This is a genomic window from Alkaliphilus crotonatoxidans, assembly GCF_054658015.1.
In genome coordinates this window covers 1-57,671 of sequence record NZ_BAAHXS010000003.1, presented here as the reverse complement: position 1 = coordinate 57,671, position 57,671 = coordinate 1, and the positions used below count along the sequence as shown (strand labels likewise).

General features: G+C 42.5%; 48 protein-coding genes and 1 riboswitch (1 of these 49 running past the window's edge). Of the genes, 5 read left to right on the top strand and 43 right to left on the bottom strand.

Annotation, left to right across the window (positions count from 1 at the left end):
* The 3 genes from ACYQ1I_RS01295 to ACYQ1I_RS01285 all read right to left on the bottom strand — a co-directional run.
* A protein-coding gene (locus tag ACYQ1I_RS01295) for a caspase family protein (protein ID WP_459761765.1) crosses the window boundary here: on the bottom strand, positions 1 to 356 show its start. The gene continues 1,192 nt to the left of window position 1, outside the view; the window shows 356 of its 1,548 coding nt (coding positions 1-356); it begins with the start codon at positions 354 to 356; the stop codon falls past the left edge of the window.
* Between the two features lie 255 nt (positions 357 to 611).
* A complete protein-coding gene (locus tag ACYQ1I_RS01290; RefSeq protein ID WP_459761764.1) occupies positions 612 to 1,877 on the bottom strand; it encodes a recombinase family protein in 1,266 nt (421 codons plus the stop codon).
* Positions 1,878 to 2,242: 365 nt separating this feature from the next.
* Entirely contained in the window at positions 2,243 to 4,489 is a 2,247-nt protein-coding gene (locus tag ACYQ1I_RS01285) for an ATP-binding cassette domain-containing protein (protein WP_459761763.1), read from the bottom strand.
* Positions 4,490 to 4,565: 76 nt separating this feature from the next.
* On the opposite strand from ACYQ1I_RS01285, the gene ACYQ1I_RS01280 reads away from it, so the two are divergent.
* Positions 4,566 to 5,510: a helix-turn-helix transcriptional regulator gene (locus ACYQ1I_RS01280; protein WP_459761762.1), complete on the top strand. Its 945-nt coding sequence runs from the start codon at positions 4,566 to 4,568 to the stop codon at positions 5,508 to 5,510.
* 224 nt (positions 5,511 to 5,734) lie between these two features.
* Here the strand turns inward: ACYQ1I_RS01280 and rlmD are convergent, their stop codons facing one another.
* On the bottom strand, positions 5,735 to 7,090 hold the full coding sequence (gene rlmD / locus ACYQ1I_RS01275) for a 23S rRNA (uracil(1939)-C(5))-methyltransferase RlmD (RefSeq protein ID WP_459761761.1): 1,356 nt from the start codon (positions 7,088 to 7,090) through the stop codon (positions 5,735 to 5,737).
* Positions 7,091 to 7,278: 188 nt separating this feature from the next.
* Here rlmD and ACYQ1I_RS01270 point away from each other — a divergent pair, with 188 nt between their 5' ends.
* Positions 7,279 to 8,601, top strand: a complete 1,323-nt coding sequence (locus ACYQ1I_RS01270) for a GerMN domain-containing protein (RefSeq protein WP_459761760.1) — start codon at positions 7,279 to 7,281, stop codon at positions 8,599 to 8,601.
* Positions 8,602 to 8,747: 146 nt separating this feature from the next.
* Here the strand turns inward: ACYQ1I_RS01270 and ACYQ1I_RS01265 are convergent, their stop codons facing one another.
* The 6 genes from ACYQ1I_RS01265 to ACYQ1I_RS01240 all read right to left on the bottom strand — a co-directional run bounded on the left by ACYQ1I_RS01265 (position 8,748) and on the right by ACYQ1I_RS01240 (position 13,909).
* Positions 8,748 to 9,758, bottom strand: coding sequence for an aldo/keto reductase (locus tag ACYQ1I_RS01265; protein WP_459761759.1), 1,011 nt, complete (start codon positions 9,756 to 9,758; stop codon positions 8,748 to 8,750).
* Positions 9,759 to 9,779: 21 nt separating this feature from the next.
* The gene (locus ACYQ1I_RS01260; RefSeq protein WP_459761758.1) at positions 9,780 to 10,175 is read right to left on the bottom strand and encodes an FxsA family protein; all 396 of its coding nucleotides are present in this window, start codon (positions 10,173 to 10,175) and stop codon (positions 9,780 to 9,782) included.
* Between the two features lie 4 nt (positions 10,176 to 10,179).
* Positions 10,180 to 10,605, bottom strand: a complete 426-nt coding sequence (locus ACYQ1I_RS01255) for an acyl-CoA thioesterase (RefSeq protein ID WP_459761757.1) — start codon at positions 10,603 to 10,605, stop codon at positions 10,180 to 10,182.
* Positions 10,606 to 10,885: 280 nt separating this feature from the next.
* Positions 10,886 to 12,643: a pyruvate kinase gene (gene pyk, locus ACYQ1I_RS01250; RefSeq protein ID WP_459761756.1), complete on the bottom strand. Its 1,758-nt coding sequence runs from the start codon at positions 12,641 to 12,643 to the stop codon at positions 10,886 to 10,888.
* Between the two features lie 16 nt (positions 12,644 to 12,659).
* On the bottom strand, positions 12,660 to 13,619 hold the full coding sequence (gene pfkA, locus ACYQ1I_RS01245) for a 6-phosphofructokinase (protein ID WP_459761755.1): 960 nt from the start codon (positions 13,617 to 13,619) through the stop codon (positions 12,660 to 12,662).
* A 98-nt stretch (positions 13,620 to 13,717) separates the two neighbouring features.
* A complete protein-coding gene (locus ACYQ1I_RS01240; protein WP_459761754.1) occupies positions 13,718 to 13,909 on the bottom strand; it encodes a hypothetical protein in 192 nt (63 codons plus the stop codon).
* A gap of 209 nt (positions 13,910 to 14,118) precedes the next feature.
* On the opposite strand from ACYQ1I_RS01240, the gene ACYQ1I_RS01235 reads away from it, so the two are divergent.
* Positions 14,119 to 14,583, top strand: a complete 465-nt coding sequence (locus ACYQ1I_RS01235) for a phosphatidylglycerophosphatase A family protein (RefSeq protein ID WP_459761753.1) — start codon at positions 14,119 to 14,121, stop codon at positions 14,581 to 14,583.
* Here the strand turns inward: ACYQ1I_RS01235 and ACYQ1I_RS01230 are convergent.
* From ACYQ1I_RS01230 to whiA, 10 genes are all read right to left on the bottom strand, one after another.
* Entirely contained in the window at positions 14,580 to 18,050 is a 3,471-nt protein-coding gene (locus tag ACYQ1I_RS01230) for a DNA polymerase III subunit alpha (protein WP_459761752.1), read from the bottom strand. The genes ACYQ1I_RS01235 and ACYQ1I_RS01230 overlap by 4 nt on opposite strands.
* A 343-nt stretch (positions 18,051 to 18,393) precedes the next feature.
* Positions 18,394 to 18,699: a protease complex subunit PrcB family protein gene (locus ACYQ1I_RS01225; RefSeq protein ID WP_459761751.1), complete on the bottom strand. Its 306-nt coding sequence runs from the start codon at positions 18,697 to 18,699 to the stop codon at positions 18,394 to 18,396.
* Positions 18,700 to 18,848: 149 nt separating this feature from the next.
* Complete coding sequence (locus ACYQ1I_RS01220; protein ID WP_459761750.1) at positions 18,849 to 19,175, bottom strand: DUF1292 domain-containing protein; 327 nt, start codon at positions 19,173 to 19,175, stop codon at positions 18,849 to 18,851.
* A 71-nt stretch (positions 19,176 to 19,246) separates the two neighbouring features.
* On the bottom strand, positions 19,247 to 22,297 hold the full coding sequence (locus tag ACYQ1I_RS01215; RefSeq protein WP_459761749.1) for an ATP-binding protein: 3,051 nt from the start codon (positions 22,295 to 22,297) through the stop codon (positions 19,247 to 19,249).
* Between the two features lie 137 nt (positions 22,298 to 22,434).
* Complete coding sequence (locus ACYQ1I_RS01210) at positions 22,435 to 23,052, bottom strand: cyclodeaminase/cyclohydrolase family protein (RefSeq protein WP_459761748.1); 618 nt, start codon at positions 23,050 to 23,052, stop codon at positions 22,435 to 22,437.
* Complete coding sequence (hutI, locus tag ACYQ1I_RS01205; RefSeq protein ID WP_459761747.1) at positions 23,046 to 24,320, bottom strand: imidazolonepropionase; 1,275 nt, start codon at positions 24,318 to 24,320, stop codon at positions 23,046 to 23,048. The genes ACYQ1I_RS01210 and hutI overlap by 7 nt, the downstream gene beginning before the upstream one ends.
* Positions 24,321 to 24,325: 5 nt before the next feature.
* Positions 24,326 to 25,222, bottom strand: coding sequence for a glutamate formimidoyltransferase (ftcD, locus tag ACYQ1I_RS01200; RefSeq protein WP_459761746.1), 897 nt, complete (start codon positions 25,220 to 25,222; stop codon positions 24,326 to 24,328).
* A 28-nt stretch (positions 25,223 to 25,250) separates the two neighbouring features.
* Entirely contained in the window at positions 25,251 to 27,281 is a 2,031-nt protein-coding gene (hutU, locus tag ACYQ1I_RS01195; RefSeq protein ID WP_459761745.1) for a urocanate hydratase, read from the bottom strand.
* Between the two features lie 204 nt (positions 27,282 to 27,485).
* The gene (locus ACYQ1I_RS01190; protein ID WP_459761744.1) at positions 27,486 to 28,541 is read right to left on the bottom strand and encodes an HD-GYP domain-containing protein; all 1,056 of its coding nucleotides are present in this window, start codon (positions 28,539 to 28,541) and stop codon (positions 27,486 to 27,488) included.
* A 303-nt stretch (positions 28,542 to 28,844) separates the two neighbouring features.
* Positions 28,845 to 29,810, bottom strand: a complete 966-nt coding sequence (gene whiA, locus ACYQ1I_RS01185) for a DNA-binding protein WhiA (RefSeq protein WP_459761743.1) — start codon at positions 29,808 to 29,810, stop codon at positions 28,845 to 28,847.
* A 168-nt stretch (positions 29,811 to 29,978) separates the two neighbouring features.
* On the opposite strand from whiA, the gene ACYQ1I_RS01180 reads away from it, so the two are divergent.
* A complete protein-coding gene (locus ACYQ1I_RS01180; protein ID WP_459761742.1) occupies positions 29,979 to 30,140 on the top strand; it encodes a DUF1540 domain-containing protein in 162 nt (53 codons plus the stop codon).
* A 16-nt stretch (positions 30,141 to 30,156) separates the two neighbouring features.
* Here the strand turns inward: ACYQ1I_RS01180 and ACYQ1I_RS01175 are convergent, their stop codons facing one another.
* The 23 genes from ACYQ1I_RS01175 to uvrC form a co-directional block, all read right to left on the bottom strand.
* Positions 30,157 to 30,579 carry an NUDIX hydrolase gene (locus ACYQ1I_RS01175; RefSeq protein ID WP_459761741.1) on the bottom strand — a complete coding sequence of 141 codons (423 nt, stop codon included), beginning with the start codon at positions 30,577 to 30,579 and terminating at the stop codon, positions 30,157 to 30,159.
* Between the two features lie 324 nt (positions 30,580 to 30,903).
* On the bottom strand, positions 30,904 to 31,509 hold the full coding sequence (locus ACYQ1I_RS01170) for a hypothetical protein (RefSeq protein ID WP_459761740.1): 606 nt from the start codon (positions 31,507 to 31,509) through the stop codon (positions 30,904 to 30,906).
* 116 nt (positions 31,510 to 31,625) lie between these two features.
* Positions 31,626 to 32,954, bottom strand: a complete 1,329-nt coding sequence (locus tag ACYQ1I_RS01165) for a gluconeogenesis factor YvcK family protein (RefSeq protein WP_459761739.1) — start codon at positions 32,952 to 32,954, stop codon at positions 31,626 to 31,628.
* Between the two features lie 2 nt (positions 32,955 to 32,956).
* A complete protein-coding gene (rapZ, locus tag ACYQ1I_RS01160; RefSeq protein WP_459761738.1) occupies positions 32,957 to 33,829 on the bottom strand; it encodes an RNase adapter RapZ in 873 nt (290 codons plus the stop codon).
* Positions 33,830 to 33,858: 29 nt separating this feature from the next.
* Complete coding sequence (gene murB, locus ACYQ1I_RS01155) at positions 33,859 to 34,773, bottom strand: UDP-N-acetylmuramate dehydrogenase (RefSeq protein WP_459761737.1); 915 nt, start codon at positions 34,771 to 34,773, stop codon at positions 33,859 to 33,861.
* 90 nt (positions 34,774 to 34,863) lie between these two features.
* Positions 34,864 to 36,219: an ABC transporter substrate-binding protein gene (locus ACYQ1I_RS01150; RefSeq protein WP_459761736.1), complete on the bottom strand. Its 1,356-nt coding sequence runs from the start codon at positions 36,217 to 36,219 to the stop codon at positions 34,864 to 34,866.
* 119 nt (positions 36,220 to 36,338) lie between these two features.
* The gene (locus ACYQ1I_RS01145) at positions 36,339 to 36,749 is read right to left on the bottom strand and encodes a hypothetical protein (RefSeq protein ID WP_459761735.1); all 411 of its coding nucleotides are present in this window, start codon (positions 36,747 to 36,749) and stop codon (positions 36,339 to 36,341) included.
* 5 nt (positions 36,750 to 36,754) lie between these two features.
* Complete coding sequence (gene moaA, locus ACYQ1I_RS01140) at positions 36,755 to 37,717, bottom strand: GTP 3',8-cyclase MoaA (RefSeq protein WP_459761734.1); 963 nt, start codon at positions 37,715 to 37,717, stop codon at positions 36,755 to 36,757.
* A gap of 84 nt (positions 37,718 to 37,801) precedes the next feature.
* Positions 37,802 to 37,918: riboswitch (molybdenum cofactor riboswitch) on the bottom strand.
* 101 nt (positions 37,919 to 38,019) lie between these two features.
* Positions 38,020 to 40,692 carry a formate dehydrogenase subunit alpha gene (gene fdhF / locus ACYQ1I_RS01135; RefSeq protein ID WP_459761733.1) on the bottom strand — a complete coding sequence of 891 codons (2,673 nt, stop codon included), beginning with the start codon at positions 40,690 to 40,692 and terminating at the stop codon, positions 38,020 to 38,022.
* A gap of 39 nt (positions 40,693 to 40,731) precedes the next feature.
* On the bottom strand, positions 40,732 to 42,528 hold the full coding sequence (gene nuoF / locus ACYQ1I_RS01130; protein ID WP_459761732.1) for an NADH-quinone oxidoreductase subunit NuoF: 1,797 nt from the start codon (positions 42,526 to 42,528) through the stop codon (positions 40,732 to 40,734).
* A gap of 33 nt (positions 42,529 to 42,561) precedes the next feature.
* A complete protein-coding gene (locus ACYQ1I_RS01125; protein ID WP_459761731.1) occupies positions 42,562 to 42,930 on the bottom strand; it encodes a (2Fe-2S) ferredoxin domain-containing protein in 369 nt (122 codons plus the stop codon).
* A 16-nt stretch (positions 42,931 to 42,946) separates the two neighbouring features.
* Entirely contained in the window at positions 42,947 to 43,420 is a 474-nt protein-coding gene (locus ACYQ1I_RS01120; protein WP_459761730.1) for an NADH-quinone oxidoreductase subunit NuoE family protein, read from the bottom strand.
* Positions 43,421 to 43,836: 416 nt separating this feature from the next.
* Complete coding sequence (gene hydF / locus ACYQ1I_RS01115; RefSeq protein WP_459761729.1) at positions 43,837 to 45,027, bottom strand: [FeFe] hydrogenase H-cluster maturation GTPase HydF; 1,191 nt, start codon at positions 45,025 to 45,027, stop codon at positions 43,837 to 43,839.
* Entirely contained in the window at positions 45,024 to 46,325 is a 1,302-nt protein-coding gene (hydE, locus tag ACYQ1I_RS01110) for a [FeFe] hydrogenase H-cluster radical SAM maturase HydE (RefSeq protein ID WP_459761728.1), read from the bottom strand. Before hydE ends, hydF begins: the two co-directional genes overlap by 4 nt.
* A 24-nt stretch (positions 46,326 to 46,349) precedes the next feature.
* The gene (gene hydG, locus ACYQ1I_RS01105; protein WP_459761727.1) at positions 46,350 to 47,723 is read right to left on the bottom strand and encodes a [FeFe] hydrogenase H-cluster radical SAM maturase HydG; all 1,374 of its coding nucleotides are present in this window, start codon (positions 47,721 to 47,723) and stop codon (positions 46,350 to 46,352) included.
* A gap of 24 nt (positions 47,724 to 47,747) precedes the next feature.
* Positions 47,748 to 47,996: a TM1266 family iron-only hydrogenase system putative regulator gene (locus ACYQ1I_RS01100; RefSeq protein WP_459761726.1), complete on the bottom strand. Its 249-nt coding sequence runs from the start codon at positions 47,994 to 47,996 to the stop codon at positions 47,748 to 47,750.
* 152 nt (positions 47,997 to 48,148) lie between these two features.
* Positions 48,149 to 49,936 (bottom strand): NADH-dependent [FeFe] hydrogenase, group A6, encoded by a 1,788-nt coding sequence (locus tag ACYQ1I_RS01095; RefSeq protein WP_459761725.1) that lies wholly within the window; start codon positions 49,934 to 49,936, stop codon positions 48,149 to 48,151.
* A gap of 36 nt (positions 49,937 to 49,972) precedes the next feature.
* Entirely contained in the window at positions 49,973 to 51,763 is a 1,791-nt protein-coding gene (gene nuoF, locus ACYQ1I_RS01090) for an NADH-quinone oxidoreductase subunit NuoF (protein WP_459761724.1), read from the bottom strand.
* A gap of 43 nt (positions 51,764 to 51,806) precedes the next feature.
* Entirely contained in the window at positions 51,807 to 52,175 is a 369-nt protein-coding gene (locus tag ACYQ1I_RS01085) for a (2Fe-2S) ferredoxin domain-containing protein (protein ID WP_459761723.1), read from the bottom strand.
* A 20-nt stretch (positions 52,176 to 52,195) separates the two neighbouring features.
* A complete protein-coding gene (locus tag ACYQ1I_RS01080) occupies positions 52,196 to 52,669 on the bottom strand; it encodes an NADH-quinone oxidoreductase subunit NuoE family protein (RefSeq protein ID WP_459761722.1) in 474 nt (157 codons plus the stop codon).
* A 563-nt stretch (positions 52,670 to 53,232) separates the two neighbouring features.
* Positions 53,233 to 54,195 (bottom strand): ROK family protein, encoded by a 963-nt coding sequence (locus ACYQ1I_RS01075; RefSeq protein ID WP_459761721.1) that lies wholly within the window; start codon positions 54,193 to 54,195, stop codon positions 53,233 to 53,235.
* A 45-nt stretch (positions 54,196 to 54,240) separates the two neighbouring features.
* Positions 54,241 to 55,164: an HPr(Ser) kinase/phosphatase gene (hprK, locus tag ACYQ1I_RS01070; RefSeq protein WP_459761720.1), complete on the bottom strand. Its 924-nt coding sequence runs from the start codon at positions 55,162 to 55,164 to the stop codon at positions 54,241 to 54,243.
* Between the two features lie 26 nt (positions 55,165 to 55,190).
* Complete coding sequence (gene uvrC / locus ACYQ1I_RS01065; protein ID WP_459761719.1) at positions 55,191 to 57,083, bottom strand: excinuclease ABC subunit UvrC; 1,893 nt, start codon at positions 57,081 to 57,083, stop codon at positions 55,191 to 55,193.
* Positions 57,084 to 57,176: 93 nt separating this feature from the next.
* Here uvrC and ACYQ1I_RS01060 point away from each other — a divergent pair.
* Positions 57,177 to 57,671: hypothetical protein (locus ACYQ1I_RS01060; protein WP_459761718.1), on the top strand; the 495-nt coding region annotated here is incomplete at its 3' end.

Here is a 57,671-nt window from a genome sequence, read left to right as displayed (position 1 = left end):
AATTTATTTTTAGCGCACAGAGAGTTGAAAAAGCCAATAATCTCTTGTGTACTAATTGCTTTATCACTGAATATCAAATGATGTGTATTTGGTAAGTTCCCTCCATGCCCAGAGAAATAGAAAATAAAAGTATCATCTTTTGTAATATTATTTCTTATAAAATGAACTTGCTCAATAAAATCGGAGGAATTGACAATGCCTTTATCCCCCAAGGTGAAAATATCTTCTTTTTTTACCTGTAATCCATCGATTAATGCCTTAGTAACAGCAACTATATCATTGGCACAAAACGGAAGATTACTTTGATTAATAGCTGAATAATCGCTTACTCCTACAACTAATGCCTTAATTCTCATAACATCACCTCTATAAAGTTCATTTTCTAATATTGTCACATTTTGATGGCTAGAAAATAAAAGTTTGAATCTTTTTTTGGCAACTATGTGTCCTCGTTCCACAATATGTTAGAAACATTATATCATTCTTATGTTTTGTTCTCTATATAATTAATAGTACTAATTTTTTTAAAAACAATGCTTCCACATAAGAAATATAGCAGTTTAATTATATCCTTATTTTTCAAGTTATAGCTTATAAAATGTTGTACTATCCTACATCTTATTCTGTAAGAACCTAATATTAAACATACTTTCATCTTTACATCGGATTTCTAAATTTTTACTAAACACGAAAATCCAATCAACTTTATTTCTGACGACCTCTTCATCATAAACGCCGTTCTCACAAATCTTTTTACCTAAGACATCTTGAATCCATTTCTCATCTATAGTGGGAGAATGGGGGCAGATATCCTTGCCCTTTTCTATTCTCGTTGCACACCTCCAAACAACCTTACCTCTTTCAGTTCTTCTTCGATATGAAGTACCGTAGTCTCCACACACAACAAGATTTCCCAAAAGATATTTTCCACTATATTTATTAGTGCTGGATTCCACTGTGCCATCTTCTTTTAGAACTAACCTTGCCCGTTTAGACATTTCTTCCTGGACCTTATCAAATATTTCAGCAGTAATAATAGCTGGATGACTATTCGTTATATAGTAACGCTCCCTTTGACCAACATTCTTACTTTTTTTACCTGTTATAAAATCTTCTGTATAGGTCTTTTGCAGTAGGGAATCACCCTTATATTTCTCGTTCTTCAGTATCTTTTGAATAACTGCTGTTGCCCATGTTTTCTTCCCTGTAGCAGTTTTAATCTGATGTTCTTCCAGGTACTCTTTTATTTGTTGCAGTGTACTGCCTCCCAAATACAACTGATAGATCTTCCTTATGATATTGGCTTCTTCCGGTACGACTATCCATTCATTATTAATGCGCTTGTACCCCATAGGCATTTTGCCGACAAAATCATCACCTCTTTCAAATTTACGTTTGTATCCCCATTGAATGTTTTCGCTTAAATTCCTGCTCTCCTCCTGTGCTAAAACTCCATTAAATGCAATATCTATTTCTTTTTCTGTTTCAAGTGAATTTAAATTTTCCTTTTCAAAATAGATATTTATACCTCTTGCTTTTAAACTTCGGATAATATTTAGCGTATCTAACACATTCCTGGACAACCTACTGATAGACTTAGTAATGATATAATCAATGTCACCACGATATGCCTTCTTAAGCATTGCATTCAAACCATTCCGTTTCTCTTTTCTCAGCCCGCTTTCGTAATCATAAAACACGCCTGCAAAATCCCATTCAGGGTTCTCCTGAATCAAATCGTTATAATATTTGATCTGAAGATCAATACTGCTTTTCTGGGTTTCGCGCTCAGTACTAACTCTGCAATATGCGGCAACCTTTAATCTTCTGTTATCTTTCAAAGAGTTCTTGGTCGGAATAAATGTAATTTTCTTCATAAAAATATCCTCCTTATTATTTTTTCAAAGAAAAAGAGCGCAGAAGCAAATCGCTCTTACGCTCATGGTTTATTATTTATTTTCAATCATTAATAATCTCAACGTTGCAACAGGACTACAACCTCTGTATGTCTTGAGACGATAATAAAGATGTCGTAGATTGATATTATCCCCTTAGCGGTTACTATGCAATGGTAAAGTTAGTAAAAAATTATAGCCGTCCAGCAACACCAGTACAATGTATTTTGAAAGTAAATGAATAAGTTTTCTATCCATCAACCTATCATACCCTTACTACTTAGCAAGGATAGATTAACAAACAATTAAATCCACTCTGTATCCTTCATTATCTAAAATGATTATTCCTAAAGATATTTCCTTAAATGTCTTCCTGTAATTGATTTTTGGGATTCCAATATCCCTTCAATTCTCCCTTGATATAATAAATACCCACCTTCCTCTCCAGCATATGGTCCCAAATCTATAATCCAGTCGGCCATACGCATTATATCTAAATTATGTTCAATAATTATTATTGTGTTATCTCTAGATAATCTCTTAAATATCCCTATCAATCTATCAATATCCTTTACATGTAGACCTGTTGTTGGCTCATCAAAGACATAAATATTTCCATTTAAATTTAAATTGATAGATAGCTTTAATCTTTGTAGTTCTCCTCCAGATAGTGTATCTAAGCTCTGTCCTAAAGTTAAATATCCAATCCCTACATCTATTAATTGCTGTAAAATTTTATTAATTTTAAAGTATTTGAAATAGCTTAAAGCATTTTCAATTGATAAATCCAATACCTGACTTATATCCAAACCATTTACCTTATATTTAAGTGATCTATCATTGTATCTTTTTCCATTGCATGCTTCGCATTGGCTAACTATGTCATCCATATATGCTAAGTCTAGTTTTATATAACCTTTGCCTCCACATTCTGGGCAACCACCCTTGGAATTAAAACTAAAGTAAGATGGAGATATGTTATTTTTTTTGGCAAAGATATCTTTAATGTTATCAAATATCCCTATATAGCTTGAAACTGTTGATCTGACATTTGTATATATCTTCTTTTGATCAATAAAAATAGCTTCAGGATATCTCTTTCTAAATTCGATATCCATAAGTGATGATTTCCCTGAACCTGCAACTCCAGTTACTACAGTAATTGCATTTTTAGGTATCTTAATATTTATATTCTTTAGATTGTTTGCCTTTGCTTTATTAACTTCTATCCACTCTTTAAAAGTCTTTATTTCATTGTTTAATTCATTCTTCTTTTTAAATTCCCTTGATGTCAGCGTCTCTGCAGTTAGAAAATCTTCATATCTTCCTGAAAAAATTAACTCTCCACCTTTTTCTCCTGATCTTGGTCCTAATTCTACTATATTATCAGCAATCTTTATCATATCAATATCATGTTCAACAATTAATACTGTATTTCCTTTCTTCTTTAAATCTATCAATAATCTATTTATCCTCAATATATCTTCTGGATGCAAACCTACACTTGGTTCGTCTAAGATATATAATAGATCTACAAGACTGCTTCCAAGTTGCTTTATGATCTTTATTCTTTGGGATTCTCCTCCTGAAAGAGTTCCAGTATTTCTACTTAAACTTAAATAATCAAGCCCTACTAATCTAAAATTATATAGATCTTTTAAAATTGAATCTATCAATTCTTTTGCATTTTTTATGCTTAAACTCTCTAGCTCAATTATTAAATTCTCTATACTTAGTCTACAATAATCATAGATGTTTTTATCATTTATTTTACATTTTAAGATATTTTCGTTTAACCTTGCTCCATTACATTTTGGGCAGATAATTTCTCTTGCATATTTATCTATTTCATGTTTATAAACTCTACCTTCCCTAATATCCTTTTTAAAGAAAGCTTTTTCTATTCTTGGTATTAATCCATCATAAATTGCTGATTTTGGATATTTATCACTTGGATTTTCTAATTTTATTTCATCTGCATATAATAACAGATGAAGTTCCTTCTCATTATAATCACTGATTTTTTTGTCATTATCAAACAAACCAGACTCTACATACCTACTCCATCTAAATCCTCCTACTTGAAATGTAGGAAATAGAATTGCTCCTTCATTTAGCGATTTATTTTTATCTATAATCTTTTCTGTATCAATATCCCTTATCTTTCCAATTCCCTCACAAACTTCACACATACCTTTTAGATTATTAAAAGAAAAGCTATCTGAATATCCTACAAAGGGCTTTCCAAACCTAGAAAATAAGAGTCTAAGTTTTGAATATATATCAGTTACTGTTCCTACTGTAGACCTGCTATTATCTCCAATCTTTTTTTGATCTATAATAATTGATGGTGATAGTCTTTTAATCTCATCACATTTTGGCTGTGGGAACTTCCCTAATCTTGTTCTAATAAAACTGGAATAGCTCTCATTCATCTGCCTTTGTGATTCTGCAGCAATGGTATTAAATACTAAGGCAGATTTTCCTGAACCAGATGGCCCAACTACTGCTGTGATTTCTTTCTTTGGAATACATACATCAATATTCTTTAAATTCTTTTCTCTTGCTCCTTTTACTATAATTTTATCTTTCATAACATCCCCCTTAAACTTTTAATAAAATTAGTATATAATGTAAACATGACACTAATTGTCACTTTAGGGAGGAAATATGAATAAAACTACAATATTGTTCGATTTAATTTGGTTTGTGAATTCAAAAAAAGAATTTACAGCAAGAGAAGTTGCAAATGAGTTTAATATATCCGTAAGAACTGCTCACAGATATATAACTGATCTTTCAGATATGGGCATACCTATATACTCAAAGCAAGGCAGAAATGGAGGTTATAAAGTACTAGATAATCAAGTATATCCCCCTATACTTTTTTCAAAAGATGAGATATTTGCAATTCTTTTCTCTTTTAACTATCTTGGCAATTATAATAATTTACCTTTTAATTTAAGCATTAGCTCAGTTAAAGAAAAAATATACTCACTTTTGCCTAAAGATACTTTAAATGAATTTAAAGAATTAGATAATACACTTCAAATTAATGAATATGGATTTAAACATGATACACCTTTTTTAAAAGAGATAATAGCTGCTGCTATAAATAAGAATATAGTATTGATGCAATATAACTCCCCCAAATCAAAGACACATAAGAAGATTGTTCCACTAGGAATTTATGCATATGATGGCAAATGGTATTCTCCTGCTCTTGATATAGACTTAATGGAATACAGATTATATCGTGTAGATAGAATAATAGACTTTGAAAAAAGTATGGATACTTTTGAAAATCTCATGTCTTTAAAAGAATGGTTATCAAACTATCCAATTAACAATCCAATTGATTTACATGTGAAATTAAATAGAATTGCCTATTTAGAATGTAAAGACATCTATTTTTTGCAAAATGATCTAGAGTATATTGATAATAATTACTACACACTTAAAAAGACAATTGATTCAAATGAAATTCCTTTTTATACAAAACTCCTCTTAAAGCTTGGAACAAATGCAAAGGTAATTCAACCTTTGGAGTTAATCGATAGTTTAAAAAGAGAAATTATGTGTATATATAATCTATATGATATTAAATCTAAATGAGATGATCAATGACATAAATATCATCCATTAACTCAATCTTTTTATAAAAGAATAATTAAAGTATCTAATGTTACATATCCGTTGTCATCATTCCAATTATCCAATGTCATCTGTCAAATGCCCTATTTAAAAGGGTCAAAAATCGGTGTTTTTTAGCCAATTTTTGACCCGAATTTCGCCCTCAAACTACTATATGTTGTGGTCAAGCCCTATTATTTGTCCTCTTAACCACAATTCGTCATCAGAATTACACACTCAACGTGCGCAGTATGCGGAAACATATCAACAGGCTGCACCTCCACCGTCTTATAGCCCTTTTCCTCTAAAATCGCCAAGTCCCTGGCCAGAGTTGCAGGGTTACAGGATACATAAACAACCCTTTCAGGAGCCATATTGGCGATGGTTTCCAGTACAACAGGCTCGCATCCCTTACGGGGTGGGTCCACCACCACCACGTCTGCCCGAACACCTTTTTGATATAGCCTGGGAATGACCTCCTCTGCGGCACCAGTATAAAATTCAGTATTATTAAATTGATTTAGTCTGGCGTTTACCCTTGCATCTTCAATGGCGGCTTCCACCACCTCAATTCCATAGACCTTTTTGGCTCTTTGGGCTAAAAACAGAGAAATGGTGCCTATACCACAATAGATATCAAATACCGTCTCCGCTCCCTTGAGGTCTGCATATTCCAGGGCCTTTTCATACAGAACCCTGGTCTGCTGTGGGTTTACCTGAAAAAAAGATTGAGCTGAAATTTTAAATTTCAGGCTCCCTATGTAGTCCTCAATGGTATCCTGCCCATAAAGGGTAATTGACTCCCTGCCCAAAATAACATTCGTCTTTTTTTCATTTATATTCTGAACAACACTTTTTAATCCATCAACGCCTTCCCTCAATTGTTGAATGAGAGCATCCTGCTGGGGAAGGCTTCTGCCATTGGTAACAATCACCACCATGATTTCACCGGTGGCATATCCTACCCTGGTAATCACATGCCTGATTAGCCCCTTGCCGGTTTTTTCATCATAGACAGTCACACCACAGGTCTTAATATAGCTTTTAATGATTTCAACAATATTTTCATTAATGGGATGCTGAATATAGCAGTATTTAGTATCAACAATCTGATGGCTTCCCCTTTCATAAAAACCCATAATTGCCTTTCCATCCAGCATACCTACTGGAAACTGAGCCTTATTTCGATATTCGTAGGGAGCTTCCATTCCCAGGGTCGGCAGTACTGGCGCTTCTATTTTACCGATCCTTTTTAAATTTTCTATCACCCTGTTTCTTTTAATATTCAACTGGGACTGATAGCTCATGTGCATGATTTGACACCCACCGCAGCGGTGGGCCAGGGGACAGGCCGCTTCGATTCGATGGACCGAGGGGGTTAAAATCTTTAGTATGCGGCCTACGGCATAGCTTTTTTTGACCATGGTTATTTGAATTAGTAAATAATCTCCATGCAACCCATCCTCCACAAAAACCGTAAAACCGTCAACTTTCCCGATTCCTTCACCGCTATGGCCCATATCAACAATTTCTAATTCATATTTCTTATTTTTTTCAAGCATTTTTACGAATCTCCTTCTATATTCATCATCTTTATCGTATTATTGGGCTAATTCTATTATATCCTTTTCTATTCTACACTACTATTTTTAACTTTGACACATTTTGTTTAGTGATTTATATTTACCAAATCTATACATTACAATATAATAATAGTATAGAATGGACAAGCATACAAGGGAGTGATGAGATGTTCCGTACCACCAGAAATATTATACTTCTGCTGATTCTTTGCTTTATCGCCACAGGGGTCCCCCTCTATGCCGATACAATTGACATCAATTTCCCCGCCATCAGTCAGCCCAGCACAGGAAAATTACAGCTTGTGGGTGAAATTAATCAAGTTACATCCCAGGAATGGAAAATTAATGCCACCCTTTCAGCAGAAGGAAAGACAAAGGCAAGGCTTGATTCAACGAATCCCCTTACGGCAGAGGTATACTTCAATAATGAATTAATCCGTACTGTCGATTTAGATGCAGACTTACTTTCTGTTCTTCAGAATGAAGTCACGGAATCAGCCCCATTACAATTTGAATTAGTTTTAGATCAGAAAAAATTAAATCTTCCCGATGGTCATTACGAGGTAGCGTTAAAGGCCCATGTCAATTCCCTAGAGGAGCCCCTTGCTCCCTATCATACCAGCATTGAATTTAATACTCAGGGTACCTATCTTCCTGCCTTAAGGAGCATCAACAGGAATGAAACGGCCCTTACCTTATATTTTCCTGATCAGGAGGGTACCTATTTAATTCCCGTTACCCGGGTAATACCCTACACCACCCGTCCCTTAAGGACTACCCTGGATGAATTAGAAGCTGGCCCCGCTGCCGAACTGGGCCTAAAGGCAGGCTCCCCTATTCCAGGTGTCAGTAGAATCGGTTTAAATAGAAGAATTGCGTCAGTTTACCTGCCCCAGGATATTGGTGTATATGATCAGAATGCCAGCGACGCCGCCATGGCTTTAGGCAGCTTCGTTAATTCATTAGCAGCCATACCTGAAGTAGATGCCGTACAATTTTACTTTAATAACCGAATCGTAGAAACGGGCTTCCATGGTACCGCAGTAGATCAGCCCCATTATCCTGAAAAAGGGCCCATGATATATGATGTATTCTATACTGAGACAGGACGAATCCTACTTTCACCAAGACCCTATCAGGGAACGAATGCTTCGGTGGAAGCCCTGCTGGAAGCCATGAAATACAGCAGTAATACCAATCTGTATGGATTTAATCATCAGCCCTCGGTACCGGAATCATTGGAGCTGGTGAACTACCAATTAATTAATGGTACCCTGACCTTATATGTTAATGAAACACTATTTCATGCCTTTCAAGGAAATGCTGACCGACAGGCCGCCATGGTTGAGGCCCTTGTCTATACCCTTAGCACCCTGGAGGCTGTCGATCGTGTTGCCATTCAAGCAGAGGGCAGACAATTTAATGAATTGGGAGGCTTAGATATCTCTAATCCCCTTAAGCCGTCGCCCTATATTAATCCTGAAAAATAATGAAATAGAACATATCTGACCAAAAAAAGGGCACCCCTTCGGTGCCCTATCAAATTGGAATCAGTTTTACCCTTAATTTATTGTGCCTTCAATAAACTATTTAAGATTATGGTACCAAATCTTAGATTTTATACCTTTTTTTGAATCTATCCTTCTAAATGACCCACAACCTCCTTAAGCATTTCCCTTATGGGCAAGTCGTAGGGACATCGCTTTTCACAGGCTCCACATTCAACACAGTGGGATGCCTTCCTTGGCAGGGCACCATACCTTTCCAGTGCCCAATCCTGCAGGTTGTACCGGGTATAATAGCCCTGCATTAAAAACTGTGTCGGAATATCAATCTCCTGGGGACAGGGCAGACAATAACCACATCGTCGGCAGAAGGTCATCCCCAATTGATCCGTCAGCTCCTTCAGTGCCCTCCTTTCCTCCTGGGAAAGGGGTAGGGGGTTTCTGCCCACCCCACAGTTTTCAATCACCTGGTTGGGCTTGTCAATACCAGGAATAACCACACTAATATTGGGATTTTCTAAAATAAAGCGCAGTGCCAAATTTCCGTTATTTAAAGCACCTCCTGCCAGGGGCTTCATCACAATCACTCCGATCCCCCGGTCAGCCGCCCGCTTAAAAAGGGCTTCTCCCTGTCGCTCAACGGCATTATATGGGAATTGTATGGTTGCAAAAAAATCAGTTTCTACAGCCATTTCAAGGATTTCAAGGCTATGACTGGTGATGCCGATCTCTTTGATTCTTCCCTGGGCCTGGGCCTCCCTTAAGGCTCGATAGGCCCCCTGATCCGACATAATTTCATTATATTGATCATGGGTCTTGACAAGATGAAGCTGATACAAATCAATAGTATTGGTCTGAAGGTTTGAAAGGCTAATTTCTATATCTCGTTTCATGGTATCATAGTCTCTGGCAGTGGATTTTGTGGCAATAATCCAATGCTCCCGATTTCCTTTTATTCCTTCCCCAATTAGTCTTTCACTGTCGGCATAGCCCCGGGCAGAATCAATAAAATTCATTCCCTCCTCAGCCGCCTTTTGTATCAAGGCGACGGCCTCCTCTTCTGAAAGCCTTTGTATGGGTATTCCGCCAAAGCCCACTATACCAATTTCAAATCCTGTTTTTCCTAATATCCGTTTTTTCATGATTGTTCCCCCTTTGTTGAATTATCTTCTGTAAAAAAAGGTAAAGGAGCCCTCCATCAGCATATTCTTAAGCTTACCTTTAATATAATCCTTCAACCAGTTCCTCGTATAAGGAATCACTAAAAAAAATCCTGCAGTATCGGTCAATAGACCCGGGGTTAATAGCAATACGCCCCCAATTAAAACACATAATCCGTTAATCAGCTCGTCTCCCGGTACACGGCCCTGGCCCATTTCAAATCGAATATTCTGGAGGATTCCCCGTCCCTGCTGCTTCGTTAGATAGGCCCCCGCAACAGCTGTTGTCAGAACAATTAATAGTGTATAGCCTAACCCAATATAGCTATTGATTTTAAGTAAAACCGCCAGCTCTAAAACCGGCATCAGCATAAAGAGTAGGATCAGCTTAAATAGCATAAACTCACCTCTTGTTGGGTATTTCCTGACCTAATCTGTCATATAGGTCTGGATTAAGCTTCTTTAGACTTACGGCTTTAAATCTCTCTTTATCGACAAAGGCATGGGTTGTGGTTCCCCTGGCCAGTAGCACCCCGTCTTCTTTACGTAATAGCTCATAGAAAAAGGTAATACTGGCTCTCTTCAACGCCTTTATACTGGTTTCGATCAATATTTCATCATCATATTTAGCTGCCTCCTTATATTGGCATGCAGCATCCACCACAGGCAGCATAATTCCTTGATTCTCCATATCACGGTAGGAATAGCCCAGTTCCTTCAACAATGTTGTTCTTCCGATTTCAAACCACGTAAAATAGTTGCCATGATAAACAACACCCATTTGGTCCGTTTCAGCATACCTTACCGTTATTTCACTGGTTCCCTTCATCCTTACATCTCCTAACTTTATTATATACCTTTACCTATTGAATTAATTCTATATCAAAGATGTTTTTTCCTCTCTTAATTTGATTCCTCTCTTTTCAAATAAAAAAAGAAAAAGAACCTACACCAAGGTAAGTTCTAGAAGGAAATGGGTTGAACTTTATGATATCAATAAATAAAGGGGGGATATTGATTTCATATTTTTAGTATATGAGATAGCGCTTAAATTTGTGTTACTAAAAGGTTAAAGTTCTGTAAAGGATATTTTCTATAGTGATCTTATTTTATAATACTCTGGTTTTTCCACTATAGACAAGGCCAGTGGCGGCATCCAGGGTAACAATATCACCTGTCTTGAGCCTTTGGCATGCCTCTTGTACCCCCACTACAGTGGGAATACCATAATTTAATCCAACAATGGCACCAGGACTGGTTAGTCCCCCTTCTTCCGTAATAATTCCCCCTGCTATTTCAATTAATGAGATCAGATCCTTATCGGCGGTTGAAGTAACTAAAATATCTCCCTTTTGGAAGCCCTCTCTGCTTTCAGGATTTTGATTTACCACATGAACCCTGCCGGTAACTGATTTTTTACCGACCCCTGAGCCCGATACAATAACATCACCAACAATATGAACCTTGATCAGGTTGGTGGTGCCTACATAGCCTACAGGTACTCCGGCGGTGATAACAACCAAATCTCCCCGCTTAATAAGGTCTCCCTCAAGGGATTTTTGTACTGATTGGTCAATTACATCATCGGTAGACTGTAGCGGCTCCGTTAATACCGTATAAACCCCCCAGGTCAAGCTCATTCTTCTTCTCACCCGCTCGCTGACGGTGGCAGCAATGATAGGAGCCTTGGGTCTGAACTTTGAAACCATCCTGGCAGTATAACCAGATGAGGTGGCTGTAATAATGGCGGAAGCCTCCAGGTCTGTGGCTGTGCTGACGGTTGCATGGCTAATAGCATCGGTTACTGTAATCTCTCTATCTAAGGATTTGCTTTTAACTAGATTCTTGTAATCAATAGCAGCCTCTGTACGCTTTGCTATATCTGACATAATTCTAACTGCCTCTAGGGGATATTTTCCTGCTGCCGTTTCTCCGGAAAGCATAATGGCATCGGTACCGTCGAAAATGGCATTGGCCACATCCGTTACCTCTGCTCGGGTGGGTCGGGGGTTTCTGATCATGGAATCAAGCATCTGGGTGGCAGTAATAACAGGTTTTCCCGCCTTGTTGCACAGACGAATCATTTCTTTTTGTACTAGCGGAATTTCCTGAGTTGGAATTTCGACTCCCAAATCACCCCGGGCCACCATAATACCATCGGAAACCTCGATAATTTCTGCAAGATTATCGACACCCTCTTGATTTTCTATTTTAGAGATTATTTGGATATGCTCAGCATTATTTTCCTCTAAAATCTTTCTGATGGCCAATACATCCGATGCCTTTCTTACGAAGGAGGCAGCGATAAAATCAATGTCCATCTTAATTCCAAATTCTATATCCCCACGATCCTTTTCGGTTATGGCCGGCAGGTTGATTTTTACACCGGGAACATTGACTCCCTTGTGGTTTTTAACAATTCCTGCATTCTTTACGACACACAGTAAATCAGTATCATTGACTACCTTTTGTACCTTTAGTTCAACCAGGCCGTCATCGATCAGAATAGAATCACCTTCTACCACATCCTTGGCTAAACCATTGTAGCTGACAGAGCAAATGCTTTTGTCTCCCAGTACATCTCTGGTGGTAATGGTAAATTCCTGGCCTTCCTCTAAAAATACTTCCGGGTCTTTAAATTTGCCGGTTCTGATCTCTGGCCCCTTGGTGTCAAGAATAATGGCTACAGGTACCTTTAATTCTGATCTAACGGCCTTAATGGTTTCAATTCGTTTTGCATGCTCCTCATGGTCGCCATGGGAAAAGTTTAATCTGGCTACATTTAAACCGCTTTTGACCAGCTCTGTAAAGACCTCTTTCTTCTCACTGGCCGGTCCGATTGTACATACTATTTTCGTTTTTCTCATTTTATTTCCCCCTCGGTTAAATAGATAAAATATTCGCTAGGTTACAGGTTTCGGCATCAAAATTGTAATCGGTATTAAATACCTCTTCAAAGTCTACATCAATTATTTCTTTACCTCTAATACCAATGGCTCGGGCTGCCTTGCCCTCCAGTAATAAATCCACTGCCCTGGCCCCCATCTTGCTGGCAATAATCCGGTCAAAGGCAGTTGGACTACCACCCCGTTGAATATGGCCCAAAATGGTAACTCTTGTTTCAATGCCTGTTTTTTCCTCTATTTCCTTTCCAATCTCCATGGCACCGCCTACACCCTCTGCCAGTACAATGATACTATGTAGTTTACCACGATTTCTGCCATTTATGAGTTTTTTACACACTTTATCAAGATCAAAGGTCTGTTCAGGAACAATAATACTTTCTGCTCCTCCGGCCAGGCCTGCAAAAAGGGCAATATCACCACAATGCCTTCCCATTACTTCTATGATGTTGGCCCGGCCATGGGAAGTGGAGGTGTCTCTGATCTTTCCAATGGCATCAATCACCGTATTGATGGCGGTATCAAAGCCAATGGTGTAGTCTGTATAACGCAGGTCATTGTCAATGGTGCCTGGTAAACCAATGGTGGGTACTCCCAGTTCACTCAGCCTCTGGGCCCCCCTGTAGGAACCGTCGCCTCCAATGACCACAATTCCATCAATTCCAAAAATCTTAATGGTATAGCTGGCCTTTTTTCGACCTTCCTCCGTCATAAATTCTTCACTTCTGGCGGTTTGCAGCATGGTTCCGCCTCGATGAATGATATCTGCCACAGAGGATAAATTCATTTCCTCCATTAAACCATGAATTAAACCATGGTAGCCTTGCTTTATGCCAATTACCTTGCAGCCCCTGTAAATTGCATTTCTGACAACTGCCCGTATGGCAGCGTTCATGCCCGGCGAGTCTCCACCGCTGGTCAAAACACCAATTGTTTTCATATGTTAGCCTCCTCTTTGCCAATAGGGACTAATTTTGTCCCACAAATGACATTTTAGTCCCTTTTGAATTTTTGATTTTTTAAAAATTCCGGGTTTTATTAATATCCCCTTTGCATTAATATATGATGTGCCTCTTCGACCTCTGATCGGGGCACTAAAACCTCTGAGGTACCTTCTACATTATTTTTACTGATGGGTTTAACCTTTACTAAGAAGCCCTCTTCAACCAATAACCTTTGAATTACTTCAGCATCCTGCTTGGTGTTTGCCATATATACAACTGTCCACATGATGATTAGGCCTCCCTTTCAATTCATTTGTTCTCTATTTCAATGATATATACTCTTAAGACAAATCTTATCATGAATTTCTCTATTGTACCAGGTAAAGAAAAACGATTCTATTTTAAAATTAAAGTTCCAAAATAAAATATATTTCATATTATAACATAGACCACATTTTTTTATCTATAGAATCTTTACAATGGGAGGGATGAATTTTGAAAAACTTTGTCGTCCAGCTGCTAAAGGACAGGGGAGTTAATCTAAGAGACATTGCTGAACTGGTTTATGAGCTTCAATCCGGCTATGGCCCATTGACCCTCGAGGAATGTGATGATAGCATTGATCGGGTCCTTACCAAAAGAGAGGTACAAAATGCCGTTATCACAGGGGTGGTGCTGGATATTTATGCCGAAAAGAAGCTGCTTCCCCAACCACTGCAGGAAATTTTAGAAAAGGACGAATCCCTATATGGTATTGATGAAATTTTGGCCCTTAGTATTACCAATATCTATGGCAGTATTGGCCTTACCAATTTTGGTTACCTTGATAAGGAAAAGGTGGGAATCCTTCAAAGCCTGTCCAACAATGAAGGAAAGGTCCACACCTTTTTAGATGATCTAGTGGCCGGTATTGCCGCTGCTGCCTCAGCCAGAATCGCCCATGCTAAGTTTGGCAGTTAATCAGCCCGTACATATTCCTCACCTAATTGATCTTTCAATGTAGTAATAAGGGCCTCATTAGGGCTTACCCATAGCTCTCGGGGGGCCCTGAGCTTTTTATTCTCGTATTTCAAGTATAGATAGACCGGCACATTCCCTTGATTTTCAAGAAGTGTCGGTTTTATTTTTTCAAATACTGCCAATTGCTGCCTGGATTCAAAGATCAAACGTAAGGGCTTAACCTTGTCGTCAATTTGACCTTTTACCAAGGGGCCAATCTTATTTACCAACACCTTTGGTGTTTCCTCCTCTTTAAAATTAAGGGTTCCCTCTACCAAGACGGGGATATCCTTTTCGAGAAGGCTCATGCTTCTGCTAAATATCTTGGGAAAAACAACACACTCTATGGTTCCATAGGGGTCCTCCAGGGTGATAAAGGCCATCAATTGATTGTTTTTGGTGGTTTTGGTCACACGATCCACCACAATACCACCGATTCTCACCCTCGATCCATCCCTTAGGCTGCCCTCCTCCGGATGATCTGCCAGCTCCATAAGCTCATTGCTGTAAACCGATACAAAGGCCTTAAGCTCATCCTCATATTGAGAGAGGGGATGGCCGCTTACATACAGCCCCAGAACCTCCTTTTCCAAATTGAGCTTAATTTTTTCATCAAATTCCTTTACCTGGGGCAGTAAATCCTCCTTCAGATTGATGCTGCCCTCTGCCTGCATATCAAAGAGCCCAATTTGCCCATGAATATTTCTACGGCGATTTTGATTAACACCCTCTAATATTCTTTCATAGCCTGCCAACAGCTGGGCCCGATAGACCTCAAGGCAATCAAAGGCCCCACACTTAATCAGGCTTTCCACTGCCCGCTTATTTAAATCCCTTGACTCTACCTTTTGACAGAAATCCTGAAAGCTGATGAAGGCTCCTTTAGTAACCCTGGCCCTGGCAATGGCTTCAATCATACTGAAGCCCACATTTTTTACCGCTGCCAGCCCAAAGCGTATTTTTCCATCTTCAACGGTGAATTTGCTATAGCTTCGATTAATGTTAGGCTGTAAAACTGCGATTCCCATCCGCTTGCAATCCTGAATATATTGGGCAATTTTTGAGGTGTTGCCCATAACGCTGGTCATCAGGGCTGCCATAAATTCCACCGGATAATAGGCCTTTAAATAACCCGTCTGATAGGCCAGTACCGCATAGGCGGCCGCATGGGATTTATTAAAGGCATACTTGGCAAAGTCAATCATCTCGTCGTAAATTTCATTGGCTACCTTTTCCGGCACCCCATTGCGTACACAGCCGGGCAGCTCTATGTTGCCCTGTTCATCCACCTTTCCGTGGATAAAATACTGCCTTTCCTCCTCCATAACATCCATCTTTTTCTTACCCATGGCCCGTCTCACCAGGTCACTACGACCATAGCTGTAGCCTGCCAGATCCCTTACTACCTGCATTACCTGTTCCTGATAGACCATACAGCCATAGGTCACATTAAGGATGGGCTCCAGCCTTTCATGCTTGTACTGAATTTTATCTGGATTATTTTTGTATTCAATATATTTTGGAATGGAATCCATTGGCCCGGGTCGATAAAGGGAAATGCCCGCAATAATATCCTCAAAGCAGTTGGGCTTTAATTCCTTTAAAAATTGGATCATACCGGCACTTTCCAATTGGAAGAGCCCTAGGGTATCACCACGGCTTATAAGCTCATATACCCCTGGGTCTTCATAGCCGATGACCGAAAAGTCGATTCCGATGCCATGGTTTTCCTGAATCAGATTAAGGGCATCCTGAATAACCGTTAAGGTACGAAGCCCCAGAAAATCCATTTTTAATAGTCCCAGCTCCTCCAGGTGCCCCATGGTAAACTGGGTGGTGACGCTGTCATCATGCATATAAAGGGGCACGTATTGATCTAGGCTGCGCTTGGCAATTACCACACCAGCGGCATGGGTAGAGGCATGGCGGGGCATGCCTTCAAGCTTTTTAGCCATGTTGATTAAATAGCCGGCGTTTTCATCCTCCTCAGTCATCTGCCGGAGGATCGGGTTCATTTCCAGGGCCTTTTCAATGGTAATTCCCGGGGAAAAGGGTACCTGCTTGGCAATTTGATCCACTTCATTATAGGGCAGGTTAATGACCCGGCCTACGTCCCGAATGGCAGCTCTGGCCGCCATGGTTCCAAAGGTGATGATTTGAGCCACCTTTTCTTCTCCATATTTTTGCTTAACGTAGTCGATGACTTCTTCCCTTCGTTCGTAGCAAAAATCAATATCAATATCGGGCATTGAAATCCGTTCGGGATTTAAAAAACGTTCAAAAATCAGATTATACCGTATGGGATCTATATCTGTAATTCCCAGGCAATAGGCAACAATGCTTCCTGCGGCACTGCCTCGCCCTGGCCCCACAGGAATGTGATGATCCTTTGCATACTTGATAAAGTCCCAAACAATTAAAAAGTACTCTGTATAGCCCATTTCTTCGATAATTTTCAGTTCATATTCCAGCCGTTCCCTCAGCTCAGCCTCAATCGGATCATACCGCTTAGTCAGGCCCTTAAGACAAAGCTCCCTTAAATAACCATTGGTTGAATGACCCTGGGGAATCGTATATTCGGGTAGATGAATGGTATTGAAATCAAATTCAACATTACATTTTTCTGCAATCAATACCGTATTGGCAATGGCCTCGGGGGCATAGGGAAAGAGGGCCTCCATTTCCTCCTTTGATTTTAAATAGAATTGATCATTGGGGAATTTTAACCGTTCTTGATCCTGTAGGGTTTTTCCGGTTTGAATGCACAGCAAAATGTCATGGGCCTCAGCATCCTCCTGATAAATGTAGTGGCTGTCATTGGTTGCCACAAGGGGAATTTGGGTTTCACGGCTGAGCTTTACCAGCTGGGGGTTAATTTGCTTCTGCTCCGGCAGCTGATGGTCTTGTAATTCAAGATAAAAATCCTCCCCAAAGGTTTCCTTCAGATCAAGGGCCATGGCCTTAGCCCTTTCATATTGGCCCTGCATCAGAAGCTGCTGAATATCACCGGCCAGGCAGGCGCTTAATACAATTAAGCCACGGCTATGCTGCTTCAACAATTGATAGTCAATTCTGGGCTTATAGTAAAAGCCCTTGGTATAGGCCGCCGAAACCAGCTTGATTAGATTTTGGTATCCCTCATTATTTTTAGCCAGCAGCACCAAATGCCCCTGGTTTTTATCCTTAACCGGGTCCTTGTCCTCCATAGATCTGGCGGCTGTATACACCTCACAGCCAATAATGGGCTTAATCCCTTTTTTCAAGGCTGTCTTATAAAACTCGATAACACCAAACATCGTGCCATGGTCTGTAATGGCAATGGCGTTCATGCCCAATTCCTTGACCCGGTCCATTACCCGATTGATGGTGGTAAAACCGTCCAGCAGACTATATTCTGTATGAACATGGAGATGAACAAATCCTCCCATTTCTGCACCTCTTTTTCTTTTTTCCTACTTTCAATATATCAAAGGCTTGACCTTTGGGCAACCGGTTAGATTGGGAAATAAAGCGCCATAGCTTTCATATGTTTGGGTAAGGGCCTTATTACGAAGACTTCTCCTTTTCTAATTTTTTTTGATGGAATATTTTTCTTTAGTATTCAATTTTTTTGAAAGCTTCGGTTATTTTTAGCATAGCCCTTTCACCAGGGCAAATCAAGGGACTTCTTCCCCCTTTTTTCTAATAAAAAAGTGCTATTTCAATAAACAATTGTAATCTGAAAGAAAAAATTCCCAGTTTTATCAACTGAGAATTAAAATTATTGATTCATTACGAGTCAATTAATGTGATTTTATATTCTTCTTGAATGTTCTCTCCTTGTATGGCTTCAACCGCCACCTCATAGCTTGCCTTAGGTGTTTTAATTACCTGACAATAGATTTCATCCATGTCCGGATAGACCTTTTTGTAATATACTTTGATTTCCTTATCCTTCACTTCTACATCCTGTATTTGTATTTTGTATCCGGCACAGGGTTTTTTATCCCAGTAGACCTCTACCTTTAGCTTTCCGTTTTCTACCTTGTAAATTTTGTAGCTGACATCCTGATTAAGCTGATTCCTTTCTGCATTCATAAGACATTCCCTCCCCTAATAGTATATTCCCGAAATCATTAAAGTTTCTTTTAGGCCGAGGATTTTCCTATATTTTAGCACAAAAAAACTACCTAACTATTTAGGTAGTTTTAGACAAACAAATTTGCCATCAGTGGTCTAAGCTTTTCTTATTCCTCTTGCTCGCCCTCAAAGTTTGCCAGGAAGGCTTCGGAAACCCGATTAAATTCCTCTTCCTCTTCAATCATAGTCAAATGGGGTCCCTCTTCATCCTCATGGAATCGATAGATAAAGGCATCCTCTCCATCTGTGGGCAGCAGTGCAATATATTCCTGCTCCATTACTGTAAAAATATCCAGTACATCACATTCCACCTGTTGATTGTCTTCAATGGTTAAGTAAATTTTGTTATGATGGTGATGATCGTGTCCGCAGCCGCATTGGGATTCCTGCTGGTGGCAGCCGCAATGATCATGGTGCTCATGGTCATGTGCCATTTCATTAGCTCCTCTCAATATATATATTTTGGGTTGATGCCTTAAAAATAATCCTTCAGCTGATTGTATCATTAATTACCTGCCCTTTTCAATACCCTTAGGGTATTGATTTCATAGCTCTCTCTCATTTTCATCAGGCAGGTAATCCCTTCATCACAGTAATCCGACAGGGATCTTGGCAAATAGTCCTCCATCATATTTTTTAGACGCTGGTTATGGAGCATTTGTGCTTTAATTTCCGCCTTAATATGATAGACAATTCCCCTCTCGTAGGGATTCTGTAGTCTTTGACTATATTCATCGGCCCTCATGAGACTGCCCAGGGCCCCTGGGTAGTCTCCCCTTCGTATTTGCAATAGGGCAGTATATCCCTCGGCAATGGCCCGCCCCCAGAGGACATCAAACTCTTGGTAGATTTCAAGGCCCCGATTGAAATACTCCTCGGCCAAAATATCGTCACCCATATCAAAGGCCGCTTTGCCTGCGTTGGTATTGAAAATAGCCAGCCCCCTGATGATTTCCTTGCTTTTACATAAACCCATGGCTTGATCATAATAGTAAAGGGCCTTCCTGAAGGCCATACGGTGCCGGTGGGCCTCCCCTAAATAATTGTAGACTGCCGCAATATTGAGGGCATATTCATCGGCCGAAGGGTCAATTTGATCAAAGACTGCCAGAGCCTGCCTCAGGATTTCCTCAGCCTTCTGGTATTGACTGGAGAGGATATAGCTTAACCCCTTTAGCCTTAATAAAATTCCCTGTTCACCCATTAGCCCCTGCTCTCTGGCCAAGACCAGACCCTTTTCTATATATTCCTCCATTAAGGGAAGGTTATGGGCTTGAATACCATAATAAATTAGCTGTCGATATCCCTTCAAAATCCACGAATGATCGGTGATTTTTTCAGCCAGGGCGATGGTCTTTTCAATACTCTCAAGGCCCTGCTCATATTCCCCTTCCCTTATCAGAAACCTGCCCTTCATATGATAGAAGGAGAGCTTCAGCTCAAGGACTTCTCTGCTGTTAATATGATTTACCATATTCTTCGTTAATAAACCTTCAATTTCATAAAGCTTGGCCAGGGCCTCCTGGCGATTCAAATAGAGGTTTTTTTCAGAAATATTGTATTCAATTAATACCGGATACAGCTCATGGGTGAAGGCCAGATGGGCATCAAGGTTTTTAATTCGGTATTTCACTGCGGCAAACCAGTTTCCACTTTTTGAAAAATGATAGATTAGCCTGGAATACTGCATTAAATCTCGCTTATCGTTTCTGAGCTGTTTTTCCAGCACCAGGCCAGCCCGATTGTGAAGCACGCTTCTTTTAGCCATGGATAGCTGCCCGTAAACATATTCCTGCAGCTTCTGATGGGTAAACCGAAGGTAAATTTTATCTGAATCCAGCAATTCCTCAATAATATATTTATTGAGGAGTTCTTCAACCATATCCAACAGCTCCAGCTCATCCCTTTCCATGATAGCCTTAAGCTGCTCCAGGGAAACACGATCGAAAAAAATAGAAATAACATTTAATACCTTCTTGCCTTCCTCTGAAATCCCTAGCAAACGACCTTTTATAATATCCTTCATTTTAGATGACATTCCCATGGTATTCCGTCTGGCCCTCAGGGCATTCACATATTCCACCAGAAAAAAGGCGTTTCCTTCGGTTTCCTGATACACCTGATGGACTAGCTCCTGGTTTACCCTTCCATGGGGCAAGGCCCGACGAAGAAATTCAGCTACTTCCTTCCGGGAAAATCGATTCAGGTTTATTTTTTCAAGGGACTGCTCCCTGATCAACTGACTGATAAATCCATCCAGTCTAGGGCATTGTTCATTTCGACAGGTGGCCAAAAGCATAATCGACGGTTCTGGAACGGCAAGCAAAATATGGCTTAACAGATTTAGACTGCCCTCGTCCATCCATTGCAAATCATCAAAAACCAGTATAATTTTTCGCTTTCCCGATAACTCCATCAATAGCCTGATTATGGCTTCCTCTGCCCTTTGGAGCTGGGGTGAAGCCTGGTAGTTGGTGCTATGTTTTTCCTGGGGACTGTTGAGGCCGTCAAAAATCGGGAAAAGCGCCGAAATTAAATGCTGCCAACGGATTGGAATGGTAATGGATTCCTCCCTTAAAATATCTGAAATTCTAGAAATAATAGGATTCCACGGTTTTAATCGATAGTTCTCCTCTGCCTGGTAGCAGTTGGCATGAAAAATGTAGCTATCTTCTTTCACAATGGACTCGAGGAATTTTTCCTTAAGTCTGGTTTTACCAACCCCAGCTTCACCAATAATGAGAAGCCTTGGAGAGGTTCCTCCCTCCATATATCCATTAAATTGTTGGTGCAGTATACCAAGCTCTCTTTCTCGACCATAGAAGAAGTGACGCTCCTGCTGCTCTTTTCCCTTCAATAGGGGGCCGACTGGCCGTTTAATTTGTTCAAACAATCGCCTGGTTTCCAGGGAGGGGGTAATGCCCAGGTCTGAATTCAGCAGCCCTTCCAATTGATTGTACAGGGCCTTTGCCTTAGCGTAATTATTTTGAAGACCGTAGATTTCCAGCAGCCTCTGATAGGGCCTTTCATCATAGGGCTCCAATAATATCAGCTTTTTTGCCAGCCCCTCGGCCCGGGTATAGCTTCGACCCGCCAGGGCCTTATCGATTGCTTCCAATAGTCCACGGGCATATTGATCCTGAAAATAGACTCTGGTATCCCGAAGCCACGTTTCAAAGGCCTCTGCATCCTTTAAGGAAAACCCCTTCAAAAATTCACCGGGCTGCCAGTCAATTTCCTCCCTAGTCAAAGGGTGGCTAAGCTCTGAATGGATCGTTACATCGGGGTTCAGCTGGACAATAGACTTTTGAGGCGAAATTACAACGTCGGCTCCAAAGGCCCGCCGGATTTTATACAGGGTATCCCTTAAATTTTTTCTGGCGGCCTTCTCACTTTGTTCCTCCCAAAGGAGCCCCATCAGCTCCTCTCGGGTGGCCCTTCCCTTCACCACCAAATAGTAAAAGAGGGCCTCGGCCCTTCGATAGGGAAAGGAAATCGGCCTTTGACCATAATACACCATGGGGATTTGAAATAATTTTACTTCTATGTCAGCCATCCCTTGCCCTCCTTCCAATTGAACCTCTTTTCCTTATTATAGTATAGTATTCTTTCTTTCGCCGGCCTTTCCTTCCGACTTGATGAAAAACACAAGGCATAAAAAAACCGGCATATTAAAAGTGCCGGCTTTTTTCTCTATAGCTTAACCTTACTTAAAATTTTCTTTTCCCAATCCAGGGCTCCCTGCTCCATTTCTTCTACCTGTCGATTCATTTCAACCGCAAGGGCTTCGTCCTTGATGGAGGCTAAGTTGATTTTCACGTTATAGAGGGCCGAAAGTACGGCAGTTCTCGCCATCATGGCAGCCACAGCCCCATCGGTAACGGCATTTTGATTCCCCTTTTCCACCACCTGTTCAATAATAGGCATCATGGACAGGGTCTTTTCTGCCACCCCTAGGGGAACCTGAGCTGCATGGATGGTAGCCTTCTGAATGGCCTGGCCCCTGGCCTGCTTTTCTCCTTCCGTCTCCTTTGGCAGCTTCATGGCCTCCATGACACTGTTAAAGGAATCGGCATCCCGATTAATCTCCGCTATTAACTCCTTCCTCAATTCCTGGGCGGCCCTTTGTATTTTCATCATTTCACCTTCAACGGCCTCATATTTTTTCCTTCCAATGGTTAGCTGCGCCACCATCTCAGTCAAGGCCGCCGCTGTGGCAGAGGCCATGGCAGCTACACTACCTCCCCCCGGTACCGGTTCATTGGATGCGGTTTTTAACAAAAATTCTTCCAGACTTAATTTTTCTAGCATTTTATCCTTCCTCCCCTTTCTTTATCAAAAACTAAGGTTCCCTGTTTGATTACCTTCTCTACGGTACTGACCCCAATATGATAGGGCAGATAATGATAGGAGGGAAACTCTAAAATAATGACATCTCCCTTTTTTCCTATATCAAGACTGCCGATGGTGCCGGCCCGATCCAGGGCGGCGGCTCCATTAATGGTTAGGGCCGTAATGGTCTCCTCGGTGGTCATTTTCATGTAAAGGGTTGCCAGGGCTATGATCAGAGGAATGGATTCGGTAAAGCAGCTTCCCGGGTTTAAATCTGTAGCCAGGGCCACTGCACAGCCTGCCTCAATCATGCTCCGGGCCCGGGCGAAATCCTCCTTTAAACTGAAGGCGGTTCCCGGCAGCAGGGTGGCCACCACACCCTTTTCTGCCATCATTGCAATTCCCCTGTCTGAAGCCTGAAGCAAATGATCTGCCGATACAGCTCCCAATTCTGCCGCCAGCTCAGCCCCACCCAGCTGTACTATTTCATCGGCATGGAGCTTTACCTTTAGTCCCAGCTCCTTGGCCCTTGTCAGGAGCCTTCGGGACTGGGCCACGCTAAAAACCTTTGCCTCACAAAAAATATCGCAGAATTCCGCCAGGCCCTCCTTCGATACCTTTTCCAATACCGCCATCATCCAGTCTATAAATTCATCCTCTTTGCCCCGGTATTCCGCGGGAACGGCATGGGCTCCCAGGAAGGTGGGCACCACATCAATGGGGTGCTTTTCATTGATTTCCTTCATGACCCTGAGCTGCTTCAATTCTGTTTCTTCGTCCAGCCCATAGCCGCTTTTTCCTTCAACGGTGGTTACTCCAAAGGAAAGCATCGAATCAAGGCGCTTCATGGCTGACTTGACCAATTCCTCATGGGTGGCCTCCCTTGTGGCCTTAACAGAGCTTAAAATACCGCCTCCCCGTTCCATGATTTCCATATAGCTTTTCCCCTGAAGGCGCCAGGAAAATTCCTCTGCCCGGTACCCGCCAAATACCAGATGGGTATGGGAATCGACAAAACCGGGTAATATCGCCTTTCCCCTGGCATCCATAACCTGGTAATCTTTCTCATTGTATTGCCCTAAAATATCGTGGGTTTCCCCCACCGCCACAATGATTCCATCTTCAATCACCAGGGCTCCATCCTTGATTACATTAAGGGCAGACATTTCCGCCCCTGCCTTGGCTGTAGAGCCGCTTAAGGTAACTAATTCCGAAGCTCCCTTAATTAGCAGACTGCCTTTTTTCATCTTCATCACTCCATTATTCTTGTTTCTAACACCTGTTCCATTGAAAAGCTTTCTACCCCCAGGTAATAGACTGCCGTATCAATCAGGGCCTCCATGGGCAACAGGCCGATTATCTCGCTTCCCACCACATTGACCCCATATCTTTTGGCCTCAATTTTAATCAGCTCAAAGGCTCGATAAAGGGCTGTCTTAGTATAATCTGTCATATTCATGGAAACCTGTACAATTCCCCTCTCCTTCAGATCAATACCAATGGCCTTGCAATACCGTAGACCCCCACTGATATGTCTGACGTTTCTGGCAATATGATTGGCAATTTCTAAATTATCCGTTGCCAAATTTACGTTAAAGGCCACCAGGGGCATTCTGGCCCCCACAGCGGTCACCCCGGCGGTGGGATGGGGTGACTTTGGTCCAAAATCAGGCTGCCATTGGGGCTCCTTTAGCTTTTCGGCCATCCCCTCAAATTCACCCTTCCGTACCTTGGCCAGATTTTCTCGATCGGGAGTACTGGCCGCCTTCTCATATAGGAAGATAGGAAGCTGATATTTTTCCGCTGCCTCCTTGGCCAGTTCCTTGGCCAGGGCCACCGCCTCGGTCATACTGACATTTTTTACAGGAATAAAGGGAACGACGTCGATGGCTCCCATACGGGGATGCTGCCCCTGATGCTTTGTCATATCAATAACCTCGATGGCCCTTCCCATGGCCTCTAGCACCGCTGACTTCAAAGCCTCCGGTTCCCCTACTAGGGTTACCACCAACCGATTATGGTCTTCATCCCTGCTGTAATCCAAAAGCTTTACCTGATCCCTTCCCCTGAAGGGTTCAATGATTTTCTCGATTTTTTCAAGGTCCCGACCTTCACTGAAGTTTGGTACACATTGTACAATTTTTTTCATACCACAGTCTCCCCTTTACATTTTTATTCTATTTTTTATTAAATACTTCCTTAACCAAACCCTCAATTAAATCCTCCCTGGGAATATAAGGCAGGGTAATATGCCCAAGATTTTCATGATTTTGATTGAATTCAATGCTGGTGTCAATGGAATTTTCATTCCTTGCCCAGGCCCGTCTTGCAACGCCCCCCATTACGTCCCAGGGCATGGCAGAGCGCAATATACGGTCGACCCGTTCACTGCCATCCAGAACCATACCAAAGCCTCCGTTGATGGATTTGCTGATACCAACCCCACCGCCATTGTGCAGGGCCACCAGACTCATTCCCCTGGCGGCATTCCCCGCAAAGCAATGGGTGGCCATTTCTGCCATAATGTTGCTGCCATCTTTAATATTGGCGGTTTCTCTGAAGGGAGAATCGGTACCGCTGACATCATGATGATCTCGTCCCAGCATGATGGGCCCTACTTCCCCCATCCTCACCATTTCATTAAATTTCAGGGCAATTTTAGTTCTACCGGCGGCATCCTGGTATAAAATACGAGCTTGGGTTCCCACCACCAGCTGATTTTTTTCAGCATCCCGTATCCATACATAGTTGTCCCGATCCTGCCCCCTTCGGTTGGGGTCGATCAGCTCCATGGCGGCCCGGTCTGTCTTCCTTAAGTCCTCGTGACTTCCGCTGAGGCAAACCCACCTAAAGGGCCCATAACCATAATCAAAAAGCTCTGGCCCCATGATGTCCTCCACATAGGAGGGGAAAATAAAGCCGTCCTTTTCGTCGATACCATTTTTAGAAATCTCCTTTACCCCGGCATCATAAACTGCCTTCATAAAGGCATTGCCGTAATCAAAGAAATAGGTACCCTTGTTTACCAGGGCCTTAATCAACTCAAAATGCTTCTTTAAAGATTCATCAACCATTTTGTTAAAGGTCTGGCGGTCTGTTTGAAGCATTTTCGTTCTTTCTTCAAAGGTAATGCCCTGAGGGCAATAGCCCCCCTCATAAACGGCATGACATGAGGTTTGGTCGGAAAGCAGGTCTATGGGAATCTGTTTTTCAACGGCATAAGCCAGTAGCTCTACGATATTTCCATGATAGGCAATGGAAATGGGCTCCCGTTTATTTTGATACGCTGCGGCAATTTTAAAGACTTCGTCTAAATTGGATGAAACCACCTTAACCCAGCCCTGCTGGTGTCTTGTTTGAATTCTGGAGGCATCCACCTCTGCTATAATTCCCACACCATTGGCGATTTCCACTGCCTTTGGCTGGGCACCACTCATGCCCCCTAGGCCTGATGAAACAAAGAGCTTACCCCTCAAATCCTCATCGGGCCCCAGCCCCAGCTTCAAACGTCCGGCATTCAACAGGGTATTGAAGGTTCCATGGACAATTCCCTGGGGTCCAATATACATCCAGCCCCCGGCGGTCATTTGCCCATAGTTGGCAACCCCCATCTGTTCAGCGATATCCCAATCCCTGGGATTATCAAACATCCCCACCATCAGGGCATTGCTGATGATTACCCGGGGACTATCGGGTTTGGATTGAAATAATCCCAGGGGATGACCCGACATAATCACCAGGGTTTGGTGATCAGTCATTACCTCAAGGTACTTTTTGATCAGTCTGTACTGCATCCAGTTTTGACATACCTTTCCTGTTTCACCGTAGGTTACCAGCTCATAGGGGTAAAGGGCCACATCAAAGTCTAAATTATTATCAATCATCACCTGGAAGGCCTTTCCTTCGATACAGTTTCCCTTGTATTGATCAATGGGCTTGGCCTTGATATTCCCCTCGGGCCGAAAACGGTACCCATAAATTCTTCCCCGGGTCAAAAGCTCCTCTAAAAATTCTGGTGCCACCTTTTCATGAAGGGCTTCAGGTATATACCTGAGGGCATTTTTTAGGGCTACTGCCGTCTGCTGGGGACTAAGCTTAAAGCCTCTGTCCGGGGCCCTGCGTATTCCCTCTACAAAGGCAGGCATTTCTGGCAGCTCATGATCCAGCTTAATGGTCATGGCTTGGTCAATTCGCCGGTTATCAATCATCTTAATCCTTCCTTCCCTATCTAAAATCTGAAAGACCAACAATTTATCTTTATGCAATTCATGGTAATGCTATTATGGGTTTAGCAATCTATGATTATACCGTTGGCCCCTTTAGATTGATTATATCGAAACAGCGTCGAAAAAACGTCGAAGAATAAAAAAAAAAGACCTGTTAGGTCTCAAGGGGAAAGGAAAATGATCTGTTTAAAGGGTAGAAACAATACTATCGTTAAGCTGCTTGGTTAAATCAATCTTTCGCTGTGGGCTGTAGCTTTTTTTGGGGAAGCTCTCTTTTATTTCAACCACCGGCCTGGTAGGCCAGCCGGCATTATCTGCCACCACCACACAGGCTTTTCCAGACTTTAGCCTGACATGGGTGCCTACCGGGTAAATATTCACCTGCTTTAATAATACCTTGATCAAATCATAATCAAATTGATGATTTCCCATTGAAATTAAATATTCTATGGCATAATGGGGAGTTATCTTATGCTTATAAACACGATTAGAGGTTAAGGCATCGTAAACATCACAAATGGCTACAATACGGGAGTACAGATGAATTTCCTTTCCCTTCAGGCCATTGGGATACCCGCTTCCGTCAAAGCGTTCATGATGATCTCTGATTACACCACAGGCCGCCTCTGAAAATCCTTCTAACTGCTTGACCAGATTATATCCGTTTAGAGGATGCTGCTTAATGATTTCAAACTCATGGGGTTCAAGCTCAGCAGGCTTGTTTAAAACCGCCTGATTGATGGTGATTTTTCCAATATCGTGAAGAATCGCCCCAATCCCTAATTCCAACAGTTCTTCTTTATTAAGCTCCAGCATCAATCCCATCATTAATGAAAATACGCAGACATTAACACTGTGACCAAAGGTATATTCATCGATGGCCCGGATATCGGTTAAATAAATACGGGTGCTTTGATTTAACAATAAATCCTCTATTAGCTGACCGATGATTTCCCTTAGCTTCTCTACTGATTTTTGCTTGGCTATATGGAATGTCTTCATAGACTCATTGGCCAGGATCAGTACCTCTTTTCTAGTGTCTTCAAGAAAGATATCGATATGCTGCTTCATTGAACCCTCCCAGGCCACATAGACATCAAAATAGCCTAAGGCCTTTAATTTATTGATATAACTTTCCTTTAATGAAACTCCCTGATCAATTAACAATTTACCATCACAAGTGTAAATCGGTTTGCCTAAACACATGCCTGGTTTAACAGAAGATAATTTTACTTTTAGCACCTTAACCCTCCTCTGCTGTTTTCACAACCACTTTGGAGATACTGTTCAGGAAAATTGTATACAATGAAAGATAACATATGGAATATTTCCATGTTCAATAATAGTTATTTCCACAATTTTTTTTAAATTCCTTTATTTTCACCAACAAAATCAAACTAAGTATTAAATATAGTACTCAATACTCACGGTTTACTAAATAAAAATAGGACATTCTTCGACGTCATATAAGTCAGGCTATGTTAAATTTCGATAAATAATTTTTAATACATAAAAACCCCACAGATTTATGCTCTGTGGGGGATGTTAATAGGTACGCTCATTATTTTTTATTATCAGTCGTTGGGCAAATTCTTCAATCTTCCGCAGTCGGTGATTCACTCCTGATTTACCGATAGGCGTACTTAGCATTTGCCCCAGCTCTTTTAGGCTGGCCTCCTGGTGGGCCAATCGGACCTCTGCAATTTCCCTGAGGTTATCAGGCAGCTTATCTAATCCCACGGTTTCCTTTATGATTTCAATGTTTTCAATTTGTCTTACGGAAGCATTGACAGTTTTACTAAGGTTGGCGGTTTCGCAATTAACGATTCGGTTAATATCATTCCTCATTTGCTTCATAATTCGGATATTTTCCAAATCCAACAGAGCTGCATGGGCACCAACAATATTTAAGAGATCCACCACCTGGTCTCCTTCCTTTAAATACACCACATAGCTGCCCTTTCTTTGTATGATTTTAGCATTTAATGAAAAACTGTTAATTATCTCCTGAACTGCCTCACTATGCTCAAGGCTGTTGCTGACAAATTCGAGATGATAGGTTTTTTCAGGGTCGCTAACAGAGCCGCCGCCTAGAAAAGCTCCCCTTAAATAGGCCCGCTTACAGCACTGTTTTTGAATCATGTGATCTGGTATTTCATAGGTGATATCAAAGGAATCTTCTTCTCTTTTTAAAATTCCCACCTGCTGAAGAATTCGATCGCTCCCCATTTGATGGGTAATAACACTCAGGTAATGATTGTTTTTCTTTAGCCTGGGATTTCTTCGTACCATCACCTCGGTATGGATACCAAATAAATCCTTAATCAGCTTAAATATTTTTCTGGCAATGGCCGGATTCTCTGTGGTAATATTTAAATTTAAACGATTTGATCCTGCCAGCTGAAGGGTACCGCTCATTCTGATTAAAGCAGCCAGCTCTGCCAATTGACAGCAGCTATCCTCAGAATTAATTCTTGCCAGCTCGCCCTTTGTGGTAGAAGAAAATGACATAATTCATCACAACCTTTAAGTTTTTTAAAATTCTGTACTTTGTCTTTAGCATAGTTAACTTTAGAGAAATTATAGGTAATTAAAAGAATGTTTTCTTATTATATTTTTATCTTTATTACACAAAATATAATTGCGGTAAAATAATCTATGTTGATGGAGGTGTTATTGATGTCTGAACATGATAAAATGGAAGTCATGTGTCACGTGAACAACTGTAGATTCAATGATAGGGATTATTGCTTCGCACCTAAAATTGAGGTGAACCCTAAGAACGGTCACGGTGCCAGTACCTCCGACGAAGCCCTATGTTCTACCTTTAAACCTGAATAATAGTTTTTCTAAGACCTCACTTTTGTGAGGTCTTAAAATAATCTTCAATGGCCTTTTCAATGATTTCCTTTTCATCCTGATATTTAGCCAGTTCAACGGCCCGGTTAACATGAATAAATTTGGCATCAATAAATCCCTCTTCCTTTAGGGGAATACACTCGAAATTTTTGGAATGCATTAAAAACCAATGGACTGTTTTATTAATTTTATCATGATCTTCCCAGCTATTTTTATAAGTATAATGTATTTTATCTAAGTATTTGATAACCTCAACCTTTACACCGGCTTCCTCTAAAACCTCCCGTACTGCAGCCTGTTCAAAGGCCTCGTCATTTTCAACCTTTCCCTTTGGAAGCACCCAATCTCCATTATACTTTTTTAACATTAAAATGGCATTACCAAATATCACGACTCCACCCGCGCTAATTTCTTCTCTCACACCTTCCACTCCTTTGCCATTTCTATCCTTCTTTTATTATATCAATCGCTCTAGTGCTTCGTTATTTATTTTTTCATTTATTCAAGCTGAAATATTCTTTTAATATTAAATTACCATAATCACCCTTTGATTTCAATTGTTAATGAAACCCCATACAAGGCCTTAAAACGCTTTAAAACCCCTGTTTCTTGCGGCTTAAAGACTCAGCACCAGCATAAATTTAATAAATGCTGTCGTGGCTGTTCTCTTATACCTTGAAATCAGGGGTTGTTTTTAATATAAATATTAATTTAAAGCTTTTGAATACCATCGGCCCTCCGTAGCCTAATCCGCTCCCTGAGGCCACTGTTCAAGTCGAGGCGTTCCTTCTGTATTTTCACCATAAGTAAATTTTAAAACCATCGGCGTACCTTGAACCGTCCTTTCATCTTCAATAACCCAGCCTTCATCTTCCCTTAAGAGAATATGATAAGCTACATTGACCCCGCCTGCCTTCTGGGTTAATACGACACCTTCAGATGGATTTTTAAAAAAGTAGGCGGGTTTTCTATCTCCCTTTTCAAGGGATAAATCAGCGTTTAATTGATGTAATTGTAATAGGTTTTTAATCTCTTTTTCCGATCCGAAGATTTCCTTTTCCTGATAGTCCTCCAATGAAATTCCCAGGGATGATGCAATGTGATGATTGCTGGCTTCACGAAACCGCCGCAATTCTTCTTCTACCACCTTTTCTATTTCCCCCTCGGGAATATTCTCCATTAAGACTTCAAAGGTTTCAACATTTGGTATATTTTCCTTTCCTGTAAGCTCCTGATCCTTTATTATTGCCAATTTACCTGACATAGGTAACGTGGTTTTCAAGGATATCCCAGCCAGTCCGATGGTGGCTAAGGCGAAAATCCCCATTACGAATCTAGTTCTATTTTTCATGGTATTTTATCCTCCTTGTGAGCATTCCTTGAAGTCAGTATAGCATTGTCTCTCCAAAAATAATGTCGAAATAAGGATTTTTGCTAAAGCTTTTGAACATAAAAAAACCCAGCAAGCTACTCCCTGCTGAGTCCCATAAGCTGTAATAAATTCAATAAACCACTCTTTTCCGGGGTAAGCCGATGCTGCTCCACCAAATCGATGATCAGCTTGGAAAGCCGATTGGCATCATGTCGGACATAATCTTTTTTGATGTCCACCAGATTTTCCTCCACTACGTTAATTTTTCTTTCCCTGAGGTCCCTGATTTCATCCTTCTCGGTTAAAATCAAATGGGCTCCCTCTAAATCGTATTTATTTTTAATTTCTTGGGGAATTCTACCCTGATTAATGACAATATGGTCTATGGTTAGCTGGGGGCAATGGGCCAACAGTGCATCAACGTGGTCACTCACTGTATAGCCGTCTGTTTCACCGGGCTGGGTCATCATATTGGGAATATAAACCTTCATGGCTGTGGTCTCCACCAGGCTTTTCCGGATATCCTCAATTAATATGTTGGGAATAATACTGGTATAAAGGCTCCCGGGTCCCAAAATGACCACATCGGCATTTTCAATGGCCTCTAGGGCTTCCTGGAGGGCCCTGGGCTGCTGGGGCTTGATGAACACCTTTTCTATAGGGCTGTCTTCCTCCAGGCTTTTAACTGGTATTTGGGATTCTCCCTTAACAATCATACCGTTTTTTAACCGGGCATACAGGGTAACATCATCCAGGGTGACCGGCAAGACACTTCCCGTTACAGCCAAAACCTCACTGATCTTTTTAATGGCGTCTTCAAAATTGCTGCTGATGCCGTTCATTGAGGCAATTAGTAAATTACCAAAGCTTTGGCCCTTTAGGGTTCCCTCTTCAAAACGATATTGCAGCAGCTTTTCCATGGTGGGCTCCATTTCAGCCAAGGCCAAAATACAGTTCCTTATGTCTCCCGGAGGCAGCATTCCTAAATCTTCCCTAAGCTTGCCAGAGCCTCCGCCATCATCGGCCACCGTAACAATGGCCGTAATGTTGCTGGTAACCAGCTTTAAGCCCCGTAGTAGTACCGAAAGGCCGGTTCCTCCGCCAATTACCACAATTTTTGGCCCCCTGATTAAGATTCTCTTGTCATAAAATAGCTTATTGATTTTATTCCGATCTAATCTTCCCTGCATCACGTTTTGGTCATGACAAACCTTGAGCAGGGAGCTAATTCCGCTTTTTAAGGCAAAGACAATTAGGCCAAGGCCCAAAATACCCAGCAGTACCTTAACGATGGATGGAAATATTGAAAACGCAAGATGTAATGGATAAGAAAGGGCGATGGCCACAAGAAGCATACCTAAAAGCCCTATCAAAAACCAGCGCTTTATTTGTAAACCGGGTTTAAGCCAATCGGATATTTTCATAGCTACTCCCTTTTCCTTTCCTTAAGGGCTGTGTCCCGATGATTCATGATGACCCGGTAGCACTTCTCCTTTAATTGTTCATTAAGGACATTGGCAATGGTCACTGAACGGTGTCTGCCGCCGGTACAGCCAATGGCTATGACAAGCTGATTCTTCCCCTCTTTGATATAATGGGGAATTAAAAAATCTACCATGTCAAAGAGTTTTTGTGAAAAGGCTACGCTGACGGGGGAATTCATCACATACTCCCGTATTACCTGATCGTTGCCTGTGAAATCCCTTATTTCCTCTATATAATAGGGATTGGGAAGAAATCGAACATCAAAAACCAGGTCGGCATCCAGGGGAATACCGTGCTTAAAGCCAAAGGAAAGGATTGTAATAATCAAGTTATTGCTTTCGTTTCCCTCAAGATAGATATTCTTCAGTTCTTCCCTGAGCTGAGCCGGAATCAGCTTGGTGGTGTTGACAATATGGGTGGCCTTCTTTTTTAGCTCCTTCAGCTTTTCCCGTTCAAGCTGAATCCCTTCGAGAATAGAACCTGAGGCAGCCAAGGGATGGTTCCGCCTGGTTTCCTTGAAACGCTTAACCAGTACCTCGTCCTTGGCCTCTAAAAACAATATTTCATAGGGATAACCCAATTCCTCCAGCTCCTCTAGGCTAGCAAATAAATCGTCAAAGAACATACCCCCACGAATATCGGTTACCAGGGCAATTTTATCAATTTTCCCCTTTGTCTGCTGGCAAAGGTCTACAAATTTATGAATTAAACCCGGAGGAAGATTGTCAACGCAAAAGTAGCCAAAGTCCTCCATATATTTTACTGCCTGACTTTTTCCTGCCCCCGAGAGGCCGGTAATAATAACAAATCTCATATTAAAAGCTCCTTTTTATCCTGCTGTATTCACGCCTCACCAATAATTTTCACTTCCGTCTCCAGGGTCACATCAAAGCGAGATTTCACCTCTTTTTGAATCAATTCAATTAGTGCTAAGACATCGGCTGCAGTGGCATTTCCCACATTCACGATGAATCCACTATGGAGGGTTGAAACCTGGGCCCCTCCGATTTGTGTTCCCTTTAGACCACAATCCTCCACAAGCTTTCCTGCAAAGTAGCCCGGAGGCCGCTTAAAGACGCTGCCTGCACTGGGCAGATGAAGGGGCTGCTTTGTGGTTCGCTGTATTGTCAATTGATCCATCCGTTCTTTAATTTCCTCATAATGCCCTTGATACAGATCCAGCTCTACAGAAAGGGCAATATAATGATTTTTTTGAATGATACTGGTTCGATAGCCTAATTCCAATTGATCTTTGGGAAGGTAAAGCAGATTTCCCTCCTGGTCGAGGACACGGCAGCCCTTTACAACATCCTTCATTTCACCTCCATAGGCCCCTGCATTCATGGCCACAGCCCCCCCCAGAGTGCCCGGTATGCCACTGGCAAATTCCAATCCTCCCAGGTCTGCTGCCAGGGCCTTCTTGGCTAATGTGGAAAGCAGTATACCTGCCTGGGCAACAATGGTGGTTCCTTCTATTTTAATTTCTTTATAATTATCGGCAATTTTAATAACCACCTGTCGAAGCCCCTTATCCTTTACCAAAAGGTTGCTGCCATTTCCCATGACAAAGAAGGGGGCATCTTGATCCTTTATTATTTTTAAAATTTTCACCAGGTCTTCTTCTCCCCGGGGCAGCAATAAAAGATCCGCCGGGCCCCCAATTTTAAAGGAGGTATGCTTCTTCATGGGTTCATCTATCCGAACTGAATCCTGGGGCATAAATTCTGTAAATAATTCCTGCAATTTATATTTATCCATTTAATTCACTCCTAAGCTATCAATTGAATGGTCTTTAGTATTTTATTTTCAGTATATCTTTTTTTGTATTTCCGGTCAATTACATTGGTCCTATGGATACTGAACCAAAAGCTGTCTGATTTGAACCTCGGCATCCTTTAACAATTGAGCAGGACTTTTCTCTCCCTTGAGGCCCTTTAAAATTTCCTGCTGTAAAATCTCATCAATCTGGCGCCATTTAGGATGGGGCGGCAATATAATGGTATGCTGCAAATTTTCGTAAAAAGCAGCCATATGGGGGTCTCCCTCATAAATATTACCAATGTGCTTTTTCACCGGAAACACCCCTAATCGGTCTAATTGGCTCTGGTATTCATCCTTTACCAAAAATTGTAGAAATTCAATGCATAGCCTTAGCTTTTCAGGGTCATCCTGAAGGGTCACACCATAGGAGCCTACCATGTTCCCCATAACCACAGGCTGACCCAAGCTTCCTGTGGGGTAGGATGCAACGCTATAGTTAAAGCCCTTTCCTTCATTCTTTAGATTTTCCAATACATTAATGGACCAGGTTCCTGTAGGAATAACAGCTATGTTCTTATCCTGATAAAAGGTGGTCCAGGCTTGATTGGAATTGTTTACGCCAAAATTAGGATGGGTCACCTGGTATTTTTCCTTAAGATCAATCAATTTTTGAACTCCCGCCAGGGCCCGTTCATCATTGAATACATATTCCATTTGTTGATTAAATATTTCTGCCCCTTCACTTAATATGATTCCCCAAAGGTTATAATAATCTGCCTGAATAAAACTGTTTATTCCAAAATGATCAAGGGTACCCTTTCCCTTGGAATCATAGGTTAATTCCTTCAGCTTTTCAACAAATTCATCATAGGTCCAGCTGCCATCCTGGGGAAGTTCCACCCCCCGCTGCTGGAACAAATCAGCATTTAACACCATCCCATAGGTGGTCATCATCCAGGGCATTGCCCAAATCTTTCCGTCATAGGTGACGGCCCTGAGGGCCTTCTCATCAAAGCTCCTGATTTCCTCCACCGTTAAAAAGGGTTCAAGGGGCTGTAAAATTTCCTGATTCATCAGGCGATAATCGCTTCCCACAGGTAAAATATCCGGCATATGATTGCTTTCGAGGGCTGCCTCCAGCTTTTCCGGGCCCTTATCCCAGGTGAGTCCGTTAAAATCTATATAGACCCCTGGATGGGCCTTTTCAAAGGCCCTTATTTTTTCACTAATCCATCCATAGCTGCTGCCTGTTTTTTGATCTAATCGTGGATAATCCCAAAAACTGATAATACCTGTCCATTGCGGACCTTCCTCAGGGGAGTTTGACTGATCTATAAGATTGGGCCGATGTGCCAGAAAATAGTAAGGCCCCATTACAATAAAGACGGTAAGGATCATCGACAAAATGGGCCTTATTCTGAGTTTACGCTTTTTTTTCTTCATACTATAGCATCCCCCCTTCTCTAATGTATTCCCTTTAAAAAACCTTTATTCATTGGGATGTGGGGGAAATAAAAATAAATAGACCCCCATCTTCAGAGGGGGGTTCACACAAAATTGACCTATTCAATTATTTGAAATTTGCTTCCCAGGGCCGCCTTGCCCGACTGAACAATGACCGCAAAAAACATCTCCCGGTTTAAGCCGCAGGAATACCCATCACGAAAGGCGGGGCAATGGCTATGACATTCCTTTTCCACTTCACTAACCTCGATAATAGCGTTTCCCAGGCGGTATTGCTGCCCTATTTCAACCTGTCCTATTTCAAGGCCAAACAATACAAAATTGGGAAAAAACCTCAGGTGACAAAAGCCCTTTAGGCCGTCATCCTTCAGCCTTTTAAAGGAATCTGCTCCCATCAGACTCACTTGACGATGGGCTACCTTTCCCTGGAATAGACAAGCATTGATCTCTGTTTCTCCTTTGGCCTCCAGCCCATGGGCTCCCTTTATGAATATCTTCTCTACCCTCAAGTGCATCAGCCCCCTATTTCAAACATATTACGAAGGCTGATTTCCTGCTCCTGGGTGTACAGATGATGTCTTTCAGGCTTCGCTAAAATGGCGCTCTCTATCACTTCTTCAAGGGAATGATGGGTATTTTTTAGGGCTTCCCTAATGTCTATCTCACGATTGCTATGGAGACAGGGCTTCAGCTTTCCGTCGCTGGTTAATCGAATACGATTGCAGCTGCCGCAAAAGTGAGCACTAATGGGGTTTATGAAGCCAATTCTTCCCTTTCCTTCGGGAAGCTGATAATAGATGGCAGGTCCTGAACTGTCTTTTTCTAAGGGGATTAAACCATGAATTCTACTTTTAATTTCTTCATTGGATAAAAAACGTTCCTGGGCCCATTGACTGGCTTCCCCCATGGGCATCAGCTCAATAAACCTGACGTCAATGGGGTCTTGAAGGGTCAAGCGAGCAAAATCATCTATTTCATCCTCGTTGATACCGCCAATGGCCACAACATTAAGCTTGACAGGGGTTAGTCCCAGCCTCAGGGTCTCTTGTATCCCATCCATCACCCGGTGTAAATCTCCGCCCCTGGTAATTTCATGGTATCTTTTGGGCTTTAAGGAGTCAATACTAATATTCAAACGTTTTAATCCCGCCGCCTTCAGGTCATGGGCCATATCCTTCAAAAGTAAACCATTGGTGGTCAAAGCCACATCTTGAATTCCGTCGATACTGGCAATTTCTGAAATTAGCTTAACAATATCTCTTTTTACCAACGGCTCACCACCGGTCAGTCTGATTTTATTAATACCAAGCTTGGCCCCAGCCCTGACCACCGCAACAATTTCTTCAAAGGTCATCATTTGCCGGTGATGCTTTTTGGGAATTCCCGTCTCGGGCATACAGTATTGACAGCGCAGGTTGCACAAGTCAGTAATGGAAATTCTCATATAATTAATTTTTCGTTGATAAATATCCTGCATTACCTCACCCCATTAATAAAATGAATAAGCCTTACATTAATTGATCAAAAGCCAGTCCTTCAAGGAAGGACTGGCTCAATAAGATCATACACCAGCTTATTTCCTTTCCAAAAAGGGAGGCATAAAAATTTCTTTCTATACCCATGGGCTATTTTTCATAGTGTCTACCTTAGAAAGAATAGCTCGGAAATAATATTGTTTTTAATTTAACTATTTTTAATTATATCACGAATTTTGTCTAATTAAAACGAATTTATGAATATCAAAGGCCATGTCCCCTGGGATGCTGGTTAAAACCAAATTTATGCTAATTTTTCTATTTTAACACCGGTAACCTTTAACCCAGGTATTTTACAGTATTGATCCAGCACCTCTCCATTGGTTAAAACATTGGCACCATTGGCCCAGTGGAAGGGGATAAAGACGACTCCACGGGCCACCTTATCCGTTACCTTGGCCTTTATGGTAATGGTACCTCGTTTAGAAGATACCGCTACCCAATCTCCATCGTCAATGGCCTTCTCCTTTGCCAGGGCAGGATGAATTTCTACATAGGCCTCTGGGGCAATTTGGTGTACCCCCCTGGTTTTGTCTGACATGGTTCGGGTATGGTATTGATACAGTATTCTACCGGTGGTCAGCACGTAGGGATAAGCCTCGTCACCCAGTTCAACGGATTCTATCCATTCAACAGGTTTTAGGATAGCTGTTCCCCTGGCAGGCTTACCCACATGTAAAATGGGTGTACCGGGGTGATCCTCAGTGGGGCAGGGCCACGAAATTCCTGCCTGATCAATACGATCGTAGGTAATACCGGCATACTGAGGGGTCACTGCCCTGATCTCGTCGAAAATAGCTTCCGGATTGGGATATGTTTTACGATAGCCCAGTAAATTCATCAGCTCCATCAGGATCACCCAATCGGCCTTGGCTTCCCCCGGAGATTCAACAGCCCTACGGATTCTCTGTACCCGTCTTTCAGTGTTGGTAAAGGTTCCATCCTTTTCTGCAAAGGTTGACGCCGGTAACACGACATCGGCCAGGGCAGCCGTCTCGGTTAGGAAAATGTCTTGTACAATTAAAAATGCCTTTTCAAGCCCTTTTTGTACATGCTTTGTGTCAGGGTCTGAAACCATTGGGTTTTCCCCCATAATATAAAGCAGCTTAATGTCGCCCCTTTCAGCCGCAGGAATGGCCTCAGTCACCGTTAACCCCACCTCGTCAGACAGCTTTGTGCCCCAGGCGGCCTCAAATTTTTCTATGGTGGCCGGATTGCTTACCTGCTGATACCCGGTAAAGACATTGGGCAAGGCCCCCATATCACAGGCTCCCTGTACGTTATTCTGCCCCCTCAAGGGGTTTACCCCGCCGCCTTCCTTCCCAAGGTTCCCCGTAACTAATGCCAGGTTAGAAAGGCTCATCACATTATCGGTACCGTTAATATGCTGGGTAATTCCCATGGAGTAGATAATGCTGGCCCGCTGAGCTTCACCATAAATTTTTGCCGCCCTTAGAATATCCGTTTCACTAACCTCGCAGATCTTAGCTACTCGCTCCGGTGTATATTCCTTTACCAGTTCTCTTAAATTCTCGAAGCCTTCTGTGTGTTCTTTTATATAGTCTTGATCTGTCAGTCCCGATTCCAAAATGACATGAATCATGGCATTTGAAAGGGCTACGCTGGTACCAGGCTTTATTTTTAAGTAGACATCGGCATAATGGGCCAATTCTATTTCCCTTGGATCAGCCACAATCAGCTTTTTTCCTTCCTTAACAGCACGTTTAATAAAGGTGGCCATAACGGGATGGGCTTCGGTGGTGTTAGAGCCCGTTACAAATATGGCATCAGCCTTCATTACGTCTTGAATGGGGTTCGTCATGGCTCCGCTACCCAGGGTGGTGGCCAGGCCCGCTACGGTGGAGGCGTGGCATAGTCTGGCACAATGGTCAACATTATTACTGCCGATAACCCCTCTGATTAATTTCATCATCAGGTAGTTTTCTTCATTGGTAACCCTGGCGGAGGAGAAACCGGCAATGGCCTTGGGGCCATACTGCTCCTTAACCTCATTAATTTTTCCGACGATCACTTCATAGGCCTCTTCCCAGGTGGCCTCCACCAGCTTGCCATCCCTTCTGATCAAGGGCTTGGTTAAGCGTTCTGGATGATTGATAAAATTAAAGGCAAATTTACCCTTCACGCAAAGCAGTCCCTGGTTGGAAGGGCCCATGGCGGGCTCCACCGCCACGACACGATTTTCCTTAACAAAAAGATCCATTTGGCAGCCCACACCACAATAGGAGCAGGTGGTTCTAACGGTTTTGGTTTCCCAATATCTGAACTTCTCCTTGCTTTTAGGCATCAGGGCCCCCACAGGGCAAACTGAAACACAGTTACCGCAAGATACACAGGTGGAATGGGCCAGACCTTTATCAAAGGGTGTAGCAATATGGGTGGGAAAACCCCGCTCGGCAAAGCCGATGGCGTCGGTTCCCTGAAGCTGTGAGCAAACATAAACACATTTTCCGCAGAGAATACATTTATTTTGATCACTGATATAGAAGGGATTTGAATCATCTATTTCAAATTCCTTCACTTCTCCCCGATAGGAGCTTTCCTTAATATCATATTGATAGCAAAGATCCTGCAAAGTACATCGGCCGGCCTTTTGGCAGGTTAAACAATCCAGCGGATGATTGGCCAGCAGTAAATCTAGTATTTCTTTTCTCGCTTCAACAACACTGTCGCTTTCTGTCCAGACCGACATTCCCGCTTGAACAGGAGTGGTACAGGCGGTGGGTAGATTTCGCCCTCCCTCCACCTCAACAACACAAATTCTACAGGAACCATGGGGTACCAGCCTCGGGTCATGACAAAAGGTTGGAATTTTAATTCCCAGCTTTGCTGCCGCCTGAAGTATGGTTGTACCCTCCTGTACCTGTACTTCAAGTCCATTTATTTTTAAGGTGATCATCCTTTATCCTCCTTCTGATCGATTTACTAACCGGAACCTTTAGCCCTTGGAAATGGCTTTAAAGGGACAGGCCGCCATACAGGCACCGCATTTAACACAGTCCTCTTGTTTGATGAAATAGACCTCTTTGCCCTTTACACCTTCAATACAGCCAACGGGACACTTACCAGCACAAATACCGCATTTTTTACATTCCTCTGAAATGACCCGATATTGTAAAAGGGCCTGACATACCCCCGCAGGACATCTTTTTTCCTTGACATGGGCCTCGTATTCATGTCTGAAGTAGCGAAGGGTTGAAAGGACTGGGTTTGGTGCTGTTTGGCCTAAACCACAGAGAGAAGCTGCTTTAATGCCCTTGGCCAGGGACTCCAGCTTATCGATATCGGTCAATTCTCCCTTCCCCTCGGTAATTTTCTCTAAAAGCTCAAGCATTCTTTTGGTTCCCTCTCGGCATGGGGTACATTTTCCACAGGATTCATCAACGGTAAAATCCAAGAAAAATCGGGCAATATCCACCATGCAATTATCCTCATCCATAACGATCATTCCACCGGAGCCCATCATGGAACCCAGCTTGATCAGGTTATCGTAGTCAATGGGAACATCCAAATGATCTGCCGGAATACATCCCCCTGAAGGGCCTCCTGTTTGAACTGCCTTAAAGGCCTTTCCATTGGGAATCCCTCCTCCGATATCGTAGATAACCTCCTTCAAAGTGGTTCCCATTGGAATTTCAACCAAGCCTGTATTGTTTATCTTGCCCCCCAGGGCAAACACCTTGGTTCCTTTAGATTTTTCCGTTCCAATATCGGCGAACCATTGGGCCCCCTTTAGAATGATTTGGGGTATATTGGCGTAGGTCTCAACATTATTTAAAAGGGTTGGCTGATTCCAAATACCCTTATGGGCCGGGAAGGGCGGTCTTGGTCTTGGCATTCCCCTTTTTCCCTCAATAGAATTGATCAGGGCAGTTTCTTCGCCACATACAAAGGCCCCAGCCCCCAGGCGAATTTCAAGGTGAAACTCAAAATCAGTACCAAATATGTTTTTCCCCAAGAGTCCATATTCCGTAGCCTGATCAATGGCAATTTGAAGCCGATGAACAGCAATTGGATACTCTGCCCGAATATAAACGTAACCCATGTCGGCACCGATGGCATAGCCTGCAATGGCCATGGCCTCCACCAGGGCATGGGGGTCTCCTTCCAATACGGAACGATCCATAAAGGCCCCTGGGTCTCCCTCATCGGCATTACAGGCCACATATTTTTGATCGGCCTGAGCTTTGGCAGTAAATTCCCATTTTAAGCCGGTGGGAAAGCCTCCACCGCCCCGGCCCCTTAGTCCGGATTCCTTTACAACCTCTACTACCTCCTGGGGGCTCATTTCCGTTAGCACCTTGGCCAGGGCTCTATAGCCATCGAAGGCAATATATTCTTCTATTGACTCAGGATTAATTACACCACAATTCCGAAGGGCGATGCGCCGTTGCTTTTTGTAGAAATTTACTTGATCTATGGCCTTGATCTGACCATCCCTGACAGCATCCTTATATAACAGCTCAGTTACAATTCTGCCCTTTAGTAAATGCTCTTCTGCAATTCTATCCACATCCTCCGGCTTCACCCGGCTGTAAAAGGCTCCTTCCGGGTAGACAATAACAATGGGCCCAGCTTCACATAACCCAAAGCAGCCCGTCTTAACCACCTTTACCTCTGATTGCAGCTGATGCTCCTTCAATGCTTCATCGAGCTGATCTATAATTTTTTGACACCCTGAGGATGTACAGCCTGTACCACCGCACACCAACACGTGGGATCTGAATAAATCCATTATTTAACCCCCCTTTAAAATATTTTAAGCTGATTATTTCTCGCTGGCTCCAATGGTATAGTCATCTACGATCCTTCCATTGACAATATGGTCTACAATTATCTTGATGGCTTTTTCCGGTGTCATTTCTACATAGGTTGTTTTTCCCTCTCCCTCTCTGTAGACCTCTACAATGGGCTCAAGACGACAAACCCCGATGCAGCCTGTTTGGGTCACCACCACATCCTCCAGCTTTCTTTTTTTTACTTCCTCCAGTAAGGCCAGCAGCACAGGCCTGGCTCCTGCTGAAATACCGCAGGTAGCCATCCCCACCACAATTCTGGTTCCTTTGCCATCTCTGCGTATATGAACCCTTTCCAGTGCCTCTTGCCTGATTTTTTCCAATTCTTCAATCGACTTCATTTTTAGTCCCCCTTACCTAGTACTTCTTTAGAATGTCAGGTACATCATTAACTGACAATCTACCATATACATCCTCATTCACTGTTAATACAGGGGCCAATCCACAGGCACCAATACAGCGGGTGGCTTCCAATGAAAATTTACCGTCTGCTGAAGTGGCACCAATTTTGGCTCCTGTCAGCTCACTGACCTTATTAATAATTGGCTGTGCATTTTTGACATAGCAGGCCGTACCAAGACATACACCAATGACATATTCACCTCTGGGCGCCAGGGTAAATTGAGAATAGAAGGTCACCACACCATATATCTCGCTTAATGGTATTTTTAAGCCCTCAGATACCTGCTTCTGAACCGCCAGGGGAACACACCCAAAAATTTTCTGAGCCTCATGCAGTACAGGCATCAGGGCACCTCTTTTGTTCTGATTCAGCTGAATAACCTCTTCCAGCTGTTTAAAATTTTCTTCTGTTAAGATGTTTCTCGCCATATTGTCCCTCCTTTACTTGATTCAAATATTGCTAGTAATGAAGTCTATTATCAAAAATAACTAGCAATTCTATATATTTACATCTTTAATTATAGCATAAGAACGGACACAAACTAATCAAAAAAAATCTATATTTGTTAATTATTTAACTGTATATATCAGGGTTGTATTGGTTATATACTGTATACATAATACAAAATTCAACTCAGAAAATAGTTAAATTGTTTATTTATTTGACAATTTACACTTTTTTCTACGATAAATAAATTTAATCATCAATTATTATCAAGGAACTGTCATAAGAATAAATAAAAAAATTTGAATTATATTTAACAATTTTTTTGAAATTTCTTTTCACAAAAAAAGCACGCCCCTTCATTGATTGAAGGTTTGTGCTAATATTAATCGGTTTGTCTCTAGTTCTTCATGAGAGGGGCTATGGCACGATCCAGAATTCCTGTCACATAGGCAATTAATATACCATAATTGACCATTGGCACCCCCGAAGTCTTTGCACAGTTGATTCGATAAAGCATTTCCTTCCGATTGTGCATACAGGAACCGCAATGAACCACCAATTGATAGTCCCTTAAATCCTCTTGGAAGGCACTTCCCTTTAGCCAGTGGAATTGCAGCTCTCCCCCTGCCATATTTTTCAGCCACCGGGGAATCTTTACGGTACCAATATCGTCCTTCTGCTGGTGATGGGTACAGCCCTCCACAATTAAGACCTTATCCTGGGGCTTCAGCATTTTTAAGCCTTCGACCCCCTTTACCAGCTCTCTAATATCTCCTTTTTGTCTGGCATATAGAATGGAAAAGGAGGTTAGGGGAATTTCCATGGGTAAAGTTTCAGAAACCTGCTGAAAGGCCTGGGAGTCTGTTATGGCCAGACTAATGGGAGATTTTAATTCCCTTACCACCTGGGCCAGCTCTGTTTCCTTACAGATGGTCATATAGGCCCCTTTATCCAATATGGCCCGGATGGCCTGAACCTGGGGTAGGATCATTCTTCCCTTGGGAGCCGCCGAGTCAATAGGGGTAATCAGCAGCACATGGTCCCCTGGCTCCACTAATCCATCTACTAAATTCTGTTCCTGCTCCCGGGGGGCAATTTCAATAATCTTCTCCTTTAATTGATGGATTCCTGCTTTGGTTTTGGCACTGACAGCCACTGTAGGCAGTTCTTGATGGAAATTGGGCTGATAATCCTTTGGGCTGGTATCTATCTGGTTAATTACCACCAATAGGGGAATATTCCTGACCTTAAGCATCTCTATTAGCTGCTTTTCCTCCTGCTGAATCCCCCTTTCCCAATGGACTACCAGCAAGGCCACATCGGTTTTATTTAATACTGACCTTGTCTTTTCAATTCGTAGTGCCCCTAAATCCCCTATGTCATCAATTCCTGCGGTATCAATAATTAATACCGGGCCTATGGGTAAAAGCTCCATGGACTTGTATACCGGGTCGGTGGTGGTTCCTGCCACCTCTGATACAATGGCAATTTCCTGATCCGTTAAGGCATTTATCAGGCTTGATTTTCCCACATTTCGTTTGCCAAATATGGCAATATGCAGCCTATTTGCCCTGGGGGTTTGGTTCATTGTTCATTCCTCCATTTCAAATATTTAGGAAGGAGTCTGCCGGCCCCCTTCACTGCGTCTATGGCCGATTGAATATTAATCATATTTTTATTGCTGTAGAGCTGGTAGCTCTCCCTATATTTTAAGGGAGTTGAAATCAACATAATGGTATTGGCCCCTGCCTTCAGGGCCTTTACCTGCCCCTCTGGGTCAGCCGAGGCCAGGGCTGTGGTGGCTGGCAAATAAACATTTTTGCAAACCAGCCGGGTCACTGCCACTGTTCGGAGGGTCAGGTCTATATTGCCTGTTTCGGCCTGCTCCAGGGGGGTCCCCTTGGCGGGTACAAAGGGGCCAATACCGATCATATGAATTCCCATTTCTTTAAAAAATATAATGTCCTGGGCAATATCCTCCAGGCTTTGCCCCGGTAAGCCCACCATATTCCCCGAGGCCGTAACATAGCCCAGCTCCTTCAACCATCGAGTACATTCCATTCTCTCCTTTAGATCATCATCTGGGTGCAAACTCTTAAAAACCTTTGGATTGGTGGTTTCTATCTTCAACAGGTAGTTATTGGCCCCGGCCCTTTTCAGGGCTCTATATTCTTCATAGCTTCGTTCTCCTATACTCAAGGTAATGGCCATGGCAGTTTCTTGTTTTATTCGCCGTATCAGGTCAATGAGCCGCTCTGTATTGTAATAATCATCTTCACCTGATTGTAATATGACGGTTTTAATCCCCAGTTGATGGATTTCATGAACCTGGGCCAGTATTTCGTCTGCTGTCATTCTGTATCGTTTTGGGGTTGCACAGGACTTTCTTATACCACAATAATGACAATTCTTTTTACAGTAGTTTGAAAATTCTATGGCAGCCCTGATTTCCACCCGATCCCCGACAATTTCCCGGCGCATTCGATCGGCAGCAGCAAGCAGCACTTCTTCTTCCCTTTCCGACTGTGTATCTAAAAGTCTTACAATTTCATCCTTTGATAATTCCTCCCCGGCCTCCAGCTTTTCCATGATTTTAAGAAAGCTTTGCCGGACCCCTTGATTCATAAGGGTCTTCATTAAACCCGACAGCTTTTTTGTCTGATAATCATAAATTCGATAGCTGATATCGGTTCCTCTTATATGGTCTTCTACAGCTGCACTGTCATTTTTACCGATTAAGATGGAGGTACTGCAAATTGAGCCAAGATGACTAGGGGTAGGCACCAGATCTGTGCTGATTTGGGCCCGCCTTAGTAGTGCTTCTGCCTTCAGCATTTGACTGTTGGAGCCGCAGACAATAATTTGCTTTTCTTCTGAAGTCTTCATTTTATCCATCTCCATTATTCTCCACTAGAAATAAAGATCCCGTTTCCCTGATCGAATGGCTTCCAATTTTTCTTCTGTCAGGCACCTTATTTTTTCATCATCAATCTCCTCTAATTCCCTTTCAATTAATGCTTTGCCCTGCTGAAGTGTATCGTCGTCAGCATAATCCAACAAATATTCCTGTAGGGTTAAAATGGCATTGGATTGACAAAATTCATGGATGTGTGCATCCTTGGCCAGCTCCATAAAGGCCTCCCCTGTTCGTTTGGTTCGATAGCAGGCGGTACAAAAGCTGGGCAGGTGACCCTGGCCACAGATGACCTGTAAGACCTGGTTCAAGCTCCTTTCATCGGCCGTCTCGAATTGAGAAGCCCTTTGATATTCCTGTTCATAGCCTCCGGGGCTGGTTTTGGAGCCTGCCGATACCTGTGATACTCCCAGGCTTAACAGCTCATCCCTAAGCTGAGGCGTTTCCCGGGTGGAAAGGATAATGCCGGTATAAGGCAAGGCTAGACGATAGACGGCAACGATTTTTTTAAGGTCTTGATCTGAAACAGCATAGGGAGCCTTTTTCAGGGCTGAATCCAGGGCAGGCCTAAGCCGTGGTACTGATATGGTATGGGGGCCGATATGATAGGTTTGATCCATATAATTGGCGTGGAATAAAGTGGCTAATACGTCAAACTGATAATGATATAGCCCCAATAGCGCCCCAATTCCTATATCATCAATACCTGCTTCAAAGGCTCTGTCAATGGCCAGCAATCGATAATCATAGTTTGACTTTGAACCCGTAGGATGCATTTGCCGATAGGTTTCACGATGATAGGTTTCCTGAAATATTTGATAGGTGCCAATTCCAGCCTCCTTTAACTTTTTGAAATCTGTAACCGACAGGGGGGCGGCATTGACGTTGATTCTTCTGATGTCGGTTTCCTGGTAAATTCTATTTAATATACCGGTAATATGATTGATATTGGTTTTCTTGGGGTCTTCACCACAAACCATTAGAATTCGCTTATGGCCCTGGCCCTCTATGGCTTTGGCTTCTGCTACGGCCTCCCCGGGGGTTAAGGTTTTACGTTGAAGGCTTTTATTGGCCGCCCGAAATCCACAATATAGGCAATTGTTGGTACATTCGTTACTGGTATAGAGGGGCGCAAAGACCACAATCCGTTTGCCGTAGATTTCATTTTTTACATGCCTGGCAGCCCCATAGAGCTCTTCCAACAGGTCTGGGTCTTCAATTTGCAACAGGACTGCTGCCTCCTCCAGCGATAGGCCCTGACAATCCTTTGATCTTTCAATAATTTCCCTAAGATCAACTGCATTAAATTTTTTGCCCCTGATCATTAGACCATTGATTTTTTCTTCATTAATGATGTCATGGGTATTCATTTCTAATTCCTCCCTGGAGCTTTCTTATTTTTTGGTTAAGGCACTTTTTACCGTAACGCCCTGCAACCTTCCTAGCTTTCCTGTTAATCCCCCCACCTCATCGGTGGAACCGTCAATGATGACAGACAGAACACTGACTCCCCGTTCCCGATAGGGGACCCCCATTCTTCCCACAATTATTTCTCCATACTCGCTTAAAATCCGATTTACATTCTCTGCATTCCTTCGATCCTCTACAATAATGGCCACTACACCAATCCTTTTTTCCACCATTGGCTCCCCCTTTATAAAAATTAAAAAAAGCTTCCCATAGGCAGGGAAGCTTTTAAAAGCAGTTCTCCTTTTCCTTTTACCAGGCTTTCCTGGCAATCAGACCTATGGCCTTCCTTCCGGTGGATTAAATCCACCGGTCAGATTCAATGGCTCTATGAGGTTGCTAAACAGCCTTCTTCTTCATATTCCGTTTCATCCGTCGGGTATTTTTCCCGGACAGTATAGTGGGTATGCAGTAATTCATGGGCCCGATGGCTATTGGGCTTTTCCAGATAGTTGTCATACAGTTCTTTAATAATTGGATTTTCGTGAGACTTTCTGATGGTTAAAATTTTATCTTCCTCATAAAGGGCCTTGGCTCTTTCAACACGAATATCCATATTCATCTTGACCCTGGCAGGTACATGGGGCTGGCCTCCGCCTGTTACACAGCCGCCGCTGCAGCCCATCACTTCTATGAAATGATATTCCTTTTCTCCTGCCTTGATCATATCCAGCAATCTGGCGGCCTGGGCAGTTCCGTGGGCTACAGCTACTTTAATTTTTTCTCCCCCCAGGGTAATTTCTGCCTCCTTAATGCCTTCGGTTCCCCTCACTCCATTATATTCAATGGATTCAAGCTCCTTTTCCTCTAAAATGTCGGCTACGGTTCTAAGGGCCGCCTCCATCACACCGCCGGTGGCTCCAAAGATTACTCCTGCACCAGTATAGATTCCCAGGGCGGGATCAAAGTCGCTGTCCTCCAGCTTGAGGAATTCAATTCTAGCCTGCTTAATCATCTTTGCCAGCTCCCGGGTGGTGATGACAGCATCTACATCCCTTAATCCCTTCACCCTCAGCTCTGGCCTGGCGGATTCAGACTTTTTAGCCACACAGGGCATTACTGAAACGACAAATATCTTTTCGGGATCTATCTGATTTTTTTCCGCATAATAGCTTTTTACAATGGCTCCCATCATCTGGTGGGGAGATTTGCAGCTTGAAAGGTTTTCAATAAATTCTGGGTAGTAATGCTCACAGAACCTAACCCAGCCTGGAGAACAGGAGGTAATCAAGGGCAGCTTTCCTCCCTGCTGCAATCGATGAAGCAATTCATGGCCTTCTTCAACAATTGTCAGGTCGGCGGCAAAGTTGGTATCGAAAACTTGATCAAAGCCCAGTCGCTTCAAAGCCGAAACCATTTTGCCCGTTACCCTTGTTCCAATGGGCAGACCAAATTCTTCACCCAGGGCCGCCCGAACGGCCGGGGCAGTTTGAACCACCACATGAACCTCGGGGTCCTCTATGGCATCCCATACCCGATCAATATCTTCCTTTTCTCTGAGGGCGGCCACCGGACAGGCTACGATACATTGACCACAATGAATACAGGGGGTATCCTTCATGCTCATACCAAAGGGTGGGGCCACCTCTGTTGAAAATCCACGGTTGGTAAATTCCAGTATGCCTACCCGCTGTACATTTTTACAGGTGTTGACACAACGACCGCAAAGAATACATTTACTGCTGTCCCTTACAACAGATTCTGAAAAATTATCTATTGTAGTAGGGGTCTTTTCACCTATAAAGGGGATTTCAGTGATATTTAATTCTTCTGCCAGGGTTTGAAGCTCACAGTTTCGATTTCGCTGACAGGTCAAGCATTCACGGTTATGATTGGAAAGTATCAGCTCTACGGTAGCCTTTCTGGCATCCCTTAACTGCCTGGTATTGGTTTTAACAGCCATACCGTCGGCCACAGGGAATACACAGGAGGCTTGAAGACCACGGCTTCCCTCCACCTCCACCAAACAGACTCTACAGGCTCCAATTTCGTTGACTTCCTTTAAAAAGCAGAGGGTGGGTATATCGATTCCAGCAGCCTTGGCCGCCTCTAATACTGTATAATTTTGGGGTACTGTTACCTGAACACCATCGATGGTGATTGTTACCATTTCCATTTAAAACACTCCTTTCTTGGCGACATTCCTAGGGCTTTATTTTTTAACAATGGCCTTTACAGGGCACTTTTCAACACAGGCCCCACATTTTATACAAACAGCCTTATCAATTTCATGGACGGCCTTTCGCTCCCCTTTAATGGCACCAACAGGACAAATCTGTTTGCAAAGGGTGCACCCTCTACAGTTTTCCAAAATACTATAGCTCAACAGGGATTGACACGCACCGGCGGGGCATCTTTTTTCATGGATATGGGCTTCATATTCATGTCTAAAATATTTTAAAGTTGACAGTACAGGATTAGGCGCGGTTTGCCCTAGTCCGCACAGGGAGGAGGATTTAATACTCTTTGCCAATCGCTCCAGGTTGTCAATATCCTGGGGTTCTCCCTTGCCTTCTGTGATCTTATCTAAAATTTCAAGCATTCGCTTCGTTCCAATTCTACAGGGCGGGCACTTTCCGCAGGATTCATCTACGGTGAAATCAAGGAAAAATCTTGCGATATCCACCATACAGTTATCCTCATCCATGACAATCATTCCTCCGGAACCCATCATGGAACCAAGGGAAATTAAATTGTCATAGTCGATGGGTGTATCTAAATAGTCCACTGGTATACAGCCTCCGGAGGGTCCACCCGTCTGAACCGCCTTAAAGGCCCGGCCCCTGGGTATACCGCCGCCAATTTCATAGATTACTTCCTTCAAGGTGGTTCCCATGGGGATTTCCACCAGACCTGTATTGTTGATTTTACCTCCCAGGGCAAATACCTTGGTTCCCTTGGACTTTTCAGTTCCAATGCCAGCGAACCAGTCGGCTCCCTTTAAAATGATCTGGGGTACATTGGCATAGGTTTCAACATTGTTTAACAAGGTGGGTCTATTCCAAATCCCCTTGTGGGCAGGGAAGGGCGGTCTTGGCCTGGGCATTCCCCTAAGGCCTTCAATTGAATTGATCAGGGCGGTTTCTTCGCCGCATACGAAGGCCCCTGCCCCCAGACGAATCTCTAAGTCGAAGTCAAAGCCTGTATTAAATATATTTTTTCCAAGAAGTCCATATTCCTTTGCCTGATCAATGGCAATCTGCAGGCGGTGAACTGCAATGGGGTATTCTGCTCTGATGTAGACATAGCCCATGGAGGCACCTACTGCGTAACCAGCAATAGCCATGGCTTCCACCACTGCATGGGGGTCACCCTCCAGCACGGAACGATCCATAAAGGCACCGGGGTCACCCTCATCGGCGTTACAGGCAACAAATTTTCCCTTGCCCTGGGCTTTAGCTGTAAATTCCCACTTTAAGCCAGAAGGGAAGCCGCCGCCGCCCCGTCCCCGCAGGCCTGATTTTTTAATGACATCAATTACTTCCTCGGGCTTCATTTCAGTCAATACCTTGGCCAGGGCCTTATAGCCATCAAAAGCAATATATTCGTCAATGGCCTCAGGATTAATCACACCGCAATTTCTCAAGGCTACACGCTGTTGCTTTTTGTAAAAATCAACCTGGTCAATGGCTTTTATCTGCCCTTCCTTAACGGCATCCTTATATAATAAATCTGTTACAATTCTTCCCTTTAACAGATGCTCCTCTGCAATTCTTTCCACATCCTCGGGCTTGACACGGCTATAAAAGGCCCCCTCGGGATACACAATGACAATGGGTCCTGCTTCACATAGGCCAAAGCATCCGGTTTTGACCACCTTTATTTCTGAGGCTAACTGCTTTTCTTCAAGCTGTTCCTCCAGCTTATCAATTATTTTTTGACATCCTGAGGATGTACATCCCGTACCACCACATACAAGGACATGGGATCTGAATAGCTCCATTGATTAAACCCCCTTCTTCTGGTTAAATTCAAATACATGCATCTTATTTCTCGTAGGCTCCGATGGTATATTCATCTATGACTCTACCGTTGACAATATGCTCTGCAATGATTCTTCTGGCTTTTTCTTCGGTCATTTCTACATAGGTAGTCTTGTCTTCTCCTTCCTTATATACCTCTACAATGGGCTCAAGACGACAAACCCCTATACATCCGGTTTGGGTAATGACCACCTCGTCAAGATTTCTCCTTTTCGCTTCCTCGACCAGGGCCATTAATACGGGCCTTGCTCCAGCGGAAATTCCACAGGTTGCCATTCCCACCACAATTCTTGTTCCCTTTCTATCTTTACGGATATTTACCTTTTCCAATGCCTCCTGGCGAATCTTTTCTAAATCCTGAATTGACTTCATTGCATTGCCCCCTTCCTTCTCTAATATTTATTAATAATATCAGGGATATCGGCCACCACTAGTCTACCGTATACGTCTTCGTTAACGGTTAGCACCGGCGCCAAACCACAGGCACCAATACATCGGGTGGCTTCTAATGAAAATTTACCATCGGGTGAAGTTGCTCCCACCTTTGCCCCGGTCAGCTCACTGACCTTATTAATAATTGGCTGGGCATTTTTAACATAGCAGGCGGTTCCCAGACAGACGCCAATAACATATTCGCCCCTGGGCTCCAATGTAAACTGAGAGTAGAAGGTTACGACCCCATAGATTTCACTTAAGGGAATTTTTAAACCCTCTGACACTTTTTTCTGTACATTAAGGGGAATACAGCCAAATATTTTTTGGGCTTCATGTAATACCGGCATCAGAGCGCCCCTTTTGTTACGATTAAGCTCAATCGATTCCTCCAATCTTTGAAAATTTTCTTCGGTAAAGATGTTCTTTGCCATAAACTCCCTCCTTGTTTAATTCGCCCAACAAAGTTTTAACAGAAACTTGTTTCAATTGGGTCGAGCTTAATAAATGAAAACGATATCTAAGCATTAATTCGATAAATAATTATAAATTCCTTGATTTTTCAGAATTATTTTTATAAATTATATCTATTAATATTTTTTATTATTTAAAACCCCCAAAGGCCCCTTTATCAGAGATATTTAATGATTTTTTTTCATCAACCTCCTCCTCAAATTAATCACTTGTTAATTTTTTAACTTTTCGAGACAAAAATAGACGGCTTTTGAGCATGGTGGCGTTTTTTATTCGTCATTTTACTACTCAAACCGTCAAAGGACTGTCATCTTACTACATCAATATTATATAGAATATAGCCATTGAATTCAATAGGTTTTGTTAATAAAATATCAACATACCCATTAATATTTATTAACAAACTTACTTCATTTTCTTTAGCCAATATAGGATTTCAGCCAATTTGTAAGTATCTAATGCTAGTCTAAGGGGAGCCCTGACAGGCTCCCCTTAGCAAAAATTACCTTGTATATTTGACTTTTTATTCCCGATTCATTCTTTCCCTGGCCAGCATAGCGCCTCCCACGATACCGGCATCATTCTCCATTTCTGCCACTACAATTTTAGCAAAGCGTTTTTTCCTTTTAAAGAATATATATTTATCTACTTCCTCATTTAATCGGTTAATTAGATCTGCCCCCGCCTTAGAAACACCGCCTCCAATGGCCACAACCTCTGGGTCGAGGAGGGTAATTAAATTCCCTATGCCGATAGAGAGATACTTTACAAGACGGCTGACGGCCCTACTTGCTACTTCATCACCCAGTTTAGCCTCTTCAAATATGTATTTTGCTGACAGCTGATCCAGGTCACCGTTAATTCTATCCATTAAGCTGCTTTTATTCCCTTCGTTTATCAGCTTCTGTGCATATTTGATGAGGGCCGTGGCTGAGGCAAAGGTTTCAAGACATCCATTACTGCCGCAATTACAGTCATAGTCTGCCTCCCCTACGATCATATGGCCAAGCTCACTGCCAATTCCATGACTGCCGCTATAGGCCTGACGATTAATAATTAACCCGCCGCCAATTCCCGTACCCACGGTAATTAACACACCATTTTCAGCCCCCCGCAGGGCACCCTTGGCGGCTTCGGCAATGCCTGCAACCGTTGCATCATTTTCAATAAAGACCGGCAGTCCCAGCATATCCCTTAACATCTCCCCCAAAGGTACCTCCTGCCAGTACAGATTAACAGCCGTATAGACAAGGCCATTGGGGTCACAGGGGCCAGGGATTCCCACACCAACTCCCTTTACCTCTTGATAGCTGCTTTTTGACTCATTAACCATTTCATTGATTAACTGTTGAATAGCCTTGGCCACCCCCCTCTCGCCTTCCTTCACCGGGGTTTTAACGCTCTTTTTTAATAATAGTCCACCATCCCAGTCAAAAATGCCACCTTTAATTTCCGTTCCGCCCAAATCAATTCCAATTAATTTCATTTCTGTTTCCCCCTTATTCATGTAATCTTGGTAAGGCTACGGGTCTTAGCCTCGATCAGAAAGGTGGTTCATTAACCTTTCATTGAATTCCTTGGCGGCATGATAGCCCATTTCCTTTTGCCTGTAATTTCGTGCAGCCACCTCAATTAAAAGGGCCACATTTCTGGCCGGCTTAACTGGAATCACCACCTCATTGACCTTCACTCCCAATATCTCCCGATAGGAATCATCTAATCCCAGGCGATCGTAGCTTTTATTCGGGTCCCATTCCTCCAGACTGATGACCAGGTTTATCTGGGTCTGCTCCTTGATGGCCCCCACCCCAAAGAGGCTTTTAATATCCATAATACCAATTCCCCGAACCTCAATCATATGGCGAATCAGCTCTGGGGCTCCCCCCATCAACAGGTCATTACCAATACCTTTTATTTCAACAGAATCATCGGCCACCAATAGATGCCCTCGTTTGATCAGCTCAACGGCCGTCTCACTTTTTCCAATCCCACTTTTTCCAGTTATCAGAACCCCTACTCCGTAAATATCCATCAATACGCCATGGAGGGTGATGGTGGGAGCCAGCTTATCTTCTAAATAGTTTACCAGTTTATTGGTTAGCTTGGTTGTGTTCAGCCCGCTTCTTAAGATCTTTCGCTGGTATTTTTCCGCCGCCACCAGCAATTCATCATAAATCTCCAAATTTCTGCTGATAATTACACAGGGTATATCGTAGGAAAGGAGCTTATTGAATCGCTGCTGCCGGATATCGGGGTAGAGGGTACTTAAATAGCAGTGCTCTACCTTGCCAATGATTTGTATTCGCTCATAGGCGAAATAGTAGAAAAAGCCGGCCAGCTGAATCCCTGGGCGATTTAATTCCATCGTGGTAATATGGCGTATTTCAGTGCTAGGATGATTAATTTCCTCAAGCTGTAAATCTTCAATTAGATCTTTCACAGTTATATACTTCATAGTACCTCCCAGAACATTTTGATTATTTATTTTTTGTTTCCGTCTTGATGATTTTCTTCATTAAAGTAGGCTTGAATGTCTTCGGCTAGGGCCCGGGTAATGCCCTTTACCTCCATTAAGGCTTCAATTGAAGCCTCTTTAATTCCCTTTATATTTTTAAAGTGTTTCATCAAGGCCTTTCGCTTTGCTTCACCAATTCCCTTGATATTTTCCAGCTCTGATTGGAGCATATCCTTTTTCCGCAGGGTTTTATGATAGGATAGGGCAAATCGGTGTACCTCCTCCTGAATTTTATAAATCAAGCGAAAGAGGGGAGTATTTTTAGGTAATATGATTTCCTGCCCCTCATAGGCCAGGCCCCGGGTCTTATGCTTATCGTCCTTAATCATACCGCATACGGGAATATCCAGTGAAAGGGCTGCCAATGCCTTCTTCACACTGGTAACCTGACCAAAGCCTCCATCTACCAGGATTAAATCCGGAAAGATTGAAAACTTTCCTTCCTGTAATGTCATGGCTCCTTCTATAATCTCCTGGGTTTCCCTGATTCCCCTTGTAAAGCGCCTTGTTAAGATTTCTTCCAAACTGCCGTAGTCGTCGGGGCCTGTAACTGTTTTAATTTTAAACCGACGATAGCTTTTATTGTTGGGCTTCCCCCCTTCAAAGACAATCATCGAGCCCACCGACTGTAGACCCTGGATATTGGAAATATCATAGGATTCAATCCGATTAGGAAATTCCTCTAAATTCAGCAGGGCCTGCAATTCCTTCAGCTCCTCAGTTCTTTCCTGGGGTTTGGCCCGTTGAATCGTTTCGGTTTGATTAAGAACCGTTTGGGCATTTTTTTGAACCATTTCCAGTAGTCTCCTTTTATCCCCCCGAACCGGTACCTTTAATTCAACCTTACTGCCCCTTTTACCGGAAAGCCATTGCTCTAATACAGGGGCCTCCTCCAGCTGATGCTCCAGTAGAATTTCCTTTGGCACATGGGTATTTTCGCCATAATACTGCTTCACAAAGGCCGTCAGGGCCTCTTCCCTTGTTTCCTCTTCGTTTCGGTCTATGGTGAATTTTTCTTGATGAATCAACTTACCTTCCCGGATAAAAAATACAATGACCAGAAAATAATGATCTGCCTCGGCCAGGGCGATGACGTCCTGATCTACCCGCTGATCGGTCACTATTTTTTGTTTTTCCAGGGTGCTTTCCAGGGCCCATAGCTGGTTGCGATACCGGGCCGCCTCCTCGAAATTCATATTGGCTGATGCTTCCTTCATTTTCTCCTGAATTTTCTTAATTAATTCAGCTTCCTTGCCATTCAAAATCATGATGATTTCCTGTATCATTTGATTATATTCTTCTTTTCCTTCAGGCCCCCTGCATGGACCCATACATTTTTTGATATGATAATTAAGGCAGGGCCTTTCTCCCCGTTCAATCATTTTTTCGATGTTTTTGTTGCAGCTTCTGATGGGATAAAGCTGATGAATAATGTTGATGGTCTCATTAAGGGCCCCCACATTGGTATAGGGTCCAAAATACTTGCTTTTATCCTTTACAACCCGGCGGGTTTTAATAATTCGGGGATAGCTTTCCCCCAGGGTGACCTTTATATAAGGGTAGGTTTTATCATCGCGTAATAGAACATTATATTTAGGACGGTGCTTTTTAATTAAATTACATTCTAAAATCAGTGCCTCCAGCTCGCTGTCGGTGACAATATACTCAAAGGAAGTAATATGGGCCACCATAGCCCTTACCTTGGGAGGCTGATTCCTTGAGGATTGAAAATACTGTCTTACTCGATTTTTTAAGGAAATGGCCTTCCCTACATAGATAATTTCCTGCTCTATATTTTTCATTAAATAAACGCCAGGTCGATCTGGCAGTATTTTTAACTGTTCCTTTAAATCAAACAAAGCCTAATTCCTCCTTGGAATTTCTATTGATGTTTTTTTATTAATTCGATACAATAGCATAAAAATATAAATGATAGATTTGAGGAGGTTCCTATGTCTAGTACCCACCGCACCCTACAATTTCTTTTATCTTCACTGGTTTTATTTTGGGTTTATCCCCTTATTTATAAGCTCGTGTATTTGTTATTCCAGGGTTTGCTCCAGGGGATTGTCTCTCCATCAGTCATTAATGAATTGGTGGCTGGTATAGTTTTAATCCTTTGCCTGGTTTTTCTTGGCACCCTTCAAGGCCTTTTGAAATTCCTTTCGCTAAGGCGTTATCGAAGGTTAAATTCCATACTTTTTCTACCCCTTAAGGGATTTTCTATTTCTGACCAGGCTATCTATTATATTGTACCATTAATTATATATATTTTACCATTATTCCGTCGCCCTTACGTCAATGAAATCATTGCCATCAAGCTGATTTTTTTTATCATTGCAATGACAGCCCTCTGGTTATGGCTCAGGCTTTCAAAGGGACTACTGGGCTGTTATTTTTTACCTGAGGGTCTATTGGTAACGGGCTTTGATGTACGACTGGATTTA

What these genes read in the sequence shown, in the direction of transcription:
- hydF (WP_459761729.1), bottom strand. Translation starts at nt 45,027, where the DNA reads ATGAACCAAACCCCCAGGGCAAATAGGCTGCATATTGCCATATTTGGC.
- rapZ (WP_459761738.1), bottom strand. Translation starts at nt 33,829, where the DNA reads ATGAGATTTGTTATTATTACCGGCCTCTCGGGGGCAGGAAAAAGTCAG.
- moaA (WP_459761734.1), bottom strand. Translation starts at nt 37,717, where the DNA reads ATGCAGGATATTTATCAACGAAAAATTAATTATATGAGAATTTCCATT.
- ACYQ1I_RS01170 (WP_459761740.1), bottom strand. Translation starts at nt 31,509, where the DNA reads ATGAAAAATAGAACTAGATTCGTAATGGGGATTTTCGCCTTAGCCACC.
- murB (WP_459761737.1), bottom strand. Translation starts at nt 34,773, where the DNA reads ATGGATAAATATAAATTGCAGGAATTATTTACAGAATTTATGCCCCAG.
- ACYQ1I_RS01165 (WP_459761739.1), bottom strand. Translation starts at nt 32,954, where the DNA reads ATGAAAATATCCGATTGGCTTAAACCCGGTTTACAAATAAAGCGCTGG.
- hutU (WP_459761745.1), bottom strand. Translation starts at nt 27,281, where the DNA reads ATGATTGATAACCGGCGAATTGACCAAGCCATGACCATTAAGCTGGAT.
- ftcD (WP_459761746.1), bottom strand. Translation starts at nt 25,222, where the DNA reads ATGAAAAAAATTGTACAATGTGTACCAAACTTCAGTGAAGGTCGGGAC.
- ACYQ1I_RS01095 (WP_459761725.1), bottom strand. Translation starts at nt 49,936, where the DNA reads ATGGAAATGGTAACAATCACCATCGATGGTGTTCAGGTAACAGTACCC.
- ACYQ1I_RS01120 (WP_459761730.1), bottom strand. Translation starts at nt 43,420, where the DNA reads ATGGCGAGAAACATCTTAACAGAAGAAAATTTTAAACAGCTGGAAGAG.
- ACYQ1I_RS01255 (WP_459761757.1), bottom strand. Translation starts at nt 10,605, where the DNA reads ATGAAGGGAACCAGTGAAATAACGGTAAGGTATGCTGAAACGGACCAA.
- ACYQ1I_RS01265 (WP_459761759.1), bottom strand. Translation starts at nt 9,758, where the DNA reads ATGAAAAAACGGATATTAGGAAAAACAGGATTTGAAATTGGTATAGTG.
- ACYQ1I_RS01280 (WP_459761762.1), top strand. Translation starts at nt 4,566, where the DNA reads ATGAATAAAACTACAATATTGTTCGATTTAATTTGGTTTGTGAATTCA.
- ACYQ1I_RS01100 (WP_459761726.1), bottom strand. Translation starts at nt 47,996, where the DNA reads ATGGTGGAAAAAAGGATTGGTGTAGTGGCCATTATTGTAGAGGATCGA.
- whiA (WP_459761743.1), bottom strand. Translation starts at nt 29,810, where the DNA reads ATGTCATTTTCTTCTACCACAAAGGGCGAGCTGGCAAGAATTAATTCT.
- ACYQ1I_RS01260 (WP_459761758.1), bottom strand. Translation starts at nt 10,175, where the DNA reads ATGCTATTTAAGCTGATCCTACTCTTTATGCTGATGCCGGTTTTAGAG.
- ACYQ1I_RS01270 (WP_459761760.1), top strand. Translation starts at nt 7,279, where the DNA reads ATGTTCCGTACCACCAGAAATATTATACTTCTGCTGATTCTTTGCTTT.
- ACYQ1I_RS01290 (WP_459761764.1), bottom strand. Translation starts at nt 1,877, where the DNA reads ATGAAGAAAATTACATTTATTCCGACCAAGAACTCTTTGAAAGATAAC.
- nuoF (WP_459761732.1), bottom strand. Translation starts at nt 42,528, where the DNA reads ATGGATTTATTCAGATCCCACGTGTTGGTGTGCGGTGGTACAGGCTGT.
- ACYQ1I_RS01210 (WP_459761748.1), bottom strand. Translation starts at nt 23,052, where the DNA reads ATGCTAGAAAAATTAAGTCTGGAAGAATTTTTGTTAAAAACCGCATCC.
- ACYQ1I_RS01085 (WP_459761723.1), bottom strand. Translation starts at nt 52,175, where the DNA reads ATGAAGTCAATTCAGGATTTAGAAAAGATTCGCCAGGAGGCATTGGAA.
- hydG (WP_459761727.1), bottom strand. Translation starts at nt 47,723, where the DNA reads ATGAATACCCATGACATCATTAATGAAGAAAAAATCAATGGTCTAATG.
- ACYQ1I_RS01080 (WP_459761722.1), bottom strand. Translation starts at nt 52,669, where the DNA reads ATGGCAAAGAACATCTTTACCGAAGAAAATTTTCAAAGATTGGAGGAA.
- nuoF (WP_459761724.1), bottom strand. Translation starts at nt 51,763, where the DNA reads ATGGAGCTATTCAGATCCCATGTCCTTGTATGTGGTGGTACGGGATGT.
- ACYQ1I_RS01225 (WP_459761751.1), bottom strand. Translation starts at nt 18,699, where the DNA reads ATGAATGCAGAAAGGAATCAGCTTAATCAGGATGTCAGCTACAAAATT.
- ACYQ1I_RS01180 (WP_459761742.1), top strand. Translation starts at nt 29,979, where the DNA reads ATGTCTGAACATGATAAAATGGAAGTCATGTGTCACGTGAACAACTGT.
- ACYQ1I_RS01125 (WP_459761731.1), bottom strand. Translation starts at nt 42,930, where the DNA reads ATGAAGTCGATTGAAGAATTGGAAAAAATCAGGCAAGAGGCACTGGAA.
- hydE (WP_459761728.1), bottom strand. Translation starts at nt 46,325, where the DNA reads ATGAAGACTTCAGAAGAAAAGCAAATTATTGTCTGCGGCTCCAACAGT.
- rlmD (WP_459761761.1), bottom strand. Translation starts at nt 7,090, where the DNA reads ATGCTTGAAAAAAATAAGAAATATGAATTAGAAATTGTTGATATGGGC.
- ACYQ1I_RS01215 (WP_459761749.1), bottom strand. Translation starts at nt 22,297, where the DNA reads ATGGCTGACATAGAAGTAAAATTATTTCAAATCCCCATGGTGTATTAT.
- ACYQ1I_RS01220 (WP_459761750.1), bottom strand. Translation starts at nt 19,175, where the DNA reads ATGGCACATGACCATGAGCACCATGATCATTGCGGCTGCCACCAGCAG.
- pfkA (WP_459761755.1), bottom strand. Translation starts at nt 13,619, where the DNA reads ATGAAAACAATTGGTGTTTTGACCAGCGGTGGAGACTCGCCGGGCATG.
- pyk (WP_459761756.1), bottom strand. Translation starts at nt 12,643, where the DNA reads ATGAGAAAAACGAAAATAGTATGTACAATCGGACCGGCCAGTGAGAAG.
- ACYQ1I_RS01285 (WP_459761763.1), bottom strand. Translation starts at nt 4,489, where the DNA reads ATGAAAGATAAAATTATAGTAAAAGGAGCAAGAGAAAAGAATTTAAAG.
- ACYQ1I_RS01240 (WP_459761754.1), bottom strand. Translation starts at nt 13,909, where the DNA reads ATGTGGACAGTTGTATATATGGCAAACACCAAGCAGGATGCTGAAGTA.
- hprK (WP_459761720.1), bottom strand. Translation starts at nt 55,164, where the DNA reads ATGAAGTATATAACTGTGAAAGATCTAATTGAAGATTTACAGCTTGAG.
- ACYQ1I_RS01075 (WP_459761721.1), bottom strand. Translation starts at nt 54,195, where the DNA reads ATGAAATTAATTGGAATTGATTTGGGCGGAACGGAAATTAAAGGTGGC.
- ACYQ1I_RS01150 (WP_459761736.1), bottom strand. Translation starts at nt 36,219, where the DNA reads ATGAAGAAAAAAAAGCGTAAACTCAGAATAAGGCCCATTTTGTCGATG.
- fdhF (WP_459761733.1), bottom strand. Translation starts at nt 40,692, where the DNA reads ATGATCACCTTAAAAATAAATGGACTTGAAGTACAGGTACAGGAGGGT.
- hutI (WP_459761747.1), bottom strand. Translation starts at nt 24,320, where the DNA reads ATGAAAAAAGGCAGTCTGCTAATTAAGGGAGCTTCGGAATTAGTTACC.
- ACYQ1I_RS01230 (WP_459761752.1), bottom strand. Translation starts at nt 18,050, where the DNA reads ATGGGAGGATTTGTTCATCTCCATGTTCATACAGAATATAGTCTGCTG.